Genomic DNA, 54432 nt, shown 5'->3' on the forward strand with positions numbered 1-54432 from the left:
CTGTGGGAGCTACACTGTTGGGGGTATACGGTACAGGTGTGGGTATCCTCTTGGCGGTCTCCATTGCAATGCAGTACTATAGTCTGTTAGCATACGAAAGATCTATAGAGATGTATCCCTTGTTAAAGAGATTGATAGGTGAATAGCCGTGAAGTTGGGTATCGTAACCGGGATACCTGGTGTTGGTAAGACAACAATTCTTAATACTATTAAGGAAATCCTTTCCAAGGAAAATTCAAAATTTTTAATAATGAACTATGGTGACTACATGCTAAAGACGGCAATGGAACTAAAATATGTTAATAACAGGGACGAAATGAGGAAATTACCGCTTGCAGTGCAGAGACAACTCCAGCTTGAAGCAGCGAAGAACATATATAAGGACGCATCGTCTCTAGGAGACGGTCTCTCATTTCTAGATACCCACGCAGTGGTTCGCACTCCAGGAGGTTATCTGCCAGGTTTACCAAAACACATTGTGGAGATACTTCAACCTCAGGTGATATTTCTCATAGAGAGTGACCCTGAGCTGATCCTGAAGAGGCAGGAGAACGACAAAACCAGGGCTAGGACCGACTACTCGGATCCTGCAGTAATCAGGGAAACTATGGATTTTGCAAGATATTCCGCCATGGCCTCAGCTGTTCTGGTTGGCGCTTCGGTAAAGGTCGTGAAAAACGTGGAAGGGGATCCATCAATAGCTGCGCATCAAATAATTAAGTCGCTGGTTTAGGATGATTGCACAAATACTTGAGATTTTCCTTTTTTCTTTTGTTCTGAATCTTGTTTTATATCTGCTCTACAGGTATTATATCTCAAGGAAAATTTTACAGTATATGGTAGTTCTTGAGGACCTTAACTCTAGGATAAACAAAATTACCTCGAAGAGAAGGGAAAGAGTGTATAGAAAACTTTCCAAAGATATAAGAAAATATAATAGTGGATTATATTTCTATTCCATGTTACAATCCTTTGCCCTTCTTGGTCTATATATTCTTGGTTTATTTTTTATTTTTTCAATGAATTTTCCAGTTTATCTGCCATTTTCTATCCCGGTTTTAACACAAACTGTTTCGTCCAAGCATGTGGTGCTTGAAGGTCCCATTCTAGTCTACATTCTATCGTTCTTACTTTTCACTCCACTGTCCTTGCGCAGGCCCAAAGCAAATATAAACTAAACCCCAAAATGATCTACAAAGGTGATCTCATGAAGCCTTATCAGAGGACATCTTCTTTAAAGAAGGTTTATAGAAGGCTACCTTCCTCTAAAACTGGGGTTATCTTCAGGAAAAAGAAGCAGGGTGTAGCAAAGTGCGCTATGTGCAAGAAACCTCTGAGAGGTAACGTGGGATCAAAACAGCGGATGTTCGGAGGCTATCTTTGCCACAAATGTCTCCAGAACCTCATTAAATTATCAATGAGAGGAATTTCATGATAATTGTGGTTAGCGGACCATCAGGAAGCGGGAAAACCACGATAGCTAAATCCCTGTCACTCAAGTACGGGCTTAGATTTATTTCAGGAGGTCAAATTTTTAGGGAGAAGGCATCGGCAATGGGTTTGGATCTACTTTCTCTAAATAGGGAGGCTGAGAAGGACTTCGATATAGACAAGGTTATTGATAGGGAGATACTAAACCAGGCCAAGATATCCAATGTTGTGATTGAATCCCATATAGCTGGGTGGATACTTGCCGGGGAATCCACAGTTAGTATTTACCTGTGGGCACCATTGGACGAAAGGGCGAGAAGAATCTCAAAGAGAGACGGTATCTCCTATGAAAAGGCATTGTTGAGTATCCTAGAGAGGGAACAGAGTCACTACTACAGATTCTGGAAATATTACGGAATAGATATTCAGGATCTCTCCCTCTATGATTTGGTGATTAATACCGCCAAACTTTCTCCCGAGAGGGTATTGGGCCTTATCGAATATTTTTTGGATTCTCACATTCAGTTGACTCCCCGTAAATAATTAGCATAGAAATAATTGATGGCTGGAGTAGAATCTTTCATACAACAGTTGACAACCCAGGTTACGGAGATATCGTGGAGTGTTTTTATATTAGCTTGGGCCATTGGATGGGCGTTAAGAGGATCGCCAATTCCAATATTTAAGGTGAAAAGAGCAGGTCAGGATTTCATTGAGGATGCCATAATGGCAGCATTCTGGCTGGCCCTAGGAACTACGGTATTTGCCCTGATCTCCTATTTCGCGGGTCAATTCTAGGTGATTTTAATGAATGTTTTTCAAATTCTTTCAATTTCACAAGATCTGGCCGGACTTACATACTTTCTCGGGACACTTCTGATGGCAATTCCAGTACCCGTTTATGGGGTCAAAAAGTGGGGGCCCAAACTTATTGTTGATGGGATATATTCCTCAATTTTAGTTAATCTATACGAAACCTTAATTCTGTTCGTGGTTCAGCTGGGAAATTATCTGGGGATCAATTGGACCTACTATATCAGCTGGCTTTACCAGCTTCTGACTGGAGAGCTTCAAGTTTACACCTTGATAAGGACCCTTTACGCCACCATAACCTCCTTTCCATACGGAGGAATAAACCCAATAGTGGGACCCCTTAGCCTATTCCTGTCATTAATATCAGGCTTTATGAGCATCACAGGGACCCTAATTGTTATATCTCAGCTGGTGTATAACTATGTAGGACTCATCTTAGCTCTGGGTATACTGATGATGTCAATCCCGTTTAGGATAGGGAGGTCAATCGGCGGATCGCTCATAGGTTTTTCCATAGTTTTCTATGTAGGCCTTCCGCTCTTGCCCTCCTTCCTCAGTGCCTTCAACGTGAATGTCCTTCAAAGTACTGTGGGTTCTGCAGATAATCTCACTGTACTCGCTACTCAAGTTATTCCGGCTTATATTGAGGGAACAGTGTTAATGCCCCTGGTCTATCTAGGTATTCTGGCCTCGCTATCCGTGGGAATCGGATCAGTTATATCGGGGTCGTATTCAAGGCTACCTATACCTGTGGATTTCCTCTAGGTGTTATAATATGAAATCGAGGACCTTGATGATTTTCCTGCTAGTTTATGCGTCCATAATCTCCTATATCGAAACAAAAAATCTGGGTCTCTCTATAATTTCCTTGGTCATAGCCTTGGCTATATTTCTGCTTCCAAGAATCACTTCTGTGCTTGCTGATTAGATTGCTTCTTCTCTTTCTTCACTTCCTTATTCATGAATATAGTAGTTTTTTGTCTTCCTCCCATGTTAATCTATAACGTTAAAGTTCTCGGGGTTATAAATCTGTTATGGGTTTCCAGTTCTTTGATCATACGGCAGATGTGGGAATTAAGGCGTGGGGAAAAACTCTAGAAGAGGCATTTGAGAACTCAGCGCTGGCTGTTTTTGAGATCATGACTGACACCTCCAAGGTGGAGCCAAAGGTTTCAGTGGATGTGCAAGTGGAGGGATACGACCTTGAGAATCTTCTTTATAGATGGATTGAATCTCTTTTGTTTTATTACGATACGGAGTTATTATTATTCAGCAAATTTCAGGTCAAAATAGATGGATTAAGCTTGAAGGCCCAGGCCTTTGGAGAGAGGTTTGATGAGAAGAAACACGAAAGAAGAACTGTGGTCAAGGCAATGACATATCACGAAATGTCCATAAAGACAAACGGAAAGGTTGAGATTACGTTTGTAGTGGATATCTAAAAGCGTGTGAGTGCCGCCGCGGGGACTTGAACCCCGGACAACCCGGTCTCTAAACCGAAGTCTTCAGCCGGGTGCTCTCCCGGGCTGAGCTACGGCGGCACGGATGTAGATTGACGAGCCTAAACTTAAAACTTTTGTTCCGCATGGTTCAGTGGGGGTCCGGCGACACCCGAGGAGTACCCTTATTAGGGTGTCTGTGAATTAGGGTCTCCAGGGACCCCGACATTGGAAGTATTACTGGTCAGCACTAATAAGATCGATAGATCTGTCCTGGAGACCTTTAAGGAAGAACTAGAAAATAAAGGAATTAAATCATATACTATGATAGAAATAGTTCACGTAAGTTTAACCGCATATGACTGGGACAGGGGAGTGTTCAACGCATCCAAAGTGATTGAGATACTCAGCTCGAGAGTACCAAGCCTATCGGGCATGTTGATCTTTGGTCTTTTCTCACCGGAAATGGAGTATGGCAATAAACGGCCTGAATGTATTGTAAGGGGTAACTTATTTCTATTATCCATAGGTAACATGAGGAAGAACGGTATGACTGATCTGTTTACCTATATTAAAAATAATATAAACAAATTTATACAAGGCAATAATTGTTATATTATCAGCTAGATTCTGGAAATAGAGATATTCTATCATTCTACAGGTTAGGCAACGTTCGAGATATACGTCCTCCACATAGGAATAGTTAGTGATGCTTGGTCCAGATCGAACAAAGACATGTTATAACTACTGGACGTTGAGGCTCAGGGGACTAACGAGAATGTAATCGAAATGGGTGAATGGGTTTTATTCCTCGTCGAGAAGAGGAGTATCTCCTTGTGGATCTTGTGGACATGTTCGGTAAACCAGTCTACGACCTACTGAACAATGATCGTCTCAGAACTTTCGTTGAGGATAACGAGATATACATGAGGGTGGAATGTGAATCGCTGGACGGAAAGACCTTCGACAATAGCCATAGATTTATGGAGTATTGCCTCGAGAGGGTAGAGGGATGGACAGGACGGGAGAGCTCCCAGTAGCTCCATGAGGCACCTGTGTTTTTCCTAACTCTACATGATTTTTGCATACTTCCTTTAATCTGCCTTCAAGCCAGGCTATTTTGATGGCTGCCAATTATCTGCGTGCGTGAAGTGGTAACCCTAAAGGCAAGACTTAACAACGTCATCTAAAGGAGCGAGGTAAAGCTCCTTCATCTCACCGTTCACGTTCTCCAATACGTTAACGTAATACATCCTTTTCCCCTTGCGAATAATCACGTTGTCTTACTTGTACCTTATCTCGGTAAAGTTAGGGTTACCCAAAACTGAAAGAAAATGAGGGCATGGGGGCTCTGCCCCCACAATTGGACAAGTGCGACCGCCGGGATTTGAACCCGGGATCTCTGGCTTGGGAGGCCAGCGTCCTAATCCAGGCTGGACTACGGCCGCACTCTAAATAATGGTGATATTCGCCTATTAATAAATCTAAACTAGATTTCACAGGAGTGTGTCCAACAATATTGCTATAATAGACAATTTAAGTTGGGCCAGGACGGGTTAAGTTTGGGTGAGAGCGTGAATATCGCGTCTCTCCCCGTCCTGACCCAACGTGTTACCTTCTCAGGGTTAATAACCTTGCAAGGTTCCACTCCCTGGAGTTGGTGAGGGCCCTTGCTGGTTACTATCTGGGCCACTCGCTCAGGAGGTTCAGGTTAACCAGGAGCACTGTTCACTACTACCGGAGAAGGCTGTCCAGCGCGAGAGTTGACGTGTCAGCGGGAGAGTACTCGGTGGACGAGACCAAGCTGTGAAGGGCGTGGTGTACCATCTATGGGTCGTGATGGGTCTTAACACGGGGGTCTTGCCCTTCTTCACGAGGCCAGGTCAGGTCTGGACGAGCTAGTAGGGGCAGTGAGAGAGGTTAAGCTAAGGGTGAAGGCCAGTTACGTCCACGACCTCCCCGCATACAACTTCCCAGCAGCGGTTGAACACGAGCACATCGCCTTCGTGAGGAACAGGGTTGAACAGGTCTTCAGGACGATGAAGCACAGGCTCTCCGGGATGGACTTCCACTTCCCATGGAACTCCAGCAAGTGGAGCCTGAGGAAGTGGTTCTCCGCTTACTTCACCGTCCGTCAACAGACCCACAGAGATATAATACCCTAGATATCACGGCAAAGGATAAATAGTTTCTCTAGATCCAGAATGTATATGGCTCAGATTGTTGGATCAATTTCAGGGCTGGGACCCGCCCTGGGCCCCATCATCGGTCTAGAGATAAGCCTCAACGTGAAGCAGGAGGAGTGCCTCCAGCAGGGGTTGAGGACTTACTTCTCCCTTTACCAGGGAGGAGACCCCAGGAGGTACGAGGTTTACCCTGCTATTGCTACCTCCCAGAGGTTGAGGGTGGAGGCTGACAGCGACCCGGACAGGGTGTACAGGCAGGGCATACTCTTCAGGACGGAGGACACGGGGGAGTGGTACTACGTGGGCGGGGTATCTCCCCACTGGACCAACGGGACGATCATCACGTACCAGGGAGGGAGCAAGGCCACCTCCTACGGGAAGATCAGGGTGGGAATCCTGGACAGGTTCGCCCAGGCGGGGATTGGGGTTTTCCCCATGGAGAAGTTGAGGGTTCCCCCAACGTGGTACAACCCGGCCCAGTTCAGGGACTGTGGCGGTATCCTGGGACCCGTGTGGAACTTGCTCTCAGGTTACCAGGCGATATTCATGGGGTTGATGACCCAGGCGCCCAATTTAAGAGTGCGGAACAGCATGTTGACGTATAGGGACAAAAAGGGAAATTATAACCTATCCAGGTCAGGCGAAGAGGAAATGAAGTTAGCCTCAGACAACTATCCCTTCGTCTACGAGGGAATAGGGGCCACCCCAGCCAAGCCCATACAGATAGGCAGCCTCTCCATCCCCACCAACATGTACTTCCCCTTCTTCACGTTGAACGGGATGAGCCAGGAGATCGCCTCACTCTGTACCCAAATTATGCCCAAGTATCTATGCGACCTAGGTAAGTCCATTACCAGTATTGGTGACGCCGACCTGGGCGCTCCCATCCTCACCTCCATCGCCTGCGGGAACACGTGTTCAGGTTTCGGGATAGCCGGCCTGGTCTCGGGATACCACATCCTCCAAGGCCTAAACGCGGTCGCGGTGAGGGCAGTGACACCACCTCCCTTCACCTCCTCGGGCGTCTCTACCTGGGCAAGAGACCTGGGCCTAGAGCAGGAACTCCTGGCTCTCCTGGACGCCAGGAACCGCTTCAGGAGGGCCCTCTCCGAGCTGGGCTTCCCTCCCTTCATCTCCCTCGCCGCTGCAACCCTTGTTGACTGGATGGACCAGTCCTACGAGCAGGCCCTGGCCTCGGCCAGGGAGATAGCCCAGGAGCTCCAGACCACCTACAGCAGGCTTGTCCAGGAGCTCTCCGGAAATCCTCCCCCAATCACGGACAGGTTGCTCTACAGGGAGTGGTACGAGCGCAAGCTCAGGGTGGAGAACTGCGCCTCCGAGGCCATCCAGGATCACCCCGACTACTCCTACGACGATCTCGCCGAGATGGTTAACGACTGCGCCTCCACATACGACTAATTTAACGTGTTTCTGACTCCCTTCAACGAGTTTGTCCGTAGTGTCGTCAAACTTGCATAAATTAGCTTTATGGCTTCGTGACTTAGCATTGAATTCCTTGAACTTTGAAATATCCCAACATGACGACACTATGGACACACTCATTTCACAGCCTCAGTAACAAGAGACGTATACGATGATAATTTCAAAAAGATTCTATAACGAGTTATAATTTAAACTATTAACTTCATGGTACAACGCTTGGCTCCACTCAGGCAGGTTTATCGTAATAAACCAAATCCTATCAGTCCATTTTCAGCCCCAGCACTCCCTTATCATGAATCACCATTCCTTTCACTGCAGAACTCTCCAGTAATCCCTCCAGAAGCTCTTTCAGGTTATTTGTCACGGTTTCTGACATGAGGTTAGGCGACAACACTTTTACATAATTATCTCCTTCCTGAACTTGTCCGAATATTTCCAGAAGAAATTTGCACATTCTCATCACTCCTTCCCTACTATCCTGGAAGCTCTCCTTGGCAATAATTCCTAATCTTTTCCCAAGGTCTCGCCATTCGCCCTCTTTACCGGTCATTGAGAAAGGGGCTATTGTTATGGTACCCTTGTAACTCTGAGAGATTTTGCCCAATACAATGATTAGCTCCTTAACTTGATTCAGGTTAACCCCGCTGGCCTCTATTTCAAGGGCGTTACTCAACAAATAGTTGGTGTAATCATACAAGCTCATCCTCTTGGATGATGCCAACTGGTCCAATTTAACGTGTAATCCCTTATCCATAAAACACGGATGCCTGTTGGATTTCCTTTTCCTCTCCGACATAGCATAAAAGAGTATACAATCGTATAAAAAGTTACAAGGCTAATCAGTGGCTGCCCGCTCCTTTCACCGGTCAAGGAAAAATTTTCATCATAAAACTTGTAATCCGTAAGTCACCTATCACTTTATGATTTTCGCAGGCGTGGATCCTGGAACCTCTTCCTACGCTGTGGCAATGGTGGATGGGCTGGGGAGGGTGATAAATTACACGGAGTTTCCGACTGATCAAGTGGAAAAAGACGTACTATCAATAATTGGTCATATTCTAAAGTATAAACCAACCCTAATTTCCCTGCCCTCTGGTCACGGTCTTCCCTTTATCAAGGCCAGGGATCTGGAAGAGGATGATATTTTTAAAATGACACTTTCAACAACAGAGAGAGGGCCTCTACACTCGTTTTTGAGAGCGTCTAAACGCTTGCCCGGGATAACCATTCCCTCCGTCGTTGAATTACTTAGTGTGCCAAGGCACAGAAAGGTAAACATGATCGATCTTGGAACAGCAGATAAGGTTGCATCTGCTTTCTTTTACAGAACCATGTTCAGGGACTTCGTGCTGGTGGAGACAGGTTCAAAGTTTATATCTGCTCTAGCTGTGCTTGATGGAGTAATAGTAGACGGTTTGGGAAGTTCCATCCTGCCTGGTTCCGCCGGGTTTGTGGATGGGGAAGTGGCCTATCTCCTATCCCAGCGCAGGCCTTTAACCAAGAACCTGATTTACTCTACCGGAACATTCCAAAGAGCGATGGAAGTGGCTGAAATGTTCGCGAAGTACTACGCCGAAGAGTATCAGGTCCCGGTGCTGGTCTCAGGAAAGAGAAAGGATAGGGTTCCTTTTGGCTTAAAGTTTGACTTCAGGTTCAAGGAATCAGCGGTCGGGGCAGCCTATATAGCCTCAGCTTTCGCCGGATTCAGGTTCAAGGAATATATTGACATGCTTAATAGCACTGGAACACCTATTGATTACGTGGAACTGGAGGGATGGGAAGAAACTATTACTTGGATAAGGACGCGGTCATAGATAGGGAAGGCAACATAGGGTTCGTTATCACCAACCAGAATCCTCCCGGTTACGTATACGGGTACACGAAGTATATTTACACCGGAAGGGGCCTCTGGAAGGGTTATGAAAGGGTTCTGAGATATTACGGTGTTCATAACCTTATTAATTCCCCCCAGGTGTTTTCAATGGAACCATGCCACGGCGTGGAATTTCCCATTATCCCACTGTCCAGGGTAAGGAGACATCTTTACCCGGAGGAAGGATTCAGAAAAATACTTTCAAATGAGAAAAAAATGGAGCTACATGCTATGTTTTCCCTTCTGGACAAAATACCTAACATACGTCTAGGGATAACCGGTTCCTATCTAGTGGGTATAGAGCATGCAAACTCCGATGTTGACATGGTGATCTACGGCTGTAAGGATGCCTACGACTTCCTGTCCAGTTTTCCTGGAGGAAGCCCAGACGTAGAGTGGATAAGGGAGGCTTCAAGAAACTACTCTCTGGACGTGGAGGAGGCAAAGTCTCTCTACGACGTCAGAACTAGGGGAGTGTACAGGGGAATGAGATACTCATTCCTCTTTGTGGATGATAAACCTCACCCCTATTGCAGGGAAGTATGCTCACCTCTCAGGGAGGTGATAATTGAGGGAGAAATGGAAGGTGATTGTAGATCATTGTTTTACCCCGCAGTGGCTGGGCTTTACTCCCACGATTACTACGAAGTGATATCGTGGGAAGGTATTTACTCCATGGCCATGTTCAAGGGAGGTTTGATGAAGGTGAAGGGACTTGAATTGGAGTGTTCAGGTAAGAGGGTGATTCTAATTGGGGATAGAAGGGTCAAGGGAAATATCAGGGTTCTGCAATAGGGTTGGCAGACTGCTGAGCCTGGCCTCCTTCATTGAGGCAAGCGTACCAAAACCAGGTAACGCAGGACCTACCCAGGACATCCCCTCGGTGAGATACAGGGATCTTCTGGATTCAGCCATGAAGCTGGAGGGCTCATATCAAGAGGCCTGCCTTAGGGGCTTTCATCGGAAACTCCCCCTCATGGATTTGTTGTATAAGGTCTCTAGCGGAAGATTCGCCCTTCTGGGGACGGCAATGCTGTTGTTACCCCTAGCGTATTCTGCCTCATCCCTTAATCTTGAAGGTCTGATTGTCAGGGCATCTCAGGTGATTCGTTCCATGGGGCGTGAGGATTGGAAATGGTTTAGTGACAGCCTATCCATTATTCAACCCAGTTATCTTGGAAGGATGGAGAGGATGGACTACCGATCTGGGGATCTAGAATTTTGGCGGGTTTTGGAGTGGTCTGCCACGTTTGATACAGTTTCCAGGGAGCTGATGGAGGGGTATCGTAGGTCCCTCAGGATTTTCCAGCTCTTGAGGAGTAATAGGTGCGGTTCCTTCACACGTACCATTCAGCACGCCTTCATAAGGTTACTCTCGGAAGAACCAGATGGGCTGATACTTAGAAAGTGGGGAAGCAGAACTGCACTTAACATATCTCTCCTAGCATCCAAGATCCCAGATTGCCCATCTGAAGGAGAGCTGGAGAAGTTAAACAGGTTTCTGATCTCCCGTAGAATCAATCCGGGATCCACAGCTGATTTAATAGCGTCAGGAATTGCTCTATATGAACTGAATGAGCTCTTTAATAATGGTTTCAGGTCTTTCCTGCAGAGAGGATGTGATAGAGTGGCTCAATAGGTTAGGCGCAAGGGTGATAGGGCTAGGGGATGTAGAATGTCCTCAGAGGATAAGGAACTTCAAGGGGATTTTAGGGGAGATGGATAGCATAACCGCAACGAAGTACATGGAGAGGAACAACCTTTTATTCACCAGGGAAGGAGATCTTTCAGTAGATTTTTCGACTCCCTACGTGATAGTACATGAGCCCCCCTTTGGTGTTGGAACCGGCCTCGTCAATGGAGTTAGCATAGGTTCTCTCGCCGTGAGGGCTAAGATACTAACCCACAGACCTCTCCTAGTTTTTCATGGTCATTCGGAAGTACAGAAGGAAGTTGATTTTGAGGGCACCAGGGTAGTCTCCGTTGGTCTAGGTTCACTGGGGCAATTTGTAGAATACTTCGGGAACGGGAAATACAGGTTTATCGCCATATAGTAGGCAATACGGATCTATTTTTTCCCCAACTTGATTATTTCCCTATCATAGCTCGATTCTTTATTAGGGAGGAATCCAGTATTACGTATGGTCGCCAGTTTTCTAGATCTAAAAGCTAGAAATCCATTTGAATTCTATGCATCTTACTATCCTCCAGTATACGCCGGAAGGAAAGCCTACACCATTGAGGAGTTGATGGACGGAATACGAAAAGTTGACGGATATTCAATTTTTTATCACGTATTTCACCCAATTTTTTCTAGTCACGTCGTGCCCCAAGATCTGCATAACGACTTCGCATTTTGGATTAGAGATGAACTCCATGATGAATCACTTGCATACAAGGTTTCTGATGTGGAAGGCGCAGAACCGAAGACCGTGGAACAGGTTAGGGATGAAATTCTCAAGATACTGGAGTCGTCCCAGAACAGGGTTAGAGCTGATAGACCATTTCACTTCATTACCTGCAGGCCTGTGATATACGATACAGGAAAGAGAGCGTGGAGTGTGGGGGAATTCATCGACGTCCTGTCCAGCATTACGATGCGGTCCGTGGTGTATCATTTCGTGTTCAGGCGAGTGATGGGATATTCTAGCAGGAATGATTTCTCCGCCTGGCTGGAACAGGAGTTCCACGCCTCAGCTCTGGCGGACAGACTCTCCAAGATAGATCCACAGACATATGTCAGCGAGGAGGTACTCAGGGAAGACATTCTCTCGCTAGTGGAAAGGGTGATCTACTCATGATAGAAAAATATGCTGAGATAATAGGAGAAAATGAACTGGATGCCATCTACAGAATTGCTGAGAAGCTAAAGGGGCTTTCTGTACTTCACGTGAACTCAACGCCAAAGGGTGGAGGAGTTGCCGAGATATTGAGCAAACTGGTTCCTATGATGAACGAACTGGGGATAAATACGCAATGGAAGGTTATCAGGGGAGACAATGATTTCTTTAACGTAACGAAGTCCTTTCATAATTCCCTGCAAAATGGAATGGGGAACCTAAACCAGGACAGTTTCTCCATTTACGAGAAATGGCAAGACATTAACGCCTCGGAGATACCCCTGGATTATGACGTGATCTTTATACATGATCCTCAGCCTGCGGGTTTGATCAAGGTTAGAAAGAAGGGAAAGTGGATATGGAGATGTCACATAGATATCTCCAACCCCTATCCACCGGTGTGGGAGTTCCTTCGTAAATACGTTCAGCAATATGATGCCATGATTGTGTCATCATCAGTTTTTGGAAGGGAGGATCTGAACGTTCCACAGTACATAGTTCCTCCGTCCATAGATCCCTTGAGCGTGAAAAACAGGGAGATATCACGATTCACTGTGGAGAGGATCCTGAGAAAGTTTGATGTGGATCCTCAAAGGCCACTGGTAACCCAGATAAGTAGATTCGACAGGGCAAAAGATCCCGTAGGGGTGATATCTGCCTTCAAGGGCTTGAAGAAACACATAGATGCGCAACTGGTCTATCTGGGAAGTCCTGCATCTGATGATCCTGAGGGTGATCAGGTTTACCAGGAGACAGTTAAGGCTGCTGAGGGAGTGAAGGATGTCCATCTGTTGATGCTCCCCCCAGATAGCGATCTGGAGGTTAATGCATTTCAGAGGGGAGCAGACGTGGTGATGCAAAAATCCATCAAGGAGGGTTTCGGCTTAACCGTAAGCGAAGCCATGTGGAAGAGGAAGGCAGTAATTGGAGGTAACACTGGGGGTATTCCATTGCAAATAATACATGGGTATACAGGGTTCTTGGTCAACACGCCTGAGGAGGCCACGCATTATCTGATTTATTTGCTTAGAAACAAGCAAGTGAGAGAGAAGATAGGTCAGGATGCTAGGGAACACGTTAGAAATAACTTCCTGATGACTAGGGAGCTCAGGGATTATCTCATGGTTATGTTACTGTCAATTCAAGGGTGAGATATGCTATCTTTAAGTCCAATACGAAATGCATCATGCTATTTTAATTCGCACCCTTAAAGCGAGGATGAATTTCAATTTATCTAAAGCAGGGCTCAGGCCGGGATTTGAACCCGGGACCACTGGGTCCACAGCCCAGCGCTCTAACCGAGCTGAGCTACCTGAGCCACGATGGACTAGTGAAATCTATAACAAGTCCCTGTTTTTAAGCTCTTCCTTGACCACATCGAGTATATTCCTTGCTATGATGCTTTTTGAGTCCTTATCGATCTTTCTGACGAAGTTGTTCCCAATAACTACTACTTCATTGTATTCTGAAGCGAATCCTATGTCCTTTCTAGCAACGTTATTCGCTATGATGATGTCGAATCCATGTCTCTCCTTCTTGGCCTTTGCCTTCTCTATTAACTCGTCGTCGTTATCTGCCGTCTCAGCGGAGAATCCCACCAGAAAGGCCTTTCCCCTTAATTCCTGGGAAATCTTGGGGGTCTTCTCCAGCTCGACTACCGGAACTTCGCTGTGGCTATCTATCTTCTTGTCCCTTCTCTGCCTGAATCTAAAGTCTGCCGGCGCTGCGGCCATAATTACGGTCCTGTAGCCCTTCTCCACGAGAGACACGACAGCGTCTCTCATTTCTGATGTGGATTCCACGTTCACCGTGTTTGGTACAAAGTTCTTAACCTTGGAATTTAGGGGACCGTGAACAAGATACACTTCTGCCCCCCTGAAATGTGCCTCGTTAGCTATCGATACGCCCATGGTTCCACTGCTGGGGTTGCTTATGTATCTCACGGGATCCATATACTCTCTGGTGGGACCAGCGGTTACTATCATCTTCACTCCCTTGAGATCCTCTCCCCTCAATATGTGGGCAATGAAACTCCAGGTGATGAGCTCCACATCCGGGTAGTGTGCTAAGTCATTCACAATCTCAGGCTCTACTACCCTAACGGACATCTCCCTGAGCCTTAAAACCGCCCTCCTCACCTGTGGAGATTGATACATGGGCAGATGCATTGCTGGAACAACGCATACAGGCTTTCCCAAACCCATGAAATTAAGTGCCGTGGAGACTAGGGGAGTGTCAGCTATTCCCTCCGCGAGTTTCACGATCGTGTTTGCAGTTGCAGGGGCAATCAGAAATCCATCATTCTCTTCTGCCAACTCCACGTGTTCCAGTTCCCCCGTTAACTGGGTAATCACGTTATTACCAGTTGCCCAGAGGAACATATCGGGGGAAATCAGCCTAGCTGCTTCCGAGCTCATAATCACTCTGATCTCGCTTCCCCTTCTCATGAGGGCTCTGGCCAGATCCAGTGACCTGTACAGGGATATGCTACCAGTAACTCCTAGCAGGATGGACTTCCCAAGAAGCTCTTTGCTTATTGTCCCTACAATTTTCTTAGAAGGATGCATCAGTTATCTTCACGCATGTATATATTCTACCGTTATAAAGCATTATAGCATGGTCGAAACGGTTGAAGAGAAGAGAGGGTTTACTATAAGGACTGTTCGGGCAGATGACATTGACGCCATCATAAAGATTAACAGGTTAACATTACCGGAGAACTACCCCTACTACTTCTTCGTGGAGCATGTGAGAGATTGGGGAGAGGCATTTTTCGTGGCTACCGTTGATGGGGAGGTGGTTGGTTACATTATGCCCAGGATAGAGACGGGATTCAGCAACCTCAGATCGTTCATTCCCCTTGTGAAGAAGGGTCATGTGGTTTCCATTGCCGTACTAGAGGGTTACAGGAGAAGAGGGATAGCTAAGCATCTTCTTGCATCCTCCATGGAGAAGATGAAGTCAGTATATGGGGCGGAGGAAGTTTACCTTGAAGTGAGGGTTAGCAATTATCCTGCGATCTCACTTTATGAGAAAGTAGGTTACAAAAAGGTAAAGCTACTGAAACATTACTACGCTGATGGCGAGGATGCCTACCTCATGGCAGCTCCACTCTGAGAAGGCCTCCACGTCCTCAAGGGAAGCCTAATATGTTTTTGCTCTGCGATATAATGTATGTAATGATCTAGGGATTCAGATTCTCCTTCAGGCAATGAGTTTCTCGTTACAAGGTGGAGGTAGGGGGAGTAGCGGCGCCTGGACTTGAACCAGGGACCTCAGGGTTTCTCAACGGGCATTATACCCATATATGAGCCCTGCGGCCTACCAGGCTGGCCTACGCCGCTGTTTTACCCTACCGAGACTAATAGGATCAATGGGTCATTTAAATCTTTCCTAGAGGTACGACGGCCCAATATTCAATAGGATAAACTGCTGATCAAGAGGTATCTTTTATACCCAGCTGTCCATATGCACACTTGATGATGACAAGAGGGTCGAATGAACTGTGATTGGCGCTGGAAATTCTGAGCATCCTGAAGTCATCACCACTTAAATTACCCAAAAATATTTCATCTTCGCATGATCATTTCAGCCAGATCTGCGCAGAAGATAATTTACTCAACCTGCAAGAAACTCAAAGTCGGAAATGGTCTGAGAATAGAAAGTTATAAAAGGGATAGATTTCTGGAAATCTATTTTTTAGATCACGATAAATACAAAATAATCGAAAGTGGGTATAATAGGAGGGAGTTTGAGATATCGGGAGAACAGCTAAAAGATCTATTGAGAGAGGTCCTGTCTATCGAATTTCCCAGAAGCCATATCCTGTACCTGAGCGAAATTACATAGTATTATATAAAACCTAATAAGAAAAATAGATATATAAAAACTTTTTAAACTATTCGAGCATAATTTATGCGATTCTTATGCCACCGTTTGGTAGAGTTTTGGTCGCAAATAGAGGAGAAATCGCGGTAAGGGTAATGAAGGCAGTAAAGGAAATGGGAATGACAGCTATCGCTGTTTACTCCGAGGCGGACAAATACGCATTGCACGTGAAATATGCGGATGAAGCCTACTACATTGGCCCATCGCCGGCCCTAGAAAGTTACCTTAACATACCCCATATCATAGATGCTGCAGAGAAGGCACACGCAGACGCAGTCCATCCTGGATACGGATTTCTGTCAGAGAACGCAGACTTCGTAGAAGCAGTGGAGAAGGCAGGCATGACCTATATTGGTCCCTCCGCAGAGGTAATGAGGAAGATAAAGGATAAGCTTGACGGGAAGAGGATAGCTCAGTTATCAGGAGTGCCCATAGCACCAGGATCTGACGGTCCTGTGGAGTCCCTTGATGAGGCCTTGAAGCTGGCGGAAAAGATAGGATATCCTATTATGGTCAAGGCCGCCAGCGGAGGTGGAGGAGTTGGTATAACAAAGGTTGATACCCCAGATCAGCTCATTGATGTGTGGGAAAGGAACAAGAGGTTAGCAAAACAGGCTTTCGGAAGGGCAGACCTTTATATAGAGAAGGCTGCTGTTAATCCAAGGCACATTGAGTTTCAGCTGATTGGCGACAAGTATGGAAACTATGTGGTAGCGTGGGAGAGGGAGTGTACAATCCAGAGGAGAAATCAAAAGCTGATTGAGGAGGCACCGTCTCCAGCCATCACCATGGAAGAGAGATCACGAATGTTTGAACCCATCTATAAATATGGAAAGTTAATTAACTACTTTACGTTGGGTACCTTCGAAACAGTGTTCTCTGATGTCACCAGGGAGTTCTACTTCCTGGAGTTAAACAAGAGGCTTCAAGTGGAGCACCCCATCACAGAGTTAATATTCAGGATTGACTTGGTGAAATTGCAGATAAGACTCGCCGCTGGAGAGCATTTACCTTTCACCCAGGAGGAACTCAACAAGAGGGCGAGAGGTGCAGCAATAGAGTTTAGGATAAATGCGGAAGATCCCATAAACAATTTCAGTGGAAGTTCAGGTTTCATCACATATTATAGAGAGCCCACCGGACCGGGTGTTAGAATGGATAGCGGTGTAACTGAGGGAAGTTGGGTACCCCCCTTCTACGATTCACTAGTCTCGAAGTTAATAGTCTACGGAGAGGATAGACAGTATGCAATACAGACCGCCATGAGAGCTCTTGATGACTACAAGATTGGTGGAGTTAAAACCACTATACCTTTGTACAAGCTCATAATGAGGGATCCAGATTTTCAGGAAGGAAGGTTTAGCACTGCCTACATCTCTCAGAAGGTTGACTCAATGGTTAAGAAGTTGAAGGAGGAAGAAGAGATGATGGCCTCAGTAGCTGTGGTTCTCCAAAGCAGAGGACTTCTCAGGAAGAAAGTTTCCGCCCCTCAAGAGCAGGCAAAGCCGGGATCAGGATGGAAGAATTACGGTATAATGATGCAGAGTTCTCCTAGGGTGATGTGGGGATGAAGCTCTACAGGGTTCACTCGGATAGTGGAGATGCCTTCATAGTTGCCCAAGACCAGAAGGACAATAAGGACAGATTGAAGACCGAGAATAACGAGTTTGAAATAGAATATGTCGGTCAAGGCACCAGAGAGGGGGAGATTATCCTCAAGATCAACGGTGAATTGCATAGAGTCTTCCTAGACAACGGCTGGATAATCCTTGACAACGCCAAGATATTCAGAGCTGAGAGGGTTACCGAGCTTCCGACGCAGGAAGGACAAACACTGGACGAAATGATTAAGGGCAAGGAGGGTGAGGTTATATCACCATTGCAGGGTAGGGTAGTTCAGGTAAGAGTTAAGGAAGGAGATGCCGTAAACAAGGGACAACCCCTCTTATCAATTGAGGCTATGAAATCCGAGACCATAGTGTCGGCCCCCATAAGCGGGTTAGTGGAGAAGATATTGGTCAAGGCAGGCCAGGGAGTAAAGAAGGGAGATATTCTGATCGTGATAAAGTAATAGCTATTCTGGAAGACTTATTGAGTTTCTTTTTAGAATATTTCTTATATGTTTAGAGAGTTCCTTTGAGTAACCTCTTCTTCCACCTTCTGCAATTACCAGTTTTGCCTTGGAGTTATCCACGTAATAAATGAGGTCCTCAAAGTCAGCATGATCGCTGAACGCTATACTAGAGGAGACTTTATCTATCCTCTTAATAGGTGTTTCAAATTCCCACCCAGAAAGAAGGAAATTAACATGTAGGGAATCCCTGTTCTTGAATTGATTGAAGTGTAGGAACTCTATGTACCATCCGTCCCTAAGTATACCCTGAGCTTCCGCCTCCTCCCTGGAAAAAACGTCGCTTAGTTCCATTCCGCTTGAGATGGCAATTCTAGTTATATCCTCCACTTTTCCGCTAACCACGAAGGGGGCTATTATACCGTTCCTCCGTAGTACCCTCATTACCTCCTGCAGTTTACCGTGATATCCGTATATTCTGACAGGCATTTTCACCACCGCATCGTTAACTGTATCGGACATCAACTGTTCAACCTCTCCCTTGAATTTCCTTGTGAATTCCGGCTTTCCGTAGGTCGACTCAATGATCAGGACGTCAGGATTGAGTATGGGAGTTCCCTTCACTGGGTTTTTGAAATCCCCAGTGTAGGCTATCGTCTCCTGGCTTGCTGTAACAATCTCCACCTGAGCAGATCCAAAAACGTGATCTGAGGGGTGGAGGGTTAGTCTCTCATGATCCACGTTAATGGTTACTCCATAGTTCAGATCCAGCCTCTTGTTTTTGGCTATCTTGTAACCGAGGACCTCCAGCACCTTCATGGTCGGGGGAGTAGCTATTACCCCTATGCATTCTTTCACGCTACTGGAAAGTTGCAGTGTGTGATCCGAATGAAAGTGTGTGACTATCCTGAAGTTCCTCTTCCAATGTCCGTCTACGGTGAAATTTTCACCAATGAGTATAGCGCCATTCCTCTCTATACGAACATTCATTCAGAGGTAATAGCTCTTAGATCTAGATATTTTCATCTACAGGCTTTTCCTCGATCTTCTTGAGCTGTTTTGAGTACATCTCCATGATCTCTTGGTTGGTTGTGGCATCTTCAGGGCTCTTATCATCTCTCCATCTGATGAATCTCGGAAATCTTATAGAGAGTCCTCCTTTCTCGTTTCTGCAACATGTGTGAAGGGGAGAGATTGTTATTTCGGCGCCTATTACCTCAGCCACAAGAGTCGGAGACACCCAGACATCTGGGATCATGTCAGATACTACCCTCGGATGTTTCTGCTCCCTCCTTAGCTCGTTTATTTTCCTCTGCAATTCATCCAGTTCCTGATCGCTGAAACCAGAGGCTACCTTACAAACTGTCTCGAACACGTCCTTCTCAGGGTTATAAGCGGCCATCAGTAGGGAACTGAACTTACCGCCCCTCTTACCCTTTCCGTAAAAGGCTCCCACAACTACCAGATCCACCGTGTCGGCCATCTCACTTTGGTAATCCCTCTTTAACTTGATCCAAAGCCACCCTCTTGATCCTGCCTGATATATGGAGTCAGGCCCTATGGATTTTACCATAACGCCTTCAGCACCCTCAGATATCGCCTGGTAGAAGTAGTTTTTCAGTTTATCTACATTATCAGCAATTATATGCGAAGCAATATAAATCTTGTCGTTACTGGTTAAGGCCTCCTCCAGTTTGGCCCTTCTCTCCGGAAGTGGTTTGGTGGTGTAGTCCTCGCCATTAAAGAGCATTAAATCGAAAAGGAAAAGGTTTACTGGATATTCCTTGATAGCCTCAGCGATGTTGTTTTTCCTTCTTCTATGCATAAGTTCCTGGAAAGGTCTCATTTCACCGCTTTCCGGATCCACGGGTACGATCTCGCCCTCTACAATGAAATTATCGCCCTTGACGGATTGCTTGACGTATTCCGTAACATCAATGTACTGATCGGTTATATTTTCCATTCTCCTGGAGAAGATGGTTACCTTATCTCCGCTCTTGTGAATCTGAGCCCTTTCACCATCATATTTGTAATCCACCAGGGCCTTTCCGTTCATCTTTTCCATTATCTCCTCAGGATCAGGTAGCCTCTCAGCCAGCATTGGTCTAATAGGAATTCCAGGAGTTGGAGAAATATTTTTCAACTTCTCTATTCCTTCGGTCGCTATTATCCTAGCTATATCGCCTAGGTCGGCCCTCAGGTTGTAAGCCCTTTCCACTATGGGTCTGTAGTCTGCCGACCCACCATATGTTATGGCTAGGGCATCTAGCACTGTTGCGTCACCTATTCCCAGCCTCAATCTACCCTCAACGAACCTTACCAGGTACTTGGCCTCTATGGGAGTTGCCTTCTTGATCAGACCCGCGAAGATTCTTATTTTGATGTCTCTGCTTCCCTCTCCAGTGCTAGTGGCTATCTTTACCAGCTCATTGTAGACCTCAGTGACTTCAAGCTCTCCGGCTTCCTGAGATCCTCCAACGAAGGATAAAATACTGACTCCCTTTACCTTACTCCTCAAAGAGTAGGCAACTTCACCCAAGTCACCTACGCTCTTATACAATTTTTCTACCTCTTCTTCCTTATTCCCGTATGCCATTGCAACAGCCTTAATCAGGAATTTCTCGCCCATGCCTATCTCAGGCATTCCAGTGAAGTCTGGCCATAACCTTCCCTGAATCAGGTATACCACCTTGTCTATTACCTCCCTATCAGTGTTCTTGAATAGGTCAGAAAGTAGAGATGTTAGCTGTATTCTAGAGGATATTTTTTCAAGTCTATCAAAATATTCCGCGATAAGCTTAAACTTCATATATGATTATTTGTAAGTGGCAACTTAAATAGGATTAGTGATGAGGGCTAGGAGCTGAGTGATGAAGTATCAGAGTTACTCTGATGTTGTGATTGGGGCCATCTACCTTATCAACACAATTGGAGAATATTGTAAAGGAGATGATTCTGGGAGATAGGGATCTCAAATACTACTTGGAGAAGAAGTGGATTCTAGTGGATCCACTGACAGAAGATAGCGTTAGGGAAAACGGAATTGATATGAGAGTAGGTGGTGAGATCGCCAGGTTCAAGAAAGTGGATAAGCCCTTCGAGGAAGGTATGAACCCGGATGAGTTCTTCATCAGGGAGAAGGGGGATGAGTTCATCATCTGGCCCAACGAACATGTCCTGATGGTAACAGAGGAATATCTCAGGCTTCCTCCAGATGTGATGGCATTCGTGAACATGAGGTCCAGTTTCGCCAGACTGGGCCTTCTAGTTCCTCCCACTATCGTTGATGCAGGCTTTGAGGGACAGCTGACCATAGAGGTAATGGGGTCTGGATTTCCCATAAAATTGAGGAAAGGGACTAGGTTCCTTCATCTAATCTTTGCGAAAACACTGACGCCCGTGGAGAATCCCTACAAGGGAAAATATCAGGGACAAAAGGGAGTTACCACACCAAAGTTCACGAAGTGAGTTTCCAGAATTTATCTTGATTATCGAAATAAATGCTTCCGGTCTTCCTGAGTTTTTGGAACAGTTCATGTTCCTGTTTCGATAGATACTTCTGGGCTTCGGTCTCGTCTGGTGTGTGAATTTGGGTTAACTTATTGAGGAAATTCTGAAAGAATGTGGGATCCACAGCTATTCTCTCTTCAGCGGTCCAGATTATTTTAGCCCCCTGCGATTCCAATCTATCAAAGAAGGCGTCAGGGTTTTTGAGATTAGATAACTTGCTCTCGTACATCACCCCCTGTTCCTTAAGATAGTCTATAGCGCTTCTCCTCTCCTGCTGTTGAGGTGGCCTTTTTTCCTCTTTTCGCTCATCTCTCCTATCTCTCTTCATTTCCTGGGGCTGAGTTCCTGGTTTTGTCGAGATAGTTGTCTCAATAGTTTCCACCCTCTCAGCCAGTTCTCCAAGCTTTTTCTTCACATTAAGTAGCTCCACGGTAAGAGGGTTAACCACATCTTCAATCGTTTTAGTATCTTGAGATCTTGGACTGGAAGTGAAAGAGTTACCGAATAACCTATATTTCACATACTCTGAAAGGAGTACAAAACCGTTATTCCTAGCTTCCTCCTCCAGTCTCTTGAATTCCTCATCTGACAACTTTATAATGAGACTTCTCATCTAAGAAATATCTCAATTATCGATACATAAAAATTTGATTGTAAAAAGTAATACTACGTTTGCTTTTCCAGGAGAGTGTTCAAGAAGTTCTCTTCCTGTGGTACTCCTATGAACTCCACGGACTCGTTTACGGCTACTGTGGGTACTGACATAACCTGGTATTTCTCAGCTATGTCAGGATTCTCATAGGACTCCACAACATCGGAGATCACGTTACATTTATCCGCCTTGCAAGCTTCGTAAGCCACCATGTGAGCTAGGAGCGCTGCGTAGGGACAGTAGGGGCAAGAGGGAGTAACCATCACTTCAACCTTTACCTTTCCGTTAAGCTTCTCCTTTATTGCGTTCACAGTTTCAGGGCTTAACCCGCTCTCACCTTGAGATAATCTAACTATGGTTTCTACTAGCGCTCTTATCTCCTCTCCAAGGGGTGCACCGGTCCATCTTATCTTGCCGTCCAAGAAGGCGACTGTGGGAACTCTGGAGACTTCGTACTTTGTAAATGACTCCTTATCCTTTGCAAGATCATGTACCTTTACCTTCAGTAAGTAATCTCCGTTTGGTCCCTTTGGCGAGGCCTGTCTCACAAATTCCATAAACTTCTCGGTAACACCACAGTACTGACAATTGGGGTTGCTCGAGTCTATAAAGACGTGAGCTTCAACTTCACCTTTCATGTCCCTTAAAGCGTCCACAAGCGCATTCTTCACATCCTCTGTGAATAGCTCAGCATATTCTTCCTCCATCTTTATCACTCTTTATACCTAGATTCCGGGGAAATAAAAGTTTATCATAAAGGTTAGAAATTGAGGAGTAGTAGTATAGATTAAAGTAAATTTCGGAAGTAAAGTTAATCAGTGGGTGTTAGCGGAAGCTTGCACTTAACGTCCGATGGCCTCATGATTATTATATTTCCATTTGGTGATTCCTCTCTGATAATTATGCCTTGAAATTTTTTAATTTTAACTGAGTTCTCAAGCCAGCAATCGGGCATCAACCCCGCCTTTATGCAGGTTTCCGCCAGGAATGTTTCAGAGTCCCAGCAATATTCTACAGGAACTTGTGGAAGAAGCAAACCAGAGTACATGACACCCTTTTCCACGATGAGGCCATCTTTGCCAACTTCGACCATGGAGGGTAATTTCCTGCGATCGTCAACTGTGATAGTTTCAGGCTTGGTGAGTATAGTGACCTCCACCACCAGCCGATCCAATTCTTCAGCCCTGACGGGCGGAAACCTGGGATCGGAGAACGCGGCGGCCAGCGCGGCCTTAGAAACAATCTCCCTTATGGGTGCAACTGCCTCTATGTAGCCTATGCAACCCCTAAGTTCATACCTGCCTCCAAGGTCAGATTCGAGGGTAACAAACGCCATCCCGTATTTATCTAGGATTGGATCTTCAAATTTTAGATTCTCTTTACTTCCCCTTAACCTCCTCTCTATGGACGACCTAGCTATTCTCACTAGTTCCTTCCCTACTCGTTGGTCTATGTCCCCTATGCTTAGGAGTTCCATATGAATCCTTCAGTGCTCTGGCCTTAATAAGGATCTCAGTAATCGTGTCCCAATGCTTGCCCTTCCAGTATTCCTTTTTACACCTGGTGCATATCCAAAGGTTCTTATCCTTTTTTTCGAGTATCCCATTACATTCTGAACATCTTGACGCATCAGGGTTAATATCCAGTAACAGTTCATATTTACGCGAGAGAAGGGCCAGCGTCTTCTCTATCTCCTCATCTGGTAATACTAGGAAACACTCTATGGAGTTCTTCTTGGCCCTATTGCAGAGAGCCCTATCCCTAGTTAATACAATCCTGTTCTCGTTTTTCGCTATTTTCAGTATTTTCCAGTCTTCTATATCCTTAAAGTAGAGAGTGTCGTAACCTAAAATCCTGAGCCATCGTGCCAGTTTGCCCAGCATGGCATCGACAATAAACTTCTGATAGGTCATGGAACTTGAACTAGGCTGTTGTATGCTATAATCAATATTAAAAACCATGCAACAATTAGTGTTATAATTCCCTTGGTGTAGACGGATCTCCCCAATTTCATTCTAAGTCCGAATGTGGCTAGGGGTAGGGAAAGAAGGTAGATGGCCACCACTATAGCCAGTGAGTAGTATATACTTTGCGTAAAGGCCGAAAGGAGACCTGCAACTCCTCCTAAAATCCCTCTAAAAACTAATAATTTATCCTCAGGCTCCACACTATAGCTTACGGAATTATGTCTATAAAGTTATCAAGGAAACTTTCAATGAGCTATATTGATCTAGTTGCTTGGTTAGCGGAGAATAGGGGTAAGCTGGAGGGTTGTAGAATAGACAATATCTTCTCCACCAATCTCCCCCAATTATACATCTTTGTCATACATTGTCCCAGCGGAGACTCTCAGCTGGTTGTGCAGCCTGGTAAAAGGATACACTTCACAAGGTTTAACCGAGAGCGACTTCTTGACTCTAAGGCCAAGATGTTACGTGAGCTAATAAGGGGAGAGCTCATAGAGGGCGTGGGTGTAGTCAACGGAGAGAGAATTTTGCAAATGAAATTGAAAGATAAAATTGTTTACATAGAGCTCCTCCCAAAGGGAACCTTAGTTGTAACCGATAACGAGAACAGGATCAAGTTTACGTTGGAGCAAAGGGAATTCAAGGATCGGATTCTGAGGTCTGGAGAACTCTATGTTCTGCCTCCAGCTCCAACCGAGCTCCAGCCTAACGAAATTGAAGGTTACCTGAAAAAAGGAGCTCTCTACAGGGTTCTGGGAGCACCTCAGGAATTTCTTAATATTTTGTCCATTAAAGCGAATAATCTAGAGGAGTTAAAGGAGGCCAAGGAGAAACTGGAAAAAGTGATGCAGGACATACAGCATGGCATAATTGAACCGTGTGTGGACCTTGAGAAGACTGTTTGGCCGATCCGGTTTCCAGGATGTAGTGAGAGAACAAGTTATAATGAGGCTCTAGATGATTACTTCACTTCGCTGGAAAAGATTGACCTCGAGAAACTTGTTGATGAGGGAGAGGAGAAGAGGCTAGAGGCAACAATTTCCAAGTTAAAGGAAGCCCTAGTCAAAATGGAAGAGGAGGCTGAAATTTTAAGAAAGAAAGGTCAGGCAATCATGAATAATTACCTAGATGTGGAAGAAAAAATAGGGAAAGGAATTAAGGAAATAGAAATAGATGGATTGAAAATAGAGATAGACCCAAAAATTTCGGTTTCTAAGAACGCGTCCCAGTATTTCGAAAGGGCGAAGGAACTGGACAATAAAGTAAAGAAAACTAAGGATACCATAAGCGAGTTAGAGAAGAAAAAACAGGAGATTGCTGCGAAGTCCAAGGAGATCGTCGAGGGAAGTAAGATCTTGGTAAGGAAGAAGGAGTGGTACGAGAAGTATCATTGGACAATTACATCAAACGGTTTCATCGTAATAGCTGGAAGGGATATTGACCAGAATGAAAGTATTGTGAAGAGAATGCTTGACGACAAGGACATCTTTATGCACGCCGATATCCAAGGAGCGCCTGCAACTGTGATCAAGAACCCCATTGATATAAAGGAGCAGGATCTAGCGGATGCTGCGGTGCTGGCAGGTTGCTATTCTAAGGCGTGGAAATTGGGGCTGGCCAGCATTGACGTGTTTTGGGTTTACGGTGATCAGGTGTCAAAGTCACCCCCGTCGGGTGAATATTTGCCCAAGGGATCTTTCATGATCTACGGGAAAAAGAATTACATCAAGAATGTTAGATTGGAGCTGACCATTGGGGTAAATGTGGAAAATGGCTATAGGGTGGAGGTAGGTTCATTGGATACCATTTCAAAAAGATGTAAGGTATATGTTACCATAACTCCTGGAGATTCGGATCCAGAGAAACTGGGGGACAGGATAACTAGGATATTTGCCAGGGAATTAGGCGTGGACGGGATTAAGGCATTGAGGGATGAAATAGTGAAGGTTATTCCTGGAAAGTCTAAAATTAAGGGCACAGCTCAGCATCTGGCCATTTCCTATCAATCTAGGGGATAGGTACCGAGGTTTTCATAAAATAATTTCTGGAGAGCTATATTTTCCTAAAAATATTTTTAACATTCTTTAAGATAATAACTTTATATCCACTTTAACCATAGCGAATGATAACCCGCACCTAAGTCACGGAAGCAAATCTACTTTTTAATTGTTGATTACAAGATAGATTGTCAATGTCAAGCCGATGGGCCCCGAAATGGGAACTGATCAAGGTCACAGTTAATGGAAGGCAAGAGACGGTATGTTATGATAAGGAAACAAGGCTGTATCTATGTCCCAGATGCGGGCCAGATTGCCTGAAAGGAGGAATTCCGAATTCAGGCTCGTACTTCTTCAATCAAGAGGATTTGTTAAGCCACTTATTGGCTCATAGGTATGAGCTCTGGAATAAGAAGAAACACAGGGAGGTTGAGGATGAGGAAGAAGGAGGCGAGGAAGATGAGGAGGAAGAGTAGGGTGGCCATAGTGGGGGCAATGACCATAGATGAAATAGTGTACGGTAAACAGTCACTTGAGAGACCTGGAGGGGCCCCCATCTATTCAGGTCTAGGGGTAACGATTGCTGGGGGTCTCGCTGGAGGGTATATCTCCATTGGAAAGGATTTTAATTACAGTTTACCATCTTACCTAGAAGTAATTGAAAAGATAGTGTTTGAGCGTACCATGAGATTTCTTTTAGTTTTGGACGAAAAAGGAAGGAAGTTGACCTTGAAATTCTCCCACGGTAAAATGCCCATCGATATGGAAAAATTATCCTCTTGGGATGGGATATTACTGAATCCAGTTTGCGGGGAGATACCTTCCACTACCTTTGAATTCAAGGCCGTAGCTGTGGATATACAGGGCTTCATAAGGAATTGTGTGGAAGGCGAGGAAATCCAGAACACCAACAGGTTCAATGTGAGCGTTAAATCGGAGCTTTCAGTATTTCACGCCAACAGAGACGAACTGATGGCCAGTGGTCTATCTATAAGTGACCTGCACGAGATGGGATATCAAGAGATAATTATTTCCGACGGACATAAAGGATTCCAGTTATATACCAAGAATGGGCAATTAAAATTGGAACCAGAACTGGTGGGGAATTATGAGGTGGGGAACGGCGATTTTCTTTTGGGAACCTATTTCACGTTGAGACTCAATGGATTCGACACCAGACTGGCGTCAGTGTACGCCCTTCAGTTTTCGGAGGTCTTTAGCACTCTAGGGCTGAACGTATTGCATCACTGAGACTCATATTCTCCCAGGCTCCTAGCCTGCCACATTCCCTTAAAAATTCGGGTCTACGTTTTTCCTTCTCACCAAAAAGGAGGCATTCATTGATGTATCTGGCCCTCAATGACAGAATATCCTCTCTGGATTCAATTAATCTGGCTCTTTTGAGATCTAGGACGACTCTGTCCACGTCCGGAAGCTTACCCCTATTATAAAAACTATAAATGTAGTACTGTTTATCACTTGGATACCTTAAAATGTGGGTGAATATGGTACCAGATTTTCCGTTAATATACACGTCCCAATCCCCAATTTCATGACCTGTAACTATCTGTAGGACAAGGCAGCCTATCGCATCTATTCTCTCGTTTAGACCCAGACTCCTGTTAATCCTCTGCCTAGATCCAGTGTTTATGAGCCTGTTAAAATCATAGACTCCTCTATTGGTGAATAAGGTCCCTCTGGTTATCTTAACTGGGTAACCTCTCACTATTTTAACCTTCCTTGCCAAATAATCCAATATCTCTGGAAAATTTTTTACAAAGAGGGATTTTCTAGAGGGAAACAACCAGTTGGGAAGTGAATTACAAATCGGGCAAATCTTTGCCCTCAGATGCTCCTCATCAATGACTTTAATTGAGAGGTTAATTTCAGATATATCTGCGTCTGGGTATATCTCGAGGATTTCCCTCTCCCTTTCTATCAAGGGAGGTAAGGCCGGTATCCTGAGCTCGTTTATCTCCTCAGTTCCATACAATCCTCCAAAATTTGCCTGTTCCTCGATTATTATTGCCCCTTCACGCTGAGCCAACACTAACCCTGCTATTCCAGCCCCAATAACCAAGCTCACAAGTACCCGTGATAAATTATATCAATAAAGTTTAAGATGCAAATACACCGTCACTTATGACCTTATCGTCCTTGAATACAGGTAACTTGGGTGACCTCTGTATGGAAATTTCTCCTCTTATCAGTTTCATTATTTGCTCTCTCATCTCATCATCGCTAAGGTAATCTAGGGTGGTTCTGATTCCGTCATACTCTATGGTAGGGTACATGAGGTCATACAGCAAGTCCATAGAGACCTCCACCCTCAGGTTTTGAACCTGAAACGACCTGATAACCTGGTAAATCATCGGAATTACGCCTTGATCACCGTTGATCCCAAAGATCACCCTAATGGTCTTCATATCAAAATAATCATTCGTCCATTTATTTGATTTAAAATATCTACCCCCATATTACCTCATCGATGAAGTCCACTATTGGAAATAGTTTCGTTGAACAGTCCTTACATTTTATTACCCAATATCATTCGATTACGGATGGAGATATTCGACAGATATACGCCCTACGTTATACTCTTACTTCCTGTGATCCTTGCATTACTATATAGAAACCCTTTCCTCCTTTCCCTACTAGGTGTAGTATTAATTCTCATGTTATACTCTGGAACAATAAAAATCCCCCTCAACGTCAATTTTTCGCCTAGGAGAGGAGAAGCGTCATCATACCTTATAGAAAAGGGGGTCGTGACTCGTGATAAGTCAGCTATAGGAGTCATAGTTGTAGATGACATTCCCTATGATTATAGGGATCTCTCAGATTCCTCATTAAGAGCCTCAATAAATGCCTTTCACAAAATAACTAATATAGGTGAACATGTGGATATTATCTTTAGAAAGAAGTATATAGATCAGAAATTATATACTGAAAGATTACTAAATAAATTACAGAATCTTAGAATAATAATAGAAAACGATCCATCGAATGCGAGGGCCAAAAAGGAGATGGAGCTTCTTCAGGCCATTTTGAGTAGACTGGAACAGGGAGAGAAACCCTTCTCATATCAAGTGGTTCTGCTGATCCACGGAAAGGATAAACAGGAAGCGAGAAGTCTCGGCGAGGTGCTCATACGGGGTCTGGAGAGCCTTAACATCAAATCTAGATTTGCAACGGTGAGAGAGATAGAGGACATTCTATCCCTGGGCCTAACTAAATTTAGGGGAGAAGGATTGCCCTCCCAGATACCCTTTCTTACACCCTTCTCCTTGGAGAAGATGCCGCTTGTGGAGAGGTGGGGAGATGGGATATATATAGGAAAGGATATGGAAAGACAGATTCCTGTGTTCTGGAATATTGAAAGGTCTGAGAACTCCCATATAATGATAATCGGACCCTCAGGTGCAGGAAAAACCGAACTTCTTATCTGGCTTGGAAGTTTAATGTCACTTCAATACTCTATCCCAGTTATATTTTTCGACGTTAAGGGAGACATTAGGACGAGACTGAAAAGATACGGTTTCAGTTTCAGGGTTCTAAATCCGTTTTTCTATTCGCTCAAGCTACTGGATTCTCCCTATGTGGCTCCATCAATTAAACCACTATTTTTAGAAAAAATTATCGGAGTATCATTTAAACTGGATAGAGAGGAGAGAGCCATACTTTTTAACGTGCTAAATAGGCATCTGGGAGAAGTTCATAGAAAGCCCGAATGGAGAACAATTATAAAGGACGAGGAAATAGCGAATAGATATTCCATCAGAAGATCACTGGAACTTGTGGATGCTTTCGACTCAGACGGTCCTTTCATTATGGAAGGTATTACTAACGGAATAAATGTGATAGATTTGACTCAACTCAAGGACGAAACGTTAAGGAGATTCGTCATATACTCCTTCATTTCCGTGCTTTACGCAAATTACTCGTCCGACGCTGATGTAGGGCTCAGGGTAGGCATAGTCGTGGATGAGGCATGGACAATTCTCAAGGAAGACGACGAGTACGGAATCATAGGCGATCTAGTCAAGAGGGGAAGGGGTCATGGTATTTCATTACTCATGGCCACTCAGAACATACAGGACCTGGGAGAAAACGCGGATGTTTTCATGGACAACATAGGCACCCTGTGCTTTATGAACAATGGGGACAAGAATTTCTGGAGGGAAGTGGTCAAGAGGTACTCGAACATTCTAGATAGTGAAGTGGAAAACAGGTTAACCTTTCTGGGTAGGGGAGAGATGCTGGTGAGGTTCCTAGGAGATCCTAGGCCAATCCTAGTGGCCCACAGGCCATTAACTGGAGGCTCTCTCCAGAATTGACTGGAGCCCTGCCTTTATCTTGTTATACAGAAGCTCATCCTTAACTCCGTTAATTGATATTTCCTTTATGTCCTCCTTATCCAGCACTATATTATATTCCACCTTATCCGTGAGCTTCGTATCCTCAAGGATTTTACTCATGGCATTCATGTAACTCTTGGGTAAGCTTAACCTCTTCTTAACAAGGATTTTCATAGAAGGAGGAGAAAAATATATCTCACCGATGATTTCTCCCTTTCTGTTTTTTATATAATCTAGACTTACCTTACCCCCTCTAGAAGGGACATAGCCCGACTCAATCATGCTGAGAAGATATTCATAGAACTCTAATTCCTTCTTTAGCGAGGAAATCTTTCCCTCAAGGAACTTCCTTAGTTCGTCTGTATTAGCCTCCACATCCACTAATAAGTCCCCAGTATTATTTATAAGCAAGGTGTTAGTTAAGTTTGCAGATGATACGAACTGCAATAATCGGAGGTTCGGGTTATACTGGAGGAGAACTCCTCAGATTGCTAGCGGTGCATCCACAAGTGGAAGTGACCATGGTAACATCCAGGGAGTATGCGGGCAAACCCATATCCTTGATCCATCCCAACCTCAAGGGATTTTACACAATGAACTTCACAAATTTTTCAATGGACAAAATAGGGGATAAGGCGGACGTAGTATTCCTAGGGTTACCCCATGGTGTTTCGCTCAACTACGTTCCAAAGTTGCTTGAGATAGGGCTACAGGTTGTTGATCTGAGCGCAGACTTCAGGCTGAAGAACCCAGAGGTATACAAATACTGGTATGGGATTGAACATCCATATCCAGACCTTTTGAAGAAGGCAGTCTATGGTCTACCAGAGCTTCATGGGGAAGAATTGAAGGGGGCTAAGCTCATTGCCTCTCCAGGTTGTAATGCCACTGCCACAATCCTTGCGCTCGCCCCTGCGGTTAAGTGGGGATTCGTCAAGGATATGAAGTTCGTTAGCGATGTCAAGGTGTCAAGCAGCGAAGGTGGAGCAAAGCCCTCTGAGGGAAGCCATCATCCTGAGAGGCAGAATGCCATAAGACCCTATGAGGCTGATGGGCACAGGCATGCTGCAGAGGCCGAGCAGGAGCTCTCTGCAATAGCCAACAAACAAGTTGAAGTGAGTATAGTTCCTCACGCGATTAGTAGCGTTAGGGGAGCCATGGCTTCTGTACACATGTGGACTGAGAGTGAAATGGATGACATGGATATATGGAAAAAGATTGCCGAATTCTACAGGGGGAAGAAATTTGTGAGAATCATAAGGGGAGGAATCCATCCATATCCAGATCCCAAGTACATTATAGGTAGCAATTTTGCGGACATTGGATTTGCTAACGAGAAGAGGGTGAGGAGACTCACCATGTTTTCTGCAATAGACAATCTCATGAAGGGGGCAGCTGGTCAGGCAGTCCAGAGTTTCAATATATCAAGAGGATTCAATGAGGATGAAGGACTTAGATTACCACCTCTGAGGCCTGCTTAGCCATGATAGTGGTAAAAATTGGCGGAAGGGTAGTGAAGAACGCTCTTCAGAACATCGTAGAGAGTGTTCTGAGCTATCAGGGAAAAATGATATTGGTTCATGGGGGAGGGGACATAGTCACCGAATATACAAAAAGGATGGGCATGGAGCCCACGTTCGTTACATCGCCTGAGGGCATAAGGAGCAGGTATACAAGCAGGGAGGAGTTAGATGTTTATATTATGACCATGGGTTTAATCAATAAGAACATCGTTACCCAGCTTATAAGCAGGGGAAAGAGCGCTATTGGCATTACTGGAGTTGATGGAGGAGCAGTTATAGGTACAAGGAAAAAGAGGATCATGATCTTGGATGAGAGGGGAAAGAAGCGAATAATTGACGGAGGTTACACGGGGAAAATAGTTTCGGTGAATTCGCAGTTAATGTCATCCATAGCCTCGCTGGTTGATGTAGTGGTGGTTTCGCCTATAGCTCTGGATACAGAGGAGGGCACTCCCCTTAACGTTGATGGAGATCAGATGGCTTTTAACGTTGCTAAAGCTGTTAAGGCCGAAGCTTTACTTCTCCTGTCTGACGTTGATGGGGTGCTCCTGAACGGATCTGTTATACGCAAGTTAACCAAGGAGGAAGCAAAGGAATTATCCATGAAAATAGGGCCTGGAATGAACAGGAAAGTTCTCATGGCCGCCGAGAGTGTGGAGTCGGGGGTAAGCAAGGTGATAATTGGTTCAGGTTTGGTTCCCGATGCCATAAATTCAGCCCTAGGAGGTAGGGGGACTGAGATATCATGAGTGAGAAAATAGACGCAAAGGATATCAAAATACTGGAAGTTCTGAAGAAGAATGCCCGCACTCCGTACACAATGATAGCCAAGGACCTGAAGGTGAGTGAGGCTGCAATCAGAAAAAGAATTGAGAAATTAACCAAACTGGGTGTGATTAAAAGGTTTACAATAGATTATGAGCTAGAGAATGAGGTTAAGGCCATAGTGATGGTGAAATCAACCCCTCAAATCCCAACGCCGGAAATTTCTAAGAAAATAGCCAAAACTCCAGGTGTGGAAACGGTATACGAGACCACAGGGGACTATGATATCATTGTCATTGTACGAGGCATAAATATCTCATCTATTAACAGGACCATTGATGAAATAAGAAGCATACAAGGTGTTATGGGCACAAATAGTACTATAATCCTTAGGACCTGGTTCTAAGTTCGAACTATTTATTTTCATAAAAGCTTTTGAATGCTGAACTATAGATGTTGATTCGATCTATAATGGTTTCGCTAAAATGTCCTGTCTGTGGCGGAGAAGTTCAGGTAGACGATAATGCCCTACCTGGGGAAATTGTTGAGCACGACTGCGGTGCCCAGCTAGAGGTGTACAGTGATCACGGAAGACTATCTTTGAGGTTAGCGGAACAAATTGGAGAGGACTGGGGAGAGTGATACTAGGAGTATCCTATGATCTCCTTAGGTGGGAAGAGAGGAATCTAATTGATGAGGCGAAGAAATCTGGTAATAAGGTAATACCACTTTTTACCAAGGATATAACATTTTTATCGAGCGAGGATGCCAGTTATCAGGAGATAGAGGCGATCATTCAGAGAAATACCAGTCATAGTAGGGCTTCAGCAACCTCTATGCTGTTTGAGACCTATGGATTTAAGGTGTTTAACGATTCCCTAACCCTGAATAGATGCGAGAACAAACTCCTCACCACGTTTCTGTTGAGGAGCAGGGGAGTTCCGGTCCCGAGGACTGCCATAGCTTTCTCCAGAGAAAGGGCACTGGAGATAGCGGGGAAGCTGGGTTACCCTGTGGTCATAAAGCCCATAGAGGGAAGTTGGGGGAGAATGGTAGCAAGAGCTCAGGACGAGGATACGCTTCGCAGTCTCATAGAGTATCAGGAATTCACGACACTTCAGTACAAGACAATTTTTTACGTACAGGAGTATGTAAATAAGCCAGATCGTGATATAAGGATTTTCGTAATTGGGGATGAGGCACCTGTGGGCATATACAGGGAGAACTCCAAGAACTGGAAGACCAACACTGCATTGGGCGCAGTGGCCAAGCCACTGAAGATAGATGAGGAATTGAGGGAACTAGCACTTAAGGTCAAGGAAGTAATTGGTGGGTTCTTTCTTGGAATAGATGTCTTTGAAGATAAGGAAAGAGGATATCTGGTGGGTGAGGTGAACGGAGTCCCGGAATATAAGAACACGGTGAGGGTGAATCAATTCAATGTTAGTGGTTTCCTTTTAAACAAGCTCACGGAGGTTATAAAGAAATGAAATTAATCACGTTTTACGGGAGTAGGGGTCTAAGGATTGTCAAGGGTGAGAACCAGTACGTTTGGGATGATAAGGGAAAAAGATATCTAGATCTTCATGCCGGACACGGCGTAGCTTTCTTGGGTCACAGGAATCCCAAGGTGGTGGAATACCTAAAGAGGCAACTGGATACCATTGTAACTCTCACAACCGCCTTCGATGTCGACATAAGGGATGAGATGTTGAGGGAGATGGATGATTTGAAACCTGAAGGGATGGATAACATATTCCTGCTCAATAGCGGGACCGAGGCAGTGGAACTTTCCATGAAGATTGCAAGAAAGATAACTGGCAGAAAGAAATTCGTAGCATTCAAGAACTCCTTTCATGGAAGGACCATGGGTTCCCTTTCGATTACATGGAATAAGAAGTACAGGGAACCCTTTGAGCCTCTTATATCTCCCATTGAATTTCTAGAGTTCAATCAGATAGAAGAACTAAAGAAACTTGATGACAGTGTGGCTGCCGTGATCCTAGAGCCTGTACAAGGAGAGGGAGGTGTGGTACCAGCTAAACCGGAATTCGTGAAGGCACTGAGGGAGGAAACCGAGAGGAGGGGGATACTTCTTGTCTCAGATGAGGTACAGGCAGGTTTCGGGAGAACAGGGAGGGTGTGGGCATACCAGCATTACGGAATCAGGCCCGACATTCTGACCGCAGGAAAGGCCATAGGTGGCGGATTTCCAGTTAGCGCAGTCTTTGTTCCAGATTCAATAGCGGAGAAACTGGGCGAGGGAGATCACGGAACCACTTATGGGGGTAATCCCATGGCAGCGGCCGCTGTGACAGCAGCATCTAAGGTGCTCAAGGAAGATAGGGTACCTGAACAGGCTAAGGTTAAGGGAGAGACTTTCATGAAAATGCTTAGGGAAGCACTTGTAGACTTCAGGTCGGTCAGAGAGGTGAGGGGACTGGGATTAATGATAGGAGTGGATCTGAGGCTCAATCCAGGTACTGCAATCAAGGTGTTGCAAGATAACGGCGTGCTTTCACTTAAGGCTGGAGTCTCAACCATAAGGTTCCTATCGCCATACATGATAAACAATCAGGACATGGAGTTGGCTGTGGATGCAACCAGAAAAGGAGTTGCTGAAACAGAAGGCAAGAAGACTTCTTGAGCAGCTGTTGAGCGTTTACACGCCTTCGGGTCAGGAGGGACAGGCAAGCGAGGTTTTTGAAAGTATAGCGGAGGAGTTTAACCTAACTTTACACGTCACCTCCACAAATTCCTTTTTCCTTGGGGATGGGGAAGTATTGCTAGCATCTCACATGGATACAGTTTCAGGTTACATACCACCCAAAATATCCGACGTGGAGATAAGGGGTAGAGGCGCTGTTGACGCCAAAGGTCCCTTGGCCTCTATGATATTAGCGTCTTGGATAATGAATGAGAGGGGGTGCAAGGTTCAGGTAGGTGCGCTCTCGGACGAGGAAAATAGGAGCGCTGGGGCAAGGGAACTAATTTCCTCAGGGAAGAGGTTTTCACATATCATTGTGGGCGAACCCACCAATACCACACATATTGCAGTGGAGTACAGAGGGCTGTTAAGGGTTAACGTTAACTGTGATGGGAAGCCAGAGCACTCATCCTCAGCTACCGAGAACGTAATTCTCAAGTATCTTCCCGCAATCCTGGAAACTTCGCAACTTCCATCCCAGTACTCGTCACCGAGTATAGTCCCAACAATAATTAAGAGCGGTAATTCTCCCAACGTTACCCCAGGCGACTTTTACGTTCATTTTGACGTGAGATATCCGTATGGGATTACTGACAAGGATATATTATCCAAAATATCTGAGAAGTTTGAGGGATGTAACCTGAGCGTGAGCGAACATATCCCTCCCGTAAAAGTTGGCCCCTCAACGCCTGCGGTCAAGGCTCTAATGAGGGGTCTGCTTCAGCAGGGTTTGAAACCCTCGTTGGTTAGAAAGGGAGGGACTAGCGATATGAACTTACTTTACTCTATTACTCCAAGCATCGCAACATACGGACCTGGAGATTCAAGGCTGGAGCATACCGAGTTTGAAAGAATTACTCTCGATGAAATATATATAGCTACACTCACTTATGTGAACGCACTAGAAGAGTTATGCTTAAAACACTAATGAAACCCCTCTATCCTATTTACGAGCAGATACTGTGGAGGGAGATTAGGAAGGGGCCTATACCCAATCACGTTGGTATTATTCCAGATGGTAATAGAAGGTGGGCAAGGAACAACAACTCCTCCATCAATGAGGCCTACCTCATGGGATACAAGAAACTTAGAAGTGTATTGATCTGGCTCCTGGATCTGGGAGTGAAAAACGTTACCGTATTTGCTCTTTCCACCGAAAACTGTACCAAAAGGACCAGAACTGAACTGGACCTCATCATGGGTTATATAAAGAGGGGAGTTGAGGAGATGGTCACAGAGAACTTCGTGGACAAGTACAGGATCAAGGTTAGGGCAATAGGTAAGCTAGAAATGGTAAGCGATGAACTGCGGGATACTGTAAAAAAGGTGATGGAGAGGTCAGCTAACTACTCAGAGAGAAAGCTCACCTTGGCCATCTGTTATGGTGGAAGACAGGAAATACTTGATGCGGTCTCTCGCATGATGAGAGATACCAACAAGAGGGATCTGGCCAACATAACAGAAGAGGAGTTTAGAAAGTATTTCTATGACGAAGAACTCAGTGACATCGACCTGGTCATCAGAACTTCAGGTGAAATGAGAATAAGCAACTTCCTCCTGTGGCATCTTGCCTATTCTGAACTATTTTTCTGTGAGGCATATTGGCCGGATTTCAGGAGGATCGACCTTTGGAGAGCCATAAGGGCTTACCAGAGACGAGTAAGAAGGTTTGGAGCTTAACCTTTTTAATCCTCATATCAATGTTTTTCTGAACGCTAATGGGTGTATATCAAGGTAGGGACTTAAGGAAAATAACGGGTGGAAAGAAGAACAGGTCTAGGGGAAAAAGGAAGTTTGAGATAGGCAGCCAGCCCACAGAGACTAAGGTATATTCTGAGGATGTAAGGGAGAAGACAAGGGTACTTGGGGGAAACGTTAAGGTCAGACTTACCTATGCTGCCTACGCCAACGTGATAAATCTGAGCGATGGTTCCGCTAAGAAGGCAAAGATTCTCGAGGTGATTGAAAGCCCCGCAAATAGGGAGTATGCCAGAAGAGGCATAATAGTAAAGGGGTCCATAATAAGGACTGAGATTGGAAAAGCCCTGGTCACCTCCAGGCCCGGGCAGCAAGGAGTTATAAATGCCATACTGATGCAACAATGAGCTTAAGGGATTTTGAAAAAGAGAGAGTGGTTATCTGGCTGGCCTATTTTGTAGCTCCCAGTAGGAGGAAGGGCAGAAGATTTCCCAGGTTGAAGGTAACACTGAAGGAGCTTCTGGACTCATGTAAGGCATTGAACCTAGATCCGGTTGTCATGGAAAAGGAGCATCCAGGCAGTAAGGTCAAGGGATTGGTCGCCGTGAAGAAAGTAGGTTCAAAGGAGAAAATTGAAAAAATGGTTTACGAAAGGCTTAAGCAAATAACTCAATCCTCCAGTCATAAGGCCCCTTGAATTATCTTCTTGTGGGCGGAGGTATTCTTTGTACAAAGAACCCGTCTTATTCAGAAAAGGGTATAGGTCACTATTTAACCTATGACACTTTTAGAAAACAGGATGATTTCGATCGTCACTGGAGGAGCTGGGTACATAGGAGGACACCTTGTTGATGCCTTGTTGGAACGGGGAAACGAAGTTCTCGTTTTAGACGATCTTTCGAATGGTAACTATCTAAATACCAAGGCAAGGTTCCAGAGAGTGGATCTCCGCTTTGATTCTCCCAGGCTTGAGGGTTGCGAGACCATGTATCATCTGGCGGCCAATCCTGACGTGAGGACATCTATGGAAAATATTGAGGAGCACTTTGAGAGAGACGTGAAGGCCACCCTTAATGCTCTGGAGATAGCCAGAAAGTCTGATTGTAAATTTTTCATGTTCTTCTCCTCGTCCACGGTATATGGAGAGGCCAGAACGCCCACTCCTGAAAATGAGGAGACAAGTCCAATCTCCAACTACGGTCTCTTCAAGTTAATGGGAGAAGAGATGGTGAAATTCTACTCAAGGAATTACGGGATAACGGCTCTGTCTCTAAGGCTGGCCAATATAACTGGCGGGAGGGTATCCCACGGTGTGGTTATAGATTTCATAAAGAAGTTACTCAAAAATCCCACCACCCTCGAAATTTTAGGGAACGGTAAACAGCGTAAAAGTTACCTGCATATCAGCGATTTGATCCAGGCAGTACTACTTCTCAGGACAAAGCATAAGCAAGGATATGACTACTTCAATGTGGGTAACGAGGACTGGATAACCGTTGATGAGATAGCCAACATTGTGGAACAGGAGATGGGGCTTAAGCCAGCTCACGTTTATCGCGATGCTGAGGACGGAAGGGGTTGGAAGGGAGACGTAAGATTAATGTTGCTGGATATTTCCAAAATTAAGTCCTTGGGCTGGAAGCCTACCCTACCTTCCAGAGAAGTGATCAGGGTGGCCACAAGGGAGGCGTTAAGGTTGTTGGGCTATGCAAGGGTTTAGGCTACTTGGGGCCCTAATGGCCATCTTTTCCATCTTCGTTATCGGTTTTTCGTTTATGGCATTGTTTTTAGGATACAGGTTCCAGATACTTCAGAAAATACCTCCAGTAGTCATACATTTTATAGAATTTTTGGTCATTTTGATAGTATTTGGGTATATAGCGTACACGGGGATCATAATGATGACGTTGCCGGAGAATGAGGAGTAGCTGGCGAGACTGTTTTAATTGGACAACTGGTGAAATGGGTTGTAAACCTCGTGATAGGTTAATCATGTGTCGCGCTGTAACTTGGGTCCCTAAACGGATTTCTGAGACTAGTATAGATGGGCAAGGTATGACTCGTTTACTTTAAATATTCACTCGAACTATTTTGCTTAGCTTTACCCTGGGCTCGTAGCTTAGCCAGGTAGAGCGACGGGCTCTTAACCACAACGGGAGGTACCCGTAGGTCCCGGGTTCGAATCCCGGCGAGCCCGCCACATTTATGCTGAACTTTTATGCGCTGGATGATTGAGGTTTTGGATGATAAAGGTTTCTTTTGCTAACTGTAATTGGTGAGTCTAGGCGAATCACCGAAACAGATCTACTATTTTCCATTAATCCTTTAGGGGAACATGACGTCATATCATGATCTTAATTGTGGTACGAATCTCGTACCGACTTTAAAAGCTGGTACACGTAGCGTTTGACCTCATGTTTCTTCACTGGATGGTAAACCCTGTGAGTAGATAGAGAACATGGAGGGAGGCGGGTGAGGTTAGCTTGCTTCATTATCACTCTCTGAAAGTTTCTATTCATATTTTTATACCTGAACTCATCTAAATTCAAGCACTATATCGTTGAACTGATGGCAATGACCCGAGAATCTCCTGAGCTCCATAACCCCTACTTACAGCACCTGTTCAAGGGAATCCGCAGGGAGATAATACCCTAGACTCAGAAGATAACAATATATATTCTTAACAGAGAGATGTATATGGCTCAGGTTGTTGGATCAATTTCAGGGCTGGGACCCGCCCTGGGCCCTGTGATAGGGCTGGAGATAAGCCTCAACGTGAAGCAGGAGGAGTGCCTCCAGCAGGGGTTGAGGAGCTACTTCTCCCTTTACCAGGGAGGAGACCCCAGGAGGTACGAGGTTTACCCTGCTATTGCTACCTCCCAGAGGTTGAGGGTGGAGGCTGACAGCGACCCGGACAGGGTGTACAGGCAGGGCATACTCTTCAGGACGGAGGACACGGGGGAGTGGTACTACGTGGGCGGGGTATCTCCCTACTGGACCAACGGGACGATCATCACGTACCAGGGAGGGAGCAAGGCCACCTCCTACGGGAAGATCAGGGTGGGAATCCTGGACAGGTTCGCCCAGGCGGGGATTGGGGTTTTCCCCATGGAGAAGTTGAAGGTTCCCCCAACGTGGTACAACCCGGCCCAGTTCAGGGACTGTGGCGGTATCCTGGGACCCGTGTGGAACGCGCTTTCGAGTTACCAGGCAATCTTCATGGGAATGATGAGTAACGCATTGCGACTAAGGATGGCTTCGATGAGTATCGAGTTAGTATATAGGGATAGCAAAGGAAATTATTCGATGTCTAAGAACACTGAAAATATAATGAGGATGGTCTCAGATGCTTACCCCTTCATTTACGAGGGAATAGGGGCTTCTCCTGGAAGACCTCTGCAGATCGGTGGTCTCCCAGTGGCCAACACCCGCTTCCCCTTCTTCACGTTGAACGGGATGAGCCAGGAGGTCAAGGCCATATGTGAGCAGATCCTGCCAAGAGAGATATGCCAGCACAATATCTCTGACTTTATAAGGATAGGAGGGGCGGACGTGGGCTCCCCAATCCTCACCTCGCTTGCGTGCGGTAACTCGTGCTCAGGTTTCGGGATTGCGGGTCTCGTCTCAGGGTACGAGAGGATCTCCCTTCAGGGACTCGAGGTTGTCGCCATCAGCGCCGTGACACCACCTCCCTTCACCTCCTCGGGCGTCATGACCTGGGCAAGAGACCTGGGCCTCGAGCAGGAACTCCTGGCTCTCCTGGACGCCAGGAACCGCTTCAGGAGGGCCCTCTCCGAGCTGGGCTTCGCCCCCTTCATCTCCCTCGCCGCTGCAACCCTTGTTGACTGGATGGACCAGTCCTACGAGCAGGCCCTGGCCTCGGCCAGGGAGATAGCCCAGGAGCTCCAGACCACCTACAGCAGGCTTGTCCAGGAGCTCTCCGGAAATCCTCCCCCAATCACGGACAGGTTGCTCTACAGGGAGTGGTACGAGCGCAAGCTCAGGGTGGAGAACTGCGCCTCCGAGGCCATCCAGGATCACCCCGACTACTCCTATGACGATCTCGCCGAGATGGTTAACGACTGCGCCTCCACATACGAGCAGTATTGACATCGCTAATGTATCTAAGGGCCTGAGCGTTGAGCACATAGGCTGGAGACCCCCGACGTCCTATGGCCAGCCTGAACACATCTCCTACAGCTTTCAGATTGCGTGGGCTATTATCCAGAACAGTTTTCAATGGGTTTTGATATGAATGGGATAATATATCCATAAACCCTCTATGACCCAGCCATGTTCACCCAATTAAGTCTGTATCGAATAAAACGATGAGACTAGAATGCAATTCATTAAGAAATTTTAATCAATCTCGCATTAATTTCTTATTACTTCTATTCATGGACAATAATCTCTGAATTTCTCATGGCTAATCTCTTAATTGATGACGATTCGCGACTACTTAACCATCCTTCTAACCCTATCCCAGCTTACTGCATTATCCAGTCCCAGGAGGAGTGTTATCCATGGTCAAGAGATTCATCCCATATACCAGACTGGAGGCGTAAAGCATTCTATCGAAATAATCGGTGATGGTTTCAATATATTTATCAGCTGCCTCCTCAATCTCCGGCGTGGTCACATCTACATGGTGTAAATCTTGGCTGTTCAATATATATTTCAGTCCATCGATATAGTCTTCTAACTGGTATTTGATTCCCCTTCTTTTGAGCCTTAAAAATACCCACTTGGCCTCAACCAGAGACAGCGGACTATAACTTACCTCGAATTGCCTGATCAACTTGGGGAAAAGCTCATTGAAATCCTCGATTTTGATGTCAACGTTAAACAAAGGTAAGAGGAATGAGGTATCAAGTAGTATTCTGCCCTTCAATTTCACGCTGAATTTCCTCGCTTATTTCCTCGAATTCCTGCGGGGACAGCTTCACTGTCTTTTTCTTGGCGAGAAGATCCTCCAGGGAAGGAATGACATTTATTATTATTTTATCGCCCTCGATCCGAACTTCCACCTCAGAATCAGCTTTAATCCTTGTTTTCTGCCTAAGAGCCTTTGGAAGATACAGCTCCCCTTTCTTTCCGACTCTGACCTTATATTTCTCCATAGGATAATCTAGACTATAATCCAAATAAGGATATCTGAGAGTGCTGTTCATGAGAGTTCAGTATTTACTGCGTTAATGGGCTCATACCGTTAAGATGACCTTGGCCATCGGGATAAGGTGTGACACATCATGAACTGAGTTCCAAAAATTTATATCGTGGAGTTTTTCATTTATGACGGGGCCCGTAGCTCAGCTAGGTAGAGCGGCGGGCTTTTAACCCGTAGGTCCCGGGTCCGAATCCCGGCGGGCCCGCCACACCCTTATCTTTTGCATGATAATACCTTCTTCAAGTCCAATGGGGATATATTTATTGATGGGGGAATGAGTATGGCTCAGGTTGTTGGATCAATTTCAGGGCTGGGACCCGCCCTGGGACCCGTGATAGGGCTGGAGATAAGCCTCAACGTGAAGCAGGAGGAGTGCCTCCAGCAGGGGTTGAGGGCTTACTTCTCCCTTTACGGGCGGAAGAGCAGTAGAGGTATGAGGTTTACTCCACCACAGCTTCCTCTCTCAGGATGGGGATAACGACCCTGACAGGGTGTACATTAGTAGTTTTGATTGATTTTTACCTTCTGGTATGGGCATCATTCAGAGAGCACCGGATAAAAACTTACACAAAGTACTAACCTATCTTCCTACGGAGAACGGTTCGAGGATTCACTTAAGTCGAAGATACAATCTGGCCAGAGTCATAATCCGGGGACCCCTATAGCTTAAACTTTTACCGTCTTCTAGGTAATAGTATCTCATGGATAGAAGACTACTAATTTACTCCTCGATTTTCTCGGTAGCTTCTTTTGGTGTGGCAGCAGTCATGAGCCTCTCCCTCTCCCTCTATGTCCTCAGCGTCTTTCTTGACCCCATTCTTACCCTTACAATTCCTCTCATAATCATCTCAGTGGGAATACAGCTTATTAATCAGAAGAACGGCCCACTTCTCGTTGGTCTTATAAGTGCCATCCTATATGGCGTATTTTTTCTCCTTTTCCTAAGTGCGACGTTCTTGGTTGTGGGGCTGGTCGTTGAGGTCGTATCCAGGAAAGTGGGTTACAGAGGGTTTAGGGCAGTAATGATTAACACTACTTTAGCGGGAGGATTAGCCGGAGTTTTGAGCGTAATCTTTGGGTTCATTTTCCTTGGAATACCAAATATCCACGACTTACCACTTTTGACCCTGGTCTTTAGTCTACTTTACTTTGGAGAAAGCGCTGTCATGGGAATCATATCCAACAATATAGGGAGATTCCTGATCAAGTCAGGTGTGATAAAGTGAAATGGAAGGTATGGTATGGCCTATTTTACGCCTCCTGCATCGTCGTGGCTTCCTACATAGTTCCCATCTGGAGCCTCCTGATCTCCCTGGGATTAACGTACAGGCAATTCAGATTTCTTGTGCTGGAGGCTGTCGCTCTCCTCGTGTCTTACCTGATAACGTCCCGCTTTGACCCTGCGATTTTTACGTATGTTATGAGAGCGTTCACCTTCATAAACCTCTTCCTTTCTCTCTCCGAGTTTCTGGATAGGGTCTCCCTGTTAGGCCTGCTGGGTGAAAAGGGCGTACCGTTCGTGGTGACGTTAAGTTACATTCCCCTATTTTACGAGTTAGCATCGGATGTGTTCTTCTATAGAAGGGCAAGGAAATTGCGCTTTAACGTGGAGGAACTATCGAGGCCAATAGTGGTGGAGATGGTAAAGATAGCCGAGGATCTTAACAGGGCCTACGAGATAAAGCTGTACGGGAAGTTCTCGAGAAGAGTAGAGTTCAAGCCATCCAGATGGGACTTCTTACCTATAACTGCAGGGGTAGTGTCAATTTGCTTGTCATTGCTCATCCCTATCTTCCCGGTAAAGTAGAGCTCGACAGGGACGAGATAGTAGGGCTCGTGGGAAGAAATGGGAGTGGAAAGACTACTCTGATCAACTCAATTCTATGTCAGAAGCACAACATTTTCCTGGATAACGCGGACTTCTGTGAGAGCAGGGATTACTCAGTAGTTTCTGCGATATTCCAGGAGCCGAGCTCTCAGATACTGGCCAGTACCCTTGAGGAGGAACTCAGGGTTATGTCTCACTTTCATAGGGTAGATTTCGAGATAGGGAGAAGACTGATGGGCCCCTACTTCTCCAAGGATTTTTTTAAGTTGTCTGACGGTTACAAGAAGCGGTTCGTTATCTCCTCTGTGCTTTCCTACTCTCCCGAGTACCTGTTAATTGACGAACCGCTCTCGAACTTGGATGAAGAGGGGATCAAACTGGTGCTGAGCTTAATTCCCAAGGGTAGTCTCATCTCAGAACATAGAACCAGGTACCTTTCTAGCCTGGTAGAGCGGATCTATCTCCTGTCTAACGAGGTCAGGGAGATAGATAAGGATAAGTTAGAGGATGAGGAATTCTTAAGAAAGAATGGACTCAGGGGATTCAAGCTGGACCCGGAAAGGGGTTCACCGGGCTCTGAGCTTCTGGACGTGCAGGTGGGGCCTAGAATAAGGGTAAGGGAGGGAGAAGTTGTATGTTTGGTGGGCAGAAACGGTGCAGGGAAAACCACTATCCTCAAGAGACTTTCCAGGAAGATATATTCTGTCTTTCAGAATCTTGACCTGCAATTCTTCCGCGAAACAGTTGAGGAAGAGGTTGGGAGCGAACAGGCCCTATCTCTGTTTGATATTAAGGAGCTGAGAGATCGTAGCCCCTTCACGCTCAGTTTGGGGCAGAAGATGAGGGTATTATTAGCCTCAGCCTACGCCTCGGGTTATAGGGTTATAGGCCTGGACGAGCCCACTACGGCCATGGATGGAGATGGACTCCTGAGCTTTGTGAGGATGATTCGGCTGTTGAGGGAGGAGAAGAGAGGATTGATCCTGGCAACCCATGATAGGGACATTCTTCCCGTTTGCGATCAAATAATCTCTTTAAGCTAAATCCTCAAGGCGTAATTGAGGGGCAATGCTTCAGGATATCATCTATGCATTGAACCTGATTGGTATAGTGTCCTTTTCCATCTCCGGATCTTTGAAGGCTTTCGATAAGGGACTTGATCTGCTGGGTGTGCTGGTTTTGGGATTTTCCACAGCTCTGGCGGGAGGCATCATAAGGGACGTTCTCTTGGGCGTATATCCCCCAACCAACCTCAGGGTCATGGAATATCCGTTACTGGCAATCATAAGCTCAATACTGACCGTGTTCTTCTATAGATACATTGAAAATCTATCTAAGGCACTTCTCATTGCAGACGCTATAGGGCTCGGCACATTCACCGCCACAGGTGCGGAGATAGCTGTGGGGCATGGGCTTAACATAATAGGCGTTGCCATACTTGCCTCTGTTACCGCAGTTGGAGGAGGCGTGATAAGGGACCTGCTCTCCAATGAGGTCCCTATTATCCTGAAAAGGGACTTTTATGCGACTCCCACAATACTGGGCGGTTTACTTTTCTATCCGTCCTACTACTATCTTGGTGGAAGCTACGCGCTGGTTTCCACATTCATATTCGTCACGGTACTGAGGATAATAGCTCTCCTCAGGAAGTGGGAATTACCAAAAATTAGATTGAACCATTGACTCCTTCCAAGGATCTCCACTTCTCAGCGCTGTGTTATAGGGGTCATCTGGCTGGAAGATATCACGTAAATGTTCGGGGTCAAATTATTTTTAGTGTGCTAGATAGTAGATCGCGGATACACATGGGAATAGATCCTAACTTCAGGACCTCTAGGCCAGTAACTGGGGACCATGCTGGCCATAAGGTATATGCGCCCGCAGATCCTCCACCTGTTCCTAAGGAAAAGGCGCTGGGTATTCACGGGACCATAGTGGGTGTGGATTTCGATCTCTGCCTAGCAGACGGTTCATGTATAAATGCATGCCCGGTGAACGTGTTTCAGTGGTACGACACTCCTGGCCACCCAGCCAGCGAGAAGAAGGCAGACCCCGTAAACGAACAGGCATGTATATTCTGTATGGCATGCGTTAACGTGTGTCCCGTGGCTGCAATAGATGTAAAGCCACCATAACTTTTTCTCTTGAATAATCGCGCCTGGTTTTACTCAAGAATTGTAGGACAAGAGCAGTTTCATGAAACGTTCTGAATAGCCTTATATAGTATTCCTTTCACATCAAATCATTGGGTAACAGATCTAAGCTGTATAGTACTGGCTGGAATGGGAGAAACAGGAGGTTCAGGATCAGCAAGAGGCTTGCCTTGAAGCTTGCTAAGCAACAGAGAGAGTATTCCCAAAGAGTGAATAGGAGTTGGGTCAGAAGACTCTTTCAGCCAATTCTAATTAAAGACTAGCTTCCAATACAGTATCATGAAAGATCTGTTGGGTGATTACGAACCCAAGGGGAAAGTGGTGCAGGGAATAGGTAAGTTCATCGCATTTGGACTGGATGATCCGTTTCATTTAACCACGGTCACCGGGCTGGCAATATATGGGGCCGGCAAACTCATGGAGAGGAGAAGCAACTATGGGTTAAGGAGAGCCAAGATTGACATGACCCTAACCATGGTAGAGTTGAAAAAATTGGTAGAGGAATTGCACGGGATCAGGATTCAGTGATATCAATTTATCTCAGTTAATGGAAATTTACTTCCCTGTTTCAGAAAGCACGTGAAACTTCCAACAAGTTGAGGACATCGGCAAGATATATTAGGAGTCCTGAGAATTATCTTCAATGCTTGATGATATTGTTGTTGGTCTCAGTATCATTGTATCCATATGGAGTGTCTACAATTCCGCCTTTGCCATCTACGGCCTATCATGGAGATCCAGTGAACCAAAATCTTCGTCAGGCCCATCCTTTTCCCTGCTGGTACCAGCCAGGAATGAGGAAAAGGTCCTTGGGAGGCTTCTTGAAAGACTGCTTAACCAGGAATACGACAGATCTAAGTATGAGATAATCGTATTGGAAGATGGGTCCACAGATAATACTCTGGGTGTATGTAATAAATTCTCCGAAATGTATAGTAACGTTAAGTGCGTTCACCTCGAGAAGGCAGATGTAGTAAACGGAAAGAGTAGGGCACTCAATTATGGATTAAAATTATCTAAAGGAGAAATCATTGGGGTCTTCGATGCGGATACTGTACCAAGGCTTGACGTACTGGGGTATGTTGCTCAAAAGTTCTCCTCTGATCCCAGAGTGGGAGGGGTTCAGGGAAGGTTGATTCCCATCAATGTTAGAGAAAGCATTGTGGCTAGACTAGCTTCACTAGAGGAGTTATTTAGCGAGTACTCCATATCTGGTAGAGCTAGGGCAGGTCTTTTCGTACCCCTAGAGGGCACGTGTAGTTTTGTGAGAAGAGATGCGTTGGAGAGGGTTGGAGGGTGGAATGAGAATGTGCTCACTGAGGATCTTGATCTCAGCCTCAAGTTAACAAGCCTCAACTATATGATTGTTTACTCTCCGTCCGTCCAGAGTTGGAGGGAAGTGCCGACCACCTTTGTCTCCCTAGTAAGGCAGAGACTGAGATGGTACAGGGGAAACTTTGAGCTGACCTTAAGAATTTCCAAGTTCAAGCTGACTTGGAAGTTAATAGACGCGGCAATGTTGGTGGGCACTCCGGTCTTCATGGTTTTAAGCCTGGCAAATTACTCACTGGTCTTTATCTACTCTTATCAGTTACACATTCTCATTGCGACCATAGTATCACTCTCATCCATGATGACCCTCGCCCTGATAATAATGATATCCAGGAGGCACATGATAGAGACGATTTACATACTTCTATCTGCATTATATCTCAATTTTACCATAAGTCTGCACTTGGTCTCCATTGTCCTTGAGTTAACCGGAGCCCCCAAGGGATGGAGCAAGACTGAGAGGTCTGGAAATATCACAGTAGATGTCCCAAGACCGTGATGTCGTAAAAATTTTACTGGGGTTTTGGAGGGGCTTAAGGGTAATCATGAATTGTTGATAAGTCCTCGCATATTAAAGAGAGGCCTTGCTGGAAACATTAGGATCCAAAGAAATATCTCTAACTCCGTCCACATTTACCTGGGATGTTGCAAAGACCTGTTGCAATGACCATAGCTGGAAGCGATTCAGGAGGAGGTGCGGGTATCCAGGCGGATCTTAAGACCTTCACTAGCCTGGGAGTGTTCGGCGTATCTGTGATAACTGGCTTGACTGCCCAGAACACTGCGAGGGTTACCAAGGTATTGGATGTGCCTCCGGAGTTCGTTGAATCCCAGTTTGACACAATAATGGAAGACTTTCAGGTAAGGTTTGCCAAGACTGGAATGCTGGCTTCAACCAAGATTGTGGAGGCTGTTGAGAGAAAGGTAACTCAGTACAGAATTAACTTGGTCCTGGACCCAGTCATGATATCCAAGAGTGGTTATCCTCTAGTAACGGAGGAAGTAGTGAGGGACATAATGAGACTGGCCAGAAAGGCCCTGATAATAACTCCCAACAAGTATGAGGCTGAAAGATTGACAGGTTTTAGGATAAGAACCAAGGAGGACTTAAGGAATACGGCGATACATCTCCACAGGACTTTGGGGATAAATGTGGTGGTGAAGGGCGGGAAGGCAATCGGAGGATATGACTTTGCTGTTGTGGATGGAGATGAAATTGAATTACGTGGGGAGCTTATAAATACTGATAACCTTCACGGGAGCGGTGATGTGTTCTCTGCCTCCATTACAGCTTTTCTCAGTAAGGGCCGTGACCTAAAGGAGGCGTTAAGGGAAGCCAAGAAAATTGTAACCGAGGCTATAAGGTATTCCCTTTCCATGGGTCACGGGAACGGGCCAGTTGATCCTTTTTCATCTGTGGAGAGAGTGGTCAGGATCAATGAGGCCAGAGACGATCTGGAGAAGCTTGTAGAGTTCCTTGAAAGGAACAAGGAAATTGTAAAGAAGATGATATCCCACGAGGAGAAGATGAACGTTGGCCTACTCACGGAATACGGCGATTTCGCAACCCTAGCTGGCGGTATCATAAGGTATATTGACTGGATTAAAGTGGACGGACCTATAGTGGTGAACTGGTATACCAACCTGGTGTATAAGGCCTTGAAGCTCACCGGAAAGAAACTGGGCGTATCGGTCTCATTAACAAACGAGATATTGAAAGCTTGCGAGGGTGGTAAATTGAAGATTTCTGAAAGTGGCATATATGGAGACTTGGTAATGATAGATGGGAGAGCTGTTTTGGTGGGAAATAGTTTAAGCGAGATTATTGAGAAGCTGGAGGTCCTCAGGGCTTGATAACGGTAGTAGGTAGTTATAATGTGGATATGACATTCAAGCTATCCCGTTTTCCCATACCTGGAGAGACGGTTTTTGCGCAGGAGGTAAGAGTGGGTCATGGCGGAAAGGGTTCCAATCAGGCTGTCTCTGCATCGAGACTGGGAGGAAAGACAAGATTCATCGGCGCTGTGGGAAATGATGTGAATGGGATAAACGCCATAAACTTCCTCAAGACTGAGGGTGTGGACACGTCTTGTGTAAGGGTGAAAAATGCGCCCACTGGAACGGCTTACATCTTGCTCAATGGCGGAGGGGAAACAATGATAGTGGTAAACCGTGGAGCAAACTACGAGTTGACACCAGAGGACTTGGACGCATGCTTAGAAGGGGACGTTCTACTTACACAGCTCGAGATCAGGGAGGATGTGGTGAAGAGAGCGTTATTAACCTTCCCCGGACTAAGGATTTTGAACCCTGCACCTGCTGAGCTTAACGATGTGGAGATACTCAATCATGTGGACATTCTTACTCCAAACGAGGTGGAGTTTAAGGAAATTAGTAATTCGGATGACATGTTGTATGGCGCAGGGATATTGTTAAAGAGGGTTAAGCAGGCTATTGTGGTCACCCTTGGGGAAAATGGTGCCATGATTTTTACCAAAAATAAGTCAGTCAGAATACCCACCATAAAGGTAGACCCAGTGGATACCACGGGGGCTGGCGACGTGTTCAATGCATCTCTGGCAGTTTTCCTAGAGAAAGGCTATGACTTGGAAACTGCTGTTGAGAAGGCAAATATTATAGCCTCAATTTCGGTTACCACATATGGAGCACTTGGACCAAAAATCGAAGAGATCGAGGAAAAGTACCCGGAAGTCTCACTCAGATAAGTGCGTAGGCCTCTGCGATCTGGAAGACGCGGACGAGAGGGTATAACCCTTGAGACTTAGGTTTCTTGGTACTGGAAGTGGAAGCACAATAGGTTCAAGGAGATTCAAGGCTGGGATACTTGTGGAAGGGGATGAAGGAAAGGTTTTACTGGACTTCGGATCGGGAATTAACATGAGACTGGAGGACATGCAGTTAGTTCCAGATGCAGTTTTCATAACTCATTTGCACATAGATCATTTCTCCGGGATATTTGACCATCTGGTTAGGAGACAAATAGACAGGGTTCCAGAACTTAAGGTGTTCTCTCCACCTGGATTTTCGGAGGTGTTGAAGGTCTACCAAAGAACTAACAATATATCGGCAGAGGTTAGGGAGAACCCACTTCCTACAGGAAGGATAGGAGACCTAGAGATATATTCCGTGGAAGCCTGCCACAAGATATACGCAGTCTCATACATAATCACGGATGGAAAAAGGAGAGTACTTTACTCTGGTGATACTCTGCAACCTTGCGAGCCTGTATTGAGGGAAGTTTCAGGAGTGGATTTGGTTATTCATGAGGCTAGTTGCCTGGAGAACTGTAGGGAGTGGGGGCATACTTCCGTTAAGGAGGCGATCACCACGTTCAGGAATCCAGTGTTGACTCACGTTCCAGCTCAGATAGAGAGCGAGGTGGAAAGCATTATAAGGGGTAAGGCTACCCTCGCTAAAGATGGGTTGACCCTGAATGTGTAGATTTGTGGCCTTTGCTGAGAAGGGAGAAATTGATGGTGAGGTTATAAGGGCCCTACTGAAGTCCTCCAAGAAAGATGTTCTCTCTAGCAATTCCCATCCTGACGGGTGGGGATACGTGATTTACGTACTGGATGGTGAGTGGAGCAGATTCCATTATGCCTCTGCAAGGCCCATGTACTCTGATGATAATCTCTCCATTCTTTACTCCATAAGGGGCGAGAGGTTGGTTGGAATAATTCACGCTAGGAAGACCCTGAAAAAATTTCTTAGAGGGGTTTCTCACGCTCACCCCTATCACGTTAGGGTCGGTCCCTACGACCTGTTCTTCGCTCATAATGGCTCGGTATCCAGATCCTCTTTCAAGATCCCTGAATTACCCTACACTGATAGTTTCATGATATTAAGGGAAATAGCTGAGGAACTTTCCCTCATGGACCCGGCTAAAGCCTATGAAAGAGTAATGAACAGGTTGAAGGGAAACGTCACCAGTTTAAACTCGGCATTTCTGTCCTATAGTGAGGCATCTGGACCTGAGCTCTTTGCCTACTACTATTACAACAGGAATAATATGAGAGAGACGGAAGAATATTATAGAATTTATTTCCACGATTCCTACGTATATTCCGCAACTGTGAATTACTATCTAGGAGGCAAAGGAAAGGAATTACCCTTCGACAGAGTTTATAGAATAAACTAATGATCTACACGTACTCTTTTCTGCAGAAACCTGAATGTTTAGCGCAGATCTAGGTTTCTAAACAGTCTTGACTATTTAATATAGCAAAATTCAGATATTCTTTCTAGAAGATCAATGGCTTAAGTTCATAAACATGTGCAAGAATAATTATTCTTATGAAAGAACACCTGGTAGAGGCAAAAATAATTGATTACGGTAAGCTAAAAGCAATTCATAGTGATATAATATATTACGTGTCATATTATAAAACGCTGGAGAAGACGGGGGTTAAAACTAAGCCCTCTCCTCCTCCTAGCCTGAAAGACATGAACGTAATCTACACGAAGCCGAGGATAGGCCCGCTGAAATTGAGCGGAGAAGGGCCGATCTACAAGTTGGATAAAGTAGGAGCCACCGTAAGCGTGGATTTCCCAGGAACTCCACTATATGCCATAGTGGACTTTGCTGACAGCATCAAGGTGTTTCTGGCATATCCTGTAGAGGACCCAATTGTGGGGATTGACCTAGGGATAAGGCACCTGTTCACAGTCGTCGCGGTGACCAAGAACGGAAAGATATACAAGACCAAGTATATAGGGAACGGGAGCATTATGGAAACCTTCACAAAATATATGAGCGAAACTCAGGGTCTTTCCTACGTCAGGGAAATAAGGGAAAAAGTCAGGGCATCTCTGAAGGAGTTAATGGACTTCCTGAGTGAGCTGAGCCCCAAAATGGTTGCACTGGAAGACTTGAGGTTATACGACGCGAGGATTGGCAGGGGGCTCAAGCTAATTGAGGACGAACTGGAGAGGGAACTGCTGGAGAAGGGTATACGATTCAGAAGATTGGATCCTAGAAACACATCGAAGGTGTGCTCCCAGTGTGGTTATAAGAAGGGTGAAGTCATGGGGTCCCTATTTGTCTGTCCAGCGTGCGGGTATAAGGTGGACAGAGATTTCAATGCGGCCTACAATCTTGCGTTAAAGTGCTACTACACCTGTTAGCAGAATATCCCCAGATACGGTAAACCGTTTTATCTTGCTGTCCCGAATGCTATCATGGACTATAAGAACAGGGTGCAAAGGGTAAAGGAACTCTTGAAGGGAAAGGCGGACTATCTGGTTCTGGGTCCGGGAAGCAATATGTTTTACCTCACGGGCTTTACGGAGGAGCCCATGGAGAGGCCTATCCTCTTGATACTTGGGGACAAGGACTACATGGTAGCTCCAAAAATGTATGAACAACAACTATCTAACCTGAATCTTGAAGTAAGAACATACGTGGATGGTGAGGACCCTTATTCCCTTCTGGATATCAGGAAAGGTTCATCCCTAGCTATAGATGATCAGCTCTGGTCAGTATTCCTAATTGCTATGGTCAACAGATTCTCGCCATCCGACTTGATCCCTGCTTCCCCCATTATGAGCTTAATGAGATCGGTAAAGGACAACGAGGAAATAGGGATAATGGAAGAAGGACTTAGGATCGCTGAACAGTCCTTCATGGAGTTTATTGCTAGGGTAAAAGAGGGAGAGAGCGAATGTCACCTGTCCCAGATATTGGAGGGAATTTTCAGGGAGATGGGGGTCACATACTCCTTTTCCACTATTCTCACTTCAGGTCCAAATACGGCTATGCCACATCTTAGATGCACAGAGAGGAAGGTACACAGGGGAGAGCCCATAATAGTGGATTTTGGCATCAGGTACAAGGGCTACTCCACGGATACAACTAGGGTTGTCACCATCGGTAAGCCATCAGAAGAAGTGATGAAAATATGGGAAATAGTTAATGACGCAGTGGAAAGAGCCGAGGAGGCCAGCTATGGGTTATCAGGGAAGGAGATAGATCAAAGGGCCAGAAATGTCATAGAGAACAGGGGTTATGGCAAGTACTTCATCCACAGAACCGGACATGGAATTGGTATAGACGTTCATGAGCATCCCTACATCTCCCCAGATAACGTCAACGTGATACCTAAGAATTCTGTCTTCACCATAGAGCCTGGAATTTACATTCCTGAGAAATTTGGAATCAGAATAGAGGACATGGTAGTCATGGAGGATAGGATCAGGATCCTCTCTGCACTATCAAGGGAAATCTACTTGGTTTAGGCACGGATAATTCTCTTTAATATCTCCACACCCCTCTTGATCTGTTCCTCATCAGGAAGTGTGATACTGAGCCTGGCCATAGTCTCCCCACCTCGCAGGAAGAAGTCCTTAGCTGGAACGAAGGCTAAACCATGCTTCACTGCCTCCTCCAGAACCCTATGGGCATTTCTCTTGAGGTCAAGGAGAAGGAAGAACCCGCAACTGGGCATGTTGAAATCTAGGATTCCAGCGTCAGTCAAAGAGTCCACGAGCACCTTCATCTTCTTGCTGTAATGCTGTGGGAGATATTTGGTCCTGGACAGAATAAATCCCGATCTCAAAAGACGTGAAACAACGTATTGATTCAGGGTTGAAGTGGAAAAGTCAAGTTGCTCCAGGAGACTCAACTTCTCCGCAACTTCTGGGGGAGCTTGGACGAAACCTATCCTGAGACCAGGTGCCAGGATTTTACTGAAACTGCTGACGTGGATAACCCTACCACTCCTATCATAATTCTTCAATGGAGGTGGAACACAACCAGCTATGGGTCTATAGGG

Annotated in this window: 70 protein-coding genes, 6 tRNA genes and 1 pseudogene (2 of these 77 running past the window's edge); 57 read left to right on the plus strand and 20 right to left on the minus strand. The window is 45.5% G+C overall.

What is annotated here, in order from left to right; translation table 11 throughout:
* From secY to QVC96_RS03430, 9 genes are all read left to right on the plus strand, one after another.
* Nucleotides 1-146 carry the end of a preprotein translocase subunit SecY gene (gene secY / locus QVC96_RS03390; protein WP_238024592.1) on the plus strand. It extends 1246 nt beyond the left edge of the window, so the window shows 146 of its 1392 coding nt (coding positions 1247-1392); its start codon lies off the left edge, out of view; its stop codon occupies nt 144-146.
* Nucleotides 147-148: 2 nt separating this feature from the next.
* A complete protein-coding gene (locus QVC96_RS03395) occupies nt 149-733 on the plus strand; it encodes an adenylate kinase (protein ID WP_238024591.1) in 585 nt (194 codons plus the stop codon).
* Nucleotides 734-836: 103 nt separating this feature from the next.
* Nucleotides 837-1178, plus strand: a complete 342-nt coding sequence (locus QVC96_RS03400; RefSeq protein WP_238024590.1) for a hypothetical protein — start codon at nt 837-839, stop codon at nt 1176-1178.
* A 29-nt stretch (nt 1179-1207) separates the two neighbouring features.
* Entirely contained in the window at nt 1208-1435 is a 228-nt protein-coding gene (locus tag QVC96_RS03405) for a 50S ribosomal protein L34e (RefSeq protein WP_255775946.1), read from the plus strand.
* Nucleotides 1432-1974: a (d)CMP kinase gene (gene cmk / locus QVC96_RS03410; RefSeq protein WP_238024589.1), complete on the plus strand. Its 543-nt coding sequence runs from the start codon at nt 1432-1434 to the stop codon at nt 1972-1974. Before QVC96_RS03405 ends, cmk begins: the two co-directional genes overlap by 4 nt.
* An 18-nt stretch (nt 1975-1992) precedes the next feature.
* Nucleotides 1993-2229 carry a DNA import protein CedA1 gene (cedA1, locus tag QVC96_RS03415; RefSeq protein ID WP_238024588.1) on the plus strand — a complete coding sequence of 79 codons (237 nt, stop codon included), beginning with the start codon at nt 1993-1995 and terminating at the stop codon, nt 2227-2229.
* A gap of 9 nt (nt 2230-2238) precedes the next feature.
* Nucleotides 2239-3009, plus strand: a complete 771-nt coding sequence (gene cedA, locus QVC96_RS03420) for a DNA import protein CedA (protein WP_287689911.1) — start codon at nt 2239-2241, stop codon at nt 3007-3009.
* A 10-nt stretch (nt 3010-3019) separates the two neighbouring features.
* Complete coding sequence (locus QVC96_RS03425) at nt 3020-3172, plus strand: hypothetical protein (RefSeq protein WP_287689912.1); 153 nt, start codon at nt 3020-3022, stop codon at nt 3170-3172.
* A gap of 106 nt (nt 3173-3278) precedes the next feature.
* Complete coding sequence (locus tag QVC96_RS03430) at nt 3279-3686, plus strand: archease (protein WP_287689913.1); 408 nt, start codon at nt 3279-3281, stop codon at nt 3684-3686.
* 11 nt (nt 3687-3697) lie between these two features.
* Here the strand turns inward: QVC96_RS03430 and QVC96_RS03435 are convergent.
* Nucleotides 3698-3785: transfer RNA gene (locus tag QVC96_RS03435), tRNA-Phe, on the minus strand.
* Nucleotides 3786-3911: 126 nt separating this feature from the next.
* Here QVC96_RS03435 and QVC96_RS03440 point away from each other — a divergent pair.
* A complete protein-coding gene (locus tag QVC96_RS03440) occupies nt 3912-4310 on the plus strand; it encodes a hypothetical protein (RefSeq protein ID WP_287689914.1) in 399 nt (132 codons plus the stop codon).
* A 170-nt stretch (nt 4311-4480) separates the two neighbouring features.
* Nucleotides 4481-4723 (plus strand): hypothetical protein, encoded by a 243-nt coding sequence (locus QVC96_RS03445; RefSeq protein WP_238024580.1) that lies wholly within the window; start codon nt 4481-4483, stop codon nt 4721-4723.
* Between the two features lie 120 nt (nt 4724-4843).
* Here the strand turns inward: QVC96_RS03445 and QVC96_RS03450 are convergent, their stop codons facing one another.
* Nucleotides 4844-4960 (minus strand): putative integrase, encoded by a 117-nt coding sequence (locus QVC96_RS03450; RefSeq protein ID WP_238024579.1) that lies wholly within the window; start codon nt 4958-4960, stop codon nt 4844-4846.
* 95 nt (nt 4961-5055) lie between these two features.
* Nucleotides 5056-5131, minus strand: a tRNA-Gly gene (locus QVC96_RS03455).
* A 164-nt stretch (nt 5132-5295) separates the two neighbouring features.
* Here QVC96_RS03455 and QVC96_RS03460 point away from each other — a divergent pair.
* A pseudogene (locus tag QVC96_RS03460) lies at nt 5296-5848 on the plus strand (IS6 family transposase); the annotation flags it as partial.
* A 45-nt stretch (nt 5849-5893) separates the two neighbouring features.
* A complete protein-coding gene (locus tag QVC96_RS03465; RefSeq protein WP_287689915.1) occupies nt 5894-7288 on the plus strand; it encodes a hypothetical protein in 1395 nt (464 codons plus the stop codon).
* 283 nt (nt 7289-7571) lie between these two features.
* On the opposite strand, the gene QVC96_RS03470 is transcribed toward QVC96_RS03465, so the two are convergent.
* A complete protein-coding gene (locus tag QVC96_RS03470; RefSeq protein ID WP_287689916.1) occupies nt 7572-8108 on the minus strand; it encodes a hypothetical protein in 537 nt (178 codons plus the stop codon).
* A 124-nt stretch (nt 8109-8232) separates the two neighbouring features.
* On the opposite strand from QVC96_RS03470, the gene QVC96_RS03475 reads away from it, so the two are divergent.
* From QVC96_RS03475 to QVC96_RS03500, 6 genes are all read left to right on the plus strand, one after another.
* Nucleotides 8233-9126 (plus strand): DUF1464 family protein, encoded by an 894-nt coding sequence (locus tag QVC96_RS03475; protein WP_287689917.1) that lies wholly within the window; start codon nt 8233-8235, stop codon nt 9124-9126.
* Nucleotides 9087-9980 (plus strand): hypothetical protein, encoded by an 894-nt coding sequence (locus tag QVC96_RS03480; protein ID WP_238027217.1) that lies wholly within the window; start codon nt 9087-9089, stop codon nt 9978-9980. Before QVC96_RS03475 ends, QVC96_RS03480 begins: the two co-directional genes overlap by 40 nt.
* Complete coding sequence (locus QVC96_RS03485) at nt 9937-10824, plus strand: triphosphoribosyl-dephospho-CoA synthase (protein WP_287689918.1); 888 nt, start codon at nt 9937-9939, stop codon at nt 10822-10824. Before QVC96_RS03480 ends, QVC96_RS03485 begins: the two co-directional genes overlap by 44 nt.
* Entirely contained in the window at nt 10805-11239 is a 435-nt protein-coding gene (locus tag QVC96_RS03490; RefSeq protein WP_238027219.1) for a hypothetical protein, read from the plus strand. The genes QVC96_RS03485 and QVC96_RS03490 overlap by 20 nt, the downstream gene beginning before the upstream one ends.
* A gap of 87 nt (nt 11240-11326) precedes the next feature.
* On the plus strand, nt 11327-11986 hold the full coding sequence (locus tag QVC96_RS03495; RefSeq protein WP_238027220.1) for a DUF5752 family protein: 660 nt from the start codon (nt 11327-11329) through the stop codon (nt 11984-11986).
* Complete coding sequence (locus QVC96_RS03500; RefSeq protein WP_238027221.1) at nt 11983-13176, plus strand: glycosyltransferase; 1194 nt, start codon at nt 11983-11985, stop codon at nt 13174-13176. Before QVC96_RS03495 ends, QVC96_RS03500 begins: the two co-directional genes overlap by 4 nt.
* A 92-nt stretch (nt 13177-13268) precedes the next feature.
* On the opposite strand, the gene QVC96_RS03505 is transcribed toward QVC96_RS03500, so the two are convergent.
* Nucleotides 13269-13343, minus strand: a tRNA-His gene (locus QVC96_RS03505).
* Nucleotides 13344-13362: 19 nt separating this feature from the next.
* The gene (gene coaBC, locus QVC96_RS03510) at nt 13363-14592 is read right to left on the minus strand and encodes a bifunctional phosphopantothenoylcysteine decarboxylase/phosphopantothenate--cysteine ligase CoaBC (RefSeq protein ID WP_238027222.1); all 1230 of its coding nucleotides are present in this window, start codon (nt 14590-14592) and stop codon (nt 13363-13365) included.
* A 49-nt stretch (nt 14593-14641) separates the two neighbouring features.
* Between coaBC and rimI the strand changes: the two genes are divergently transcribed.
* Entirely contained in the window at nt 14642-15142 is a 501-nt protein-coding gene (gene rimI, locus QVC96_RS03515) for a ribosomal protein S18-alanine N-acetyltransferase (RefSeq protein ID WP_238027223.1), read from the plus strand.
* 129 nt (nt 15143-15271) lie between these two features.
* Here the strand turns inward: rimI and QVC96_RS03520 are convergent.
* A tRNA-Met gene (locus QVC96_RS03520) sits at nt 15272-15369 on the minus strand.
* A gap of 235 nt (nt 15370-15604) precedes the next feature.
* On the opposite strand from QVC96_RS03520, the gene QVC96_RS03525 reads away from it, so the two are divergent.
* The 3 genes from QVC96_RS03525 to QVC96_RS03535 all read left to right on the plus strand — a co-directional run bounded on the left by QVC96_RS03525 (nt 15605) and on the right by QVC96_RS03535 (nt 17984).
* A complete protein-coding gene (locus tag QVC96_RS03525) occupies nt 15605-15874 on the plus strand; it encodes a hypothetical protein (protein WP_238027224.1) in 270 nt (89 codons plus the stop codon).
* 77 nt (nt 15875-15951) lie between these two features.
* Nucleotides 15952-17484: an acetyl-CoA carboxylase biotin carboxylase subunit gene (locus QVC96_RS03530; protein ID WP_238027225.1), complete on the plus strand. Its 1533-nt coding sequence runs from the start codon at nt 15952-15954 to the stop codon at nt 17482-17484.
* Complete coding sequence (locus QVC96_RS03535; RefSeq protein ID WP_238027226.1) at nt 17481-17984, plus strand: biotin/lipoyl-binding protein; 504 nt, start codon at nt 17481-17483, stop codon at nt 17982-17984. The genes QVC96_RS03530 and QVC96_RS03535 overlap by 4 nt, the downstream gene beginning before the upstream one ends.
* Nucleotides 17985-17987: 3 nt before the next feature.
* Here the strand turns inward: QVC96_RS03535 and QVC96_RS03540 are convergent, their stop codons facing one another.
* Together QVC96_RS03540 and QVC96_RS03545 are read right to left on the minus strand one after the other, a co-directional pair.
* On the minus strand, nt 17988-18974 hold the full coding sequence (locus tag QVC96_RS03540; protein ID WP_238027227.1) for an MBL fold metallo-hydrolase: 987 nt from the start codon (nt 18972-18974) through the stop codon (nt 17988-17990).
* Between the two features lie 22 nt (nt 18975-18996).
* A complete protein-coding gene (locus QVC96_RS03545; RefSeq protein WP_287689919.1) occupies nt 18997-20793 on the minus strand; it encodes an ATP-dependent DNA ligase in 1797 nt (598 codons plus the stop codon).
* Between the two features lie 140 nt (nt 20794-20933).
* On the opposite strand from QVC96_RS03545, the gene dcd reads away from it, so the two are divergent.
* Nucleotides 20934-21452, plus strand: coding sequence for a dCTP deaminase (gene dcd, locus QVC96_RS03550; protein ID WP_238027246.1), 519 nt, complete (start codon nt 20934-20936; stop codon nt 21450-21452).
* Here the strand turns inward: dcd and QVC96_RS03555 are convergent.
* The 5 genes from QVC96_RS03555 to QVC96_RS03575 all read right to left on the minus strand — a co-directional run bounded on the left by QVC96_RS03555 (nt 21442) and on the right by QVC96_RS03575 (nt 24313).
* The gene (locus QVC96_RS03555; RefSeq protein WP_287689920.1) at nt 21442-22107 is read right to left on the minus strand and encodes a hypothetical protein; all 666 of its coding nucleotides are present in this window, start codon (nt 22105-22107) and stop codon (nt 21442-21444) included. The genes dcd and QVC96_RS03555 overlap by 11 nt on opposite strands.
* A gap of 53 nt (nt 22108-22160) precedes the next feature.
* Nucleotides 22161-22853 carry a protein disulfide oxidoreductase gene (pdo, locus tag QVC96_RS03560; protein WP_238027247.1) on the minus strand — a complete coding sequence of 231 codons (693 nt, stop codon included), beginning with the start codon at nt 22851-22853 and terminating at the stop codon, nt 22161-22163.
* 104 nt (nt 22854-22957) lie between these two features.
* Nucleotides 22958-23623, minus strand: a complete 666-nt coding sequence (locus QVC96_RS03565) for a TIGR00296 family protein (RefSeq protein ID WP_255776296.1) — start codon at nt 23621-23623, stop codon at nt 22958-22960.
* Nucleotides 23559-24059, minus strand: coding sequence for a Mut7-C RNAse domain-containing protein (locus tag QVC96_RS03570; RefSeq protein ID WP_238027230.1), 501 nt, complete (start codon nt 24057-24059; stop codon nt 23559-23561). Before QVC96_RS03570 ends, QVC96_RS03565 begins: the two co-directional genes overlap by 65 nt.
* The gene (locus tag QVC96_RS03575; protein ID WP_238027231.1) at nt 24056-24313 is read right to left on the minus strand and encodes a hypothetical protein; all 258 of its coding nucleotides are present in this window, start codon (nt 24311-24313) and stop codon (nt 24056-24058) included. The genes QVC96_RS03570 and QVC96_RS03575 overlap by 4 nt, the downstream gene beginning before the upstream one ends.
* A 48-nt stretch (nt 24314-24361) precedes the next feature.
* Here QVC96_RS03575 and QVC96_RS03580 point away from each other — a divergent pair, with 48 nt between their 5' ends.
* From QVC96_RS03580 to QVC96_RS03590, 3 genes are all read left to right on the plus strand, one after another.
* Nucleotides 24362-26131 (plus strand): Rqc2 family fibronectin-binding protein, encoded by a 1770-nt coding sequence (locus tag QVC96_RS03580; RefSeq protein ID WP_287689921.1) that lies wholly within the window; start codon nt 24362-24364, stop codon nt 26129-26131.
* Between the two features lie 173 nt (nt 26132-26304).
* The gene (locus tag QVC96_RS03585) at nt 26305-26586 is read left to right on the plus strand and encodes a hypothetical protein (protein ID WP_287689922.1); all 282 of its coding nucleotides are present in this window, start codon (nt 26305-26307) and stop codon (nt 26584-26586) included.
* Entirely contained in the window at nt 26546-27361 is an 816-nt protein-coding gene (locus tag QVC96_RS03590) for a hypothetical protein (RefSeq protein WP_287689923.1), read from the plus strand. The genes QVC96_RS03585 and QVC96_RS03590 overlap by 41 nt, the downstream gene beginning before the upstream one ends.
* On the opposite strand, the gene QVC96_RS03595 is transcribed toward QVC96_RS03590, so the two are convergent.
* Nucleotides 27327-28196: an NAD(P)-binding protein gene (locus QVC96_RS03595; RefSeq protein ID WP_287689924.1), complete on the minus strand. Its 870-nt coding sequence runs from the start codon at nt 28194-28196 to the stop codon at nt 27327-27329. The two genes, QVC96_RS03590 and QVC96_RS03595, sit on opposite strands and share 35 nt — an antisense overlap.
* A 31-nt stretch (nt 28197-28227) precedes the next feature.
* Nucleotides 28228-28536: a hypothetical protein gene (locus QVC96_RS03600; protein ID WP_238027236.1), complete on the minus strand. Its 309-nt coding sequence runs from the start codon at nt 28534-28536 to the stop codon at nt 28228-28230.
* Nucleotides 28537-28671: 135 nt separating this feature from the next.
* Here QVC96_RS03600 and cedB point away from each other — a divergent pair, with 135 nt between their 5' ends.
* Complete coding sequence (cedB, locus tag QVC96_RS03605; protein WP_287689925.1) at nt 28672-30447, plus strand: DNA import protein CedB; 1776 nt, start codon at nt 28672-28674, stop codon at nt 30445-30447.
* Here cedB and QVC96_RS03610 read toward each other — a convergent pair.
* Nucleotides 30421-30843: a hypothetical protein gene (locus tag QVC96_RS03610; protein WP_238027249.1), complete on the minus strand. Its 423-nt coding sequence runs from the start codon at nt 30841-30843 to the stop codon at nt 30421-30423. The two genes, cedB and QVC96_RS03610, sit on opposite strands and share 27 nt — an antisense overlap.
* 56 nt (nt 30844-30899) lie before the next feature.
* Between QVC96_RS03610 and argC the strand changes: the two genes are divergently transcribed.
* The 13 genes from argC to QVC96_RS03675 all read left to right on the plus strand — a co-directional run bounded on the left by argC (nt 30900) and on the right by QVC96_RS03675 (nt 41271).
* Nucleotides 30900-31949 carry an N-acetyl-gamma-glutamyl-phosphate reductase gene (argC, locus tag QVC96_RS03615; RefSeq protein ID WP_238027238.1) on the plus strand — a complete coding sequence of 350 codons (1050 nt, stop codon included), beginning with the start codon at nt 30900-30902 and terminating at the stop codon, nt 31947-31949.
* A 2-nt stretch (nt 31950-31951) separates the two neighbouring features.
* On the plus strand, nt 31952-32740 hold the full coding sequence (locus QVC96_RS03620; protein ID WP_238027239.1) for a [LysW]-aminoadipate/[LysW]-glutamate kinase: 789 nt from the start codon (nt 31952-31954) through the stop codon (nt 32738-32740).
* Nucleotides 32737-33162 carry an HTH-type transcriptional regulator LysM gene (gene lysM, locus QVC96_RS03625; RefSeq protein WP_011921311.1) on the plus strand — a complete coding sequence of 142 codons (426 nt, stop codon included), beginning with the start codon at nt 32737-32739 and terminating at the stop codon, nt 33160-33162. Before QVC96_RS03620 ends, lysM begins: the two co-directional genes overlap by 4 nt.
* A gap of 65 nt (nt 33163-33227) precedes the next feature.
* Nucleotides 33228-33398 carry an alpha-aminoadipate/glutamate carrier protein LysW gene (gene lysW/argW, locus QVC96_RS03630; protein WP_048060222.1) on the plus strand — a complete coding sequence of 57 codons (171 nt, stop codon included), beginning with the start codon at nt 33228-33230 and terminating at the stop codon, nt 33396-33398.
* Nucleotides 33395-34246, plus strand: coding sequence for a lysine biosynthesis protein LysX (gene lysX / locus QVC96_RS03635; protein WP_238027240.1), 852 nt, complete (start codon nt 33395-33397; stop codon nt 34244-34246). Before lysW/argW ends, lysX begins: the two co-directional genes overlap by 4 nt.
* Nucleotides 34243-35403, plus strand: a complete 1161-nt coding sequence (gene lysJ, locus QVC96_RS03640) for a [LysW]-aminoadipate semialdehyde/glutamate semialdehyde transaminase (RefSeq protein ID WP_238027241.1) — start codon at nt 34243-34245, stop codon at nt 35401-35403. The genes lysX and lysJ overlap by 4 nt, the downstream gene beginning before the upstream one ends.
* On the plus strand, nt 35354-36391 hold the full coding sequence (locus QVC96_RS03645; RefSeq protein ID WP_287689926.1) for an N-acetyl-lysine deacetylase: 1038 nt from the start codon (nt 35354-35356) through the stop codon (nt 36389-36391). The genes lysJ and QVC96_RS03645 overlap by 50 nt, the downstream gene beginning before the upstream one ends.
* The gene (gene uppS / locus QVC96_RS03650) at nt 36376-37143 is read left to right on the plus strand and encodes a polyprenyl diphosphate synthase (protein WP_287689927.1); all 768 of its coding nucleotides are present in this window, start codon (nt 36376-36378) and stop codon (nt 37141-37143) included. Before QVC96_RS03645 ends, uppS begins: the two co-directional genes overlap by 16 nt.
* Before the next feature lie 38 nt (nt 37144-37181).
* A complete protein-coding gene (locus QVC96_RS03655; protein WP_238027244.1) occupies nt 37182-37568 on the plus strand; it encodes a 30S ribosomal protein S8e in 387 nt (128 codons plus the stop codon).
* Nucleotides 37565-37858, plus strand: coding sequence for a signal recognition particle subunit SRP19/SEC65 family protein (locus QVC96_RS03660; RefSeq protein WP_287689928.1), 294 nt, complete (start codon nt 37565-37567; stop codon nt 37856-37858). The genes QVC96_RS03655 and QVC96_RS03660 overlap by 4 nt, the downstream gene beginning before the upstream one ends.
* A 105-nt stretch (nt 37859-37963) precedes the next feature.
* Nucleotides 37964-38881: an NAD-dependent epimerase/dehydratase family protein gene (locus tag QVC96_RS03665; protein ID WP_238027250.1), complete on the plus strand. Its 918-nt coding sequence runs from the start codon at nt 37964-37966 to the stop codon at nt 38879-38881.
* Nucleotides 38882-39269: 388 nt separating this feature from the next.
* Nucleotides 39270-39361 (plus strand) — tRNA-Lys (locus QVC96_RS03670).
* A gap of 497 nt (nt 39362-39858) precedes the next feature.
* Entirely contained in the window at nt 39859-41271 is a 1413-nt protein-coding gene (locus QVC96_RS03675) for a hypothetical protein (RefSeq protein ID WP_287689929.1), read from the plus strand.
* 385 nt (nt 41272-41656) lie between these two features.
* On the opposite strand, the gene QVC96_RS03680 is transcribed toward QVC96_RS03675, so the two are convergent.
* Nucleotides 41657-42052, minus strand: a complete 396-nt coding sequence (locus QVC96_RS03680) for a PIN domain-containing protein (RefSeq protein ID WP_287689930.1) — start codon at nt 42050-42052, stop codon at nt 41657-41659.
* The gene (locus tag QVC96_RS03685; RefSeq protein ID WP_238026663.1) at nt 42030-42281 is read right to left on the minus strand and encodes an AbrB/MazE/SpoVT family DNA-binding domain-containing protein; all 252 of its coding nucleotides are present in this window, start codon (nt 42279-42281) and stop codon (nt 42030-42032) included. Before QVC96_RS03685 ends, QVC96_RS03680 begins: the two co-directional genes overlap by 23 nt.
* A 178-nt stretch (nt 42282-42459) precedes the next feature.
* Here QVC96_RS03685 and QVC96_RS03690 point away from each other — a divergent pair.
* From QVC96_RS03690 to QVC96_RS03765, 16 genes are all read left to right on the plus strand, one after another.
* Nucleotides 42460-42536, plus strand: a tRNA-Lys gene (locus QVC96_RS03690).
* 72 nt (nt 42537-42608) lie between these two features.
* On the plus strand, nt 42609-42806 hold the full coding sequence (locus QVC96_RS03695; RefSeq protein WP_287689931.1) for a hypothetical protein: 198 nt from the start codon (nt 42609-42611) through the stop codon (nt 42804-42806).
* A gap of 223 nt (nt 42807-43029) precedes the next feature.
* Nucleotides 43030-43554, plus strand: coding sequence for a hypothetical protein (locus tag QVC96_RS03700; protein ID WP_287689932.1), 525 nt, complete (start codon nt 43030-43032; stop codon nt 43552-43554).
* Nucleotides 43551-44135, plus strand: coding sequence for a hypothetical protein (locus QVC96_RS03705; protein ID WP_287689933.1), 585 nt, complete (start codon nt 43551-43553; stop codon nt 44133-44135). Before QVC96_RS03700 ends, QVC96_RS03705 begins: the two co-directional genes overlap by 4 nt.
* Entirely contained in the window at nt 44096-45199 is a 1104-nt protein-coding gene (locus tag QVC96_RS03710; protein WP_287689934.1) for an ABC transporter ATP-binding protein, read from the plus strand. The genes QVC96_RS03705 and QVC96_RS03710 overlap by 40 nt, the downstream gene beginning before the upstream one ends.
* A gap of 25 nt (nt 45200-45224) precedes the next feature.
* Nucleotides 45225-45839, plus strand: coding sequence for a trimeric intracellular cation channel family protein (locus tag QVC96_RS03715; protein ID WP_287689935.1), 615 nt, complete (start codon nt 45225-45227; stop codon nt 45837-45839).
* Nucleotides 45840-45961: 122 nt separating this feature from the next.
* Nucleotides 45962-46291, plus strand: coding sequence for a 4Fe-4S dicluster domain-containing protein (locus tag QVC96_RS03720; protein WP_011921326.1), 330 nt, complete (start codon nt 45962-45964; stop codon nt 46289-46291).
* Nucleotides 46292-46401: 110 nt separating this feature from the next.
* Nucleotides 46402-46572: a hypothetical protein gene (locus QVC96_RS03725; protein WP_238026673.1), complete on the plus strand. Its 171-nt coding sequence runs from the start codon at nt 46402-46404 to the stop codon at nt 46570-46572.
* Between the two features lie 13 nt (nt 46573-46585).
* A complete protein-coding gene (locus QVC96_RS03730) occupies nt 46586-46837 on the plus strand; it encodes a hypothetical protein (protein ID WP_238026743.1) in 252 nt (83 codons plus the stop codon).
* A gap of 115 nt (nt 46838-46952) precedes the next feature.
* Entirely contained in the window at nt 46953-48140 is a 1188-nt protein-coding gene (locus tag QVC96_RS03735; RefSeq protein WP_287689936.1) for a glycosyltransferase, read from the plus strand.
* A 143-nt stretch (nt 48141-48283) separates the two neighbouring features.
* Nucleotides 48284-49495 (plus strand): bifunctional hydroxymethylpyrimidine kinase/phosphomethylpyrimidine kinase, encoded by a 1212-nt coding sequence (thiD, locus tag QVC96_RS03740; RefSeq protein ID WP_238026675.1) that lies wholly within the window; start codon nt 48284-48286, stop codon nt 49493-49495.
* Complete coding sequence (locus QVC96_RS03745) at nt 49492-50367, plus strand: ribokinase (protein ID WP_287689937.1); 876 nt, start codon at nt 49492-49494, stop codon at nt 50365-50367. The genes thiD and QVC96_RS03745 overlap by 4 nt, the downstream gene beginning before the upstream one ends.
* Before the next feature lie 49 nt (nt 50368-50416).
* Nucleotides 50417-51103, plus strand: a complete 687-nt coding sequence (locus QVC96_RS03750; protein ID WP_238026677.1) for an MBL fold metallo-hydrolase — start codon at nt 50417-50419, stop codon at nt 51101-51103.
* Entirely contained in the window at nt 51096-51800 is a 705-nt protein-coding gene (locus tag QVC96_RS03755; RefSeq protein ID WP_287689938.1) for a glutamine amidotransferase, read from the plus strand. Before QVC96_RS03750 ends, QVC96_RS03755 begins: the two co-directional genes overlap by 8 nt.
* 155 nt (nt 51801-51955) lie before the next feature.
* Nucleotides 51956-52786, plus strand: a complete 831-nt coding sequence (locus tag QVC96_RS03760; RefSeq protein ID WP_238026681.1) for a transposase — start codon at nt 51956-51958, stop codon at nt 52784-52786.
* Between the two features lie 54 nt (nt 52787-52840).
* Nucleotides 52841-53896 (plus strand): M24 family metallopeptidase, encoded by a 1056-nt coding sequence (locus tag QVC96_RS03765; protein WP_287689939.1) that lies wholly within the window; start codon nt 52841-52843, stop codon nt 53894-53896.
* On the opposite strand, the gene QVC96_RS03770 is transcribed toward QVC96_RS03765, so the two are convergent.
* Nucleotides 53893-54432: the 3' end of a PLP-dependent aminotransferase family protein gene (locus QVC96_RS03770; RefSeq protein WP_287689940.1), read on the minus strand. Its footprint extends 591 nt past the window's final position; only the last 540 of its 1131 coding nucleotides appear in the window; the start codon falls outside the window, past its right edge; the stop codon is at nt 53893-53895. The two genes, QVC96_RS03765 and QVC96_RS03770, sit on opposite strands and share 4 nt — an antisense overlap.

Origin of the sequence: Metallosphaera javensis (ex Sakai et al. 2022) (genome assembly GCA_021654415.1) — an archaeon.
GTDB lineage: Archaea > Thermoproteota > Thermoprotei_A > Sulfolobales > Sulfolobaceae > Metallosphaera > Metallosphaera javensis.

Excerpts from the sequence above, each read along its gene's own strand:
- QVC96_RS03585 (WP_287689922.1), top strand. The coding sequence starts at position 26,305 with ATGTCAAGCCGATGGGCCCCGAAATGGGAACTGATCAAGGTCACAGTT.
- cedB (WP_287689925.1), top strand. The coding sequence starts at position 28,672 with ATGGAGATATTCGACAGATATACGCCCTACGTTATACTCTTACTTCCT.
- QVC96_RS03660 (WP_287689928.1), top strand. The coding sequence starts at position 37,565 with ATGAGCTTAAGGGATTTTGAAAAAGAGAGAGTGGTTATCTGGCTGGCC.
- QVC96_RS03525 (WP_238027224.1), top strand. The coding sequence starts at position 15,605 with ATGATCATTTCAGCCAGATCTGCGCAGAAGATAATTTACTCAACCTGC.
- QVC96_RS03570 (WP_238027230.1), bottom strand. The coding sequence starts at position 24,059 with ATGACCTATCAGAAGTTTATTGTCGATGCCATGCTGGGCAAACTGGCA.
- QVC96_RS03760 (WP_238026681.1), top strand. The coding sequence starts at position 51,956 with ATGAAAGAACACCTGGTAGAGGCAAAAATAATTGATTACGGTAAGCTA.
- pdo (WP_238027247.1), bottom strand. The coding sequence starts at position 22,853 with ATGGAGGAAGAATATGCTGAGCTATTCACAGAGGATGTGAAGAATGCG.
- QVC96_RS03715 (WP_287689935.1), top strand. The coding sequence starts at position 45,225 with ATGCTTCAGGATATCATCTATGCATTGAACCTGATTGGTATAGTGTCC.
- QVC96_RS03755 (WP_287689938.1), top strand. The coding sequence starts at position 51,096 with ATGTGTAGATTTGTGGCCTTTGCTGAGAAGGGAGAAATTGATGGTGAG.
- uppS (WP_287689927.1), top strand. The coding sequence starts at position 36,376 with ATGCTTAAAACACTAATGAAACCCCTCTATCCTATTTACGAGCAGATA.
- QVC96_RS03590 (WP_287689923.1), top strand. The coding sequence starts at position 26,546 with ATGAGGAAGAAGGAGGCGAGGAAGATGAGGAGGAAGAGTAGGGTGGCC.
- QVC96_RS03735 (WP_287689936.1), top strand. The coding sequence starts at position 46,953 with ATGCTTGATGATATTGTTGTTGGTCTCAGTATCATTGTATCCATATGG.
- QVC96_RS03700 (WP_287689932.1), top strand. The coding sequence starts at position 43,030 with ATGGATAGAAGACTACTAATTTACTCCTCGATTTTCTCGGTAGCTTCT.
- coaBC (WP_238027222.1), bottom strand. The coding sequence starts at position 14,592 with ATGCATCCTTCTAAGAAAATTGTAGGGACAATAAGCAAAGAGCTTCTT.
- QVC96_RS03405 (WP_255775946.1), top strand. The coding sequence starts at position 1,208 with ATGAAGCCTTATCAGAGGACATCTTCTTTAAAGAAGGTTTATAGAAGG.
- lysM (WP_011921311.1), top strand. The coding sequence starts at position 32,737 with ATGAGTGAGAAAATAGACGCAAAGGATATCAAAATACTGGAAGTTCTG.
- dcd (WP_238027246.1), top strand. The coding sequence starts at position 20,934 with ATGATTCTGGGAGATAGGGATCTCAAATACTACTTGGAGAAGAAGTGG.
- lysJ (WP_238027241.1), top strand. The coding sequence starts at position 34,243 with ATGAAATTAATCACGTTTTACGGGAGTAGGGGTCTAAGGATTGTCAAG.
- QVC96_RS03545 (WP_287689919.1), bottom strand. The coding sequence starts at position 20,793 with ATGAAGTTTAAGCTTATCGCGGAATATTTTGATAGACTTGAAAAAATA.
- cedA (WP_287689911.1), top strand. The coding sequence starts at position 2,239 with ATGAATGTTTTTCAAATTCTTTCAATTTCACAAGATCTGGCCGGACTT.
- QVC96_RS03675 (WP_287689929.1), top strand. The coding sequence starts at position 39,859 with ATGGCTCAGGTTGTTGGATCAATTTCAGGGCTGGGACCCGCCCTGGGC.
- QVC96_RS03580 (WP_287689921.1), top strand. The coding sequence starts at position 24,362 with ATGAGCTATATTGATCTAGTTGCTTGGTTAGCGGAGAATAGGGGTAAG.
- cedA1 (WP_238024588.1), top strand. The coding sequence starts at position 1,993 with ATGGCTGGAGTAGAATCTTTCATACAACAGTTGACAACCCAGGTTACG.
- thiD (WP_238026675.1), top strand. The coding sequence starts at position 48,284 with ATGTTGCAAAGACCTGTTGCAATGACCATAGCTGGAAGCGATTCAGGA.
- QVC96_RS03465 (WP_287689915.1), top strand. The coding sequence starts at position 5,894 with ATGGCTCAGATTGTTGGATCAATTTCAGGGCTGGGACCCGCCCTGGGC.
- argC (WP_238027238.1), top strand. The coding sequence starts at position 30,900 with ATGATACGAACTGCAATAATCGGAGGTTCGGGTTATACTGGAGGAGAA.
- QVC96_RS03765 (WP_287689939.1), top strand. The coding sequence starts at position 52,841 with ATGGACTATAAGAACAGGGTGCAAAGGGTAAAGGAACTCTTGAAGGGA.
- QVC96_RS03500 (WP_238027221.1), top strand. The coding sequence starts at position 11,983 with ATGATAGAAAAATATGCTGAGATAATAGGAGAAAATGAACTGGATGCC.
- QVC96_RS03430 (WP_287689913.1), top strand. The coding sequence starts at position 3,279 with ATGGGTTTCCAGTTCTTTGATCATACGGCAGATGTGGGAATTAAGGCG.
- QVC96_RS03535 (WP_238027226.1), top strand. The coding sequence starts at position 17,481 with ATGAAGCTCTACAGGGTTCACTCGGATAGTGGAGATGCCTTCATAGTT.
- QVC96_RS03620 (WP_238027239.1), top strand. The coding sequence starts at position 31,952 with ATGATAGTGGTAAAAATTGGCGGAAGGGTAGTGAAGAACGCTCTTCAG.
- QVC96_RS03720 (WP_011921326.1), top strand. The coding sequence starts at position 45,962 with ATGGGAATAGATCCTAACTTCAGGACCTCTAGGCCAGTAACTGGGGAC.
- QVC96_RS03400 (WP_238024590.1), top strand. The coding sequence starts at position 837 with ATGGTAGTTCTTGAGGACCTTAACTCTAGGATAAACAAAATTACCTCG.
- QVC96_RS03470 (WP_287689916.1), bottom strand. The coding sequence starts at position 8,108 with ATGTCGGAGAGGAAAAGGAAATCCAACAGGCATCCGTGTTTTATGGAT.
- QVC96_RS03495 (WP_238027220.1), top strand. The coding sequence starts at position 11,327 with ATGGTCGCCAGTTTTCTAGATCTAAAAGCTAGAAATCCATTTGAATTC.
- QVC96_RS03480 (WP_238027217.1), top strand. The coding sequence starts at position 9,087 with ATGGGAAGAAACTATTACTTGGATAAGGACGCGGTCATAGATAGGGAA.
- QVC96_RS03655 (WP_238027244.1), top strand. The coding sequence starts at position 37,182 with ATGGGTGTATATCAAGGTAGGGACTTAAGGAAAATAACGGGTGGAAAG.
- QVC96_RS03445 (WP_238024580.1), top strand. The coding sequence starts at position 4,481 with ATGGGTTTTATTCCTCGTCGAGAAGAGGAGTATCTCCTTGTGGATCTT.
- QVC96_RS03695 (WP_287689931.1), top strand. The coding sequence starts at position 42,609 with ATGGCTCAGGTTGTTGGATCAATTTCAGGGCTGGGACCCGCCCTGGGA.
- QVC96_RS03475 (WP_287689917.1), top strand. The coding sequence starts at position 8,233 with ATGATTTTCGCAGGCGTGGATCCTGGAACCTCTTCCTACGCTGTGGCA.
- QVC96_RS03600 (WP_238027236.1), bottom strand. The coding sequence starts at position 28,536 with ATGAAGACCATTAGGGTGATCTTTGGGATCAACGGTGATCAAGGCGTA.
- QVC96_RS03425 (WP_287689912.1), top strand. The coding sequence starts at position 3,020 with ATGAAATCGAGGACCTTGATGATTTTCCTGCTAGTTTATGCGTCCATA.
- QVC96_RS03685 (WP_238026663.1), bottom strand. The coding sequence starts at position 42,281 with ATGGAGAAATATAAGGTCAGAGTCGGAAAGAAAGGGGAGCTGTATCTT.
- QVC96_RS03565 (WP_255776296.1), bottom strand. The coding sequence starts at position 23,623 with ATGGAACTCCTAAGCATAGGGGACATAGACCAACGAGTAGGGAAGGAA.
- rimI (WP_238027223.1), top strand. The coding sequence starts at position 14,642 with ATGGTCGAAACGGTTGAAGAGAAGAGAGGGTTTACTATAAGGACTGTT.
- QVC96_RS03645 (WP_287689926.1), top strand. The coding sequence starts at position 35,354 with ATGCAACCAGAAAAGGAGTTGCTGAAACAGAAGGCAAGAAGACTTCTT.
- QVC96_RS03530 (WP_238027225.1), top strand. The coding sequence starts at position 15,952 with ATGCCACCGTTTGGTAGAGTTTTGGTCGCAAATAGAGGAGAAATCGCG.
- cmk (WP_238024589.1), top strand. The coding sequence starts at position 1,432 with ATGATAATTGTGGTTAGCGGACCATCAGGAAGCGGGAAAACCACGATA.
- QVC96_RS03540 (WP_238027227.1), bottom strand. The coding sequence starts at position 18,974 with ATGAATGTTCGTATAGAGAGGAATGGCGCTATACTCATTGGTGAAAAT.
- QVC96_RS03555 (WP_287689920.1), bottom strand. The coding sequence starts at position 22,107 with ATGAGAAGTCTCATTATAAAGTTGTCAGATGAGGAATTCAAGAGACTG.
- lysW/argW (WP_048060222.1), top strand. The coding sequence starts at position 33,228 with ATGGTTTCGCTAAAATGTCCTGTCTGTGGCGGAGAAGTTCAGGTAGAC.